Origin of the sequence: Amycolatopsis sp. NPDC051371 (genome assembly GCF_040682155.1) — a bacterium.
Classification (GTDB): Bacteria; Actinomycetota; Actinomycetes; order Mycobacteriales; family Pseudonocardiaceae; genus Amycolatopsis.
Genome location: NZ_JBFBAG010000039.1, coordinates 56,638 through 111,240, shown reverse-complemented (window position 1 = coordinate 111,240; position 54,603 = coordinate 56,638). Strand labels below are relative to the sequence as shown.

57 protein-coding genes and 1 pseudogene (1 of these 58 only partly in view) are annotated in these 54,603 nt (G+C 70.7%); 15 read left to right on the top strand and 43 right to left on the bottom strand.

Features of this window, described 5'->3' with window-relative positions; all coding sequences use genetic code 11:
* A pseudogene (locus tag AB0M59_RS37985) lies at positions 1-129 on the top strand (IS110 family transposase); the annotation flags it as partial.
* 23 nt (positions 130-152) lie between these two features.
* On the opposite strand, the gene AB0M59_RS37980 reads toward AB0M59_RS37985, so the two are convergent.
* Positions 153-1,304 (bottom strand): acyl-CoA dehydrogenase family protein, encoded by a 1,152-nt coding sequence (locus tag AB0M59_RS37980; protein ID WP_364385804.1) that lies wholly within the window; start codon positions 1,302-1,304, stop codon positions 153-155.
* Positions 1,305-1,397: 93 nt separating this feature from the next.
* Here AB0M59_RS37980 and AB0M59_RS37975 point away from each other — a divergent pair, with 93 nt between their 5' ends.
* From AB0M59_RS37975 to AB0M59_RS37965, 3 genes are all read left to right on the top strand, one after another.
* Complete coding sequence (locus tag AB0M59_RS37975; RefSeq protein ID WP_364625091.1) at positions 1,398-2,015, top strand: TetR/AcrR family transcriptional regulator; 618 nt, start codon at positions 1,398-1,400, stop codon at positions 2,013-2,015.
* Positions 2,016-2,099: 84 nt separating this feature from the next.
* The gene (locus AB0M59_RS37970; protein WP_364625090.1) at positions 2,100-3,119 is read left to right on the top strand and encodes a hypothetical protein; all 1,020 of its coding nucleotides are present in this window, start codon (positions 2,100-2,102) and stop codon (positions 3,117-3,119) included.
* 109 nt (positions 3,120-3,228) lie between these two features.
* On the top strand, positions 3,229-4,839 hold the full coding sequence (locus tag AB0M59_RS37965; RefSeq protein WP_364625088.1) for a succinic semialdehyde dehydrogenase: 1,611 nt from the start codon (positions 3,229-3,231) through the stop codon (positions 4,837-4,839).
* A 105-nt stretch (positions 4,840-4,944) separates the two neighbouring features.
* Here AB0M59_RS37965 and AB0M59_RS37960 read toward each other — a convergent pair whose 3' ends face one another.
* The 7 genes from AB0M59_RS37960 to AB0M59_RS37930 all read right to left on the bottom strand — a co-directional run bounded on the left by AB0M59_RS37960 (position 4,945) and on the right by AB0M59_RS37930 (position 13,186).
* Positions 4,945-7,971: an AAA family ATPase gene (locus tag AB0M59_RS37960; protein WP_364625086.1), complete on the bottom strand. Its 3,027-nt coding sequence runs from the start codon at positions 7,969-7,971 to the stop codon at positions 4,945-4,947.
* A 62-nt stretch (positions 7,972-8,033) separates the two neighbouring features.
* On the bottom strand, positions 8,034-8,243 hold the full coding sequence (locus AB0M59_RS37955; RefSeq protein ID WP_364625084.1) for a hypothetical protein: 210 nt from the start codon (positions 8,241-8,243) through the stop codon (positions 8,034-8,036).
* A gap of 160 nt (positions 8,244-8,403) precedes the next feature.
* Positions 8,404-8,607, bottom strand: coding sequence for a DUF397 domain-containing protein (locus AB0M59_RS37950; protein ID WP_364625082.1), 204 nt, complete (start codon positions 8,605-8,607; stop codon positions 8,404-8,406).
* Between the two features lie 12 nt (positions 8,608-8,619).
* Positions 8,620-9,522, bottom strand: coding sequence for a helix-turn-helix transcriptional regulator (locus AB0M59_RS37945; RefSeq protein WP_364625080.1), 903 nt, complete (start codon positions 9,520-9,522; stop codon positions 8,620-8,622).
* 359 nt (positions 9,523-9,881) lie between these two features.
* Positions 9,882-10,778 carry an acyl-CoA thioesterase II gene (locus AB0M59_RS37940; protein ID WP_364625078.1) on the bottom strand — a complete coding sequence of 299 codons (897 nt, stop codon included), beginning with the start codon at positions 10,776-10,778 and terminating at the stop codon, positions 9,882-9,884.
* 36 nt (positions 10,779-10,814) lie between these two features.
* Positions 10,815-12,239: a pyruvate kinase gene (gene pyk, locus AB0M59_RS37935; RefSeq protein ID WP_364625076.1), complete on the bottom strand. Its 1,425-nt coding sequence runs from the start codon at positions 12,237-12,239 to the stop codon at positions 10,815-10,817.
* A 281-nt stretch (positions 12,240-12,520) separates the two neighbouring features.
* The gene (locus AB0M59_RS37930; protein WP_364625074.1) at positions 12,521-13,186 is read right to left on the bottom strand and encodes a DUF2461 domain-containing protein; all 666 of its coding nucleotides are present in this window, start codon (positions 13,184-13,186) and stop codon (positions 12,521-12,523) included.
* Between the two features lie 63 nt (positions 13,187-13,249).
* Between AB0M59_RS37930 and AB0M59_RS37925 the strand changes: the two genes are divergently transcribed.
* Positions 13,250-13,642 carry a DUF1801 domain-containing protein gene (locus tag AB0M59_RS37925; RefSeq protein ID WP_364625072.1) on the top strand — a complete coding sequence of 131 codons (393 nt, stop codon included), beginning with the start codon at positions 13,250-13,252 and terminating at the stop codon, positions 13,640-13,642.
* Between the two features lie 48 nt (positions 13,643-13,690).
* Here the strand turns inward: AB0M59_RS37925 and AB0M59_RS37920 are convergent, their stop codons facing one another.
* Positions 13,691-14,905 (bottom strand): glycoside hydrolase family 18 protein, encoded by a 1,215-nt coding sequence (locus AB0M59_RS37920; RefSeq protein WP_364625070.1) that lies wholly within the window; start codon positions 14,903-14,905, stop codon positions 13,691-13,693.
* Positions 14,906-15,073: 168 nt separating this feature from the next.
* Between AB0M59_RS37920 and AB0M59_RS37915 the strand changes: the two genes are divergently transcribed.
* The gene (locus AB0M59_RS37915) at positions 15,074-15,382 is read left to right on the top strand and encodes a metalloregulator ArsR/SmtB family transcription factor (protein WP_364625098.1); all 309 of its coding nucleotides are present in this window, start codon (positions 15,074-15,076) and stop codon (positions 15,380-15,382) included.
* A gap of 98 nt (positions 15,383-15,480) precedes the next feature.
* Here AB0M59_RS37915 and AB0M59_RS37910 read toward each other — a convergent pair whose 3' ends face one another.
* The gene (locus tag AB0M59_RS37910; protein WP_364625068.1) at positions 15,481-15,828 is read right to left on the bottom strand and encodes a helix-turn-helix domain-containing protein; all 348 of its coding nucleotides are present in this window, start codon (positions 15,826-15,828) and stop codon (positions 15,481-15,483) included.
* Between the two features lie 67 nt (positions 15,829-15,895).
* On the opposite strand from AB0M59_RS37910, the gene AB0M59_RS37905 reads away from it, so the two are divergent.
* Positions 15,896-16,390 (top strand): group II truncated hemoglobin, encoded by a 495-nt coding sequence (locus tag AB0M59_RS37905; RefSeq protein WP_364625066.1) that lies wholly within the window; start codon positions 15,896-15,898, stop codon positions 16,388-16,390.
* A gap of 53 nt (positions 16,391-16,443) precedes the next feature.
* Here the strand turns inward: AB0M59_RS37905 and AB0M59_RS37900 are convergent, their stop codons facing one another.
* Entirely contained in the window at positions 16,444-17,469 is a 1,026-nt protein-coding gene (locus AB0M59_RS37900; protein WP_364625064.1) for a 6-phosphofructokinase, read from the bottom strand.
* Between the two features lie 286 nt (positions 17,470-17,755).
* Between AB0M59_RS37900 and AB0M59_RS37895 the strand changes: the two genes are divergently transcribed.
* Positions 17,756-18,838 carry a 3-deoxy-7-phosphoheptulonate synthase gene (locus AB0M59_RS37895; protein ID WP_364625062.1) on the top strand — a complete coding sequence of 361 codons (1,083 nt, stop codon included), beginning with the start codon at positions 17,756-17,758 and terminating at the stop codon, positions 18,836-18,838.
* Positions 18,839-18,902: 64 nt separating this feature from the next.
* Here the strand turns inward: AB0M59_RS37895 and AB0M59_RS37890 are convergent, their stop codons facing one another.
* Complete coding sequence (locus tag AB0M59_RS37890) at positions 18,903-19,310, bottom strand: DUF2000 domain-containing protein (protein ID WP_364625060.1); 408 nt, start codon at positions 19,308-19,310, stop codon at positions 18,903-18,905.
* Entirely contained in the window at positions 19,310-20,185 is an 876-nt protein-coding gene (locus AB0M59_RS37885; RefSeq protein WP_364625058.1) for a DMT family transporter, read from the bottom strand. Before AB0M59_RS37885 ends, AB0M59_RS37890 begins: the two co-directional genes overlap by 1 nt.
* Positions 20,186-20,294: 109 nt before the next feature.
* Between AB0M59_RS37885 and AB0M59_RS37880 the strand changes: the two genes are divergently transcribed.
* A complete protein-coding gene (locus tag AB0M59_RS37880) occupies positions 20,295-20,759 on the top strand; it encodes an Lrp/AsnC family transcriptional regulator (RefSeq protein WP_364625056.1) in 465 nt (154 codons plus the stop codon).
* A gap of 3 nt (positions 20,760-20,762) precedes the next feature.
* Here AB0M59_RS37880 and AB0M59_RS37875 read toward each other — a convergent pair whose 3' ends face one another.
* Positions 20,763-21,251, bottom strand: coding sequence for a polyadenylate-specific 3'-exoribonuclease AS (locus AB0M59_RS37875; RefSeq protein WP_364625054.1), 489 nt, complete (start codon positions 21,249-21,251; stop codon positions 20,763-20,765).
* Positions 21,252-21,268: 17 nt separating this feature from the next.
* Positions 21,269-22,030: a lysophospholipid acyltransferase family protein gene (locus AB0M59_RS37870; RefSeq protein WP_364625052.1), complete on the bottom strand. Its 762-nt coding sequence runs from the start codon at positions 22,028-22,030 to the stop codon at positions 21,269-21,271.
* A gap of 209 nt (positions 22,031-22,239) precedes the next feature.
* On the opposite strand from AB0M59_RS37870, the gene AB0M59_RS37865 reads away from it, so the two are divergent.
* The 3 genes from AB0M59_RS37865 to AB0M59_RS37855 are packed head-to-tail and all read left to right on the top strand — an operon-like array spanning position 22,240 to position 24,699.
* Entirely contained in the window at positions 22,240-23,007 is a 768-nt protein-coding gene (locus AB0M59_RS37865; RefSeq protein ID WP_364625050.1) for an alpha/beta fold hydrolase, read from the top strand.
* The gene (locus AB0M59_RS37860) at positions 23,004-23,549 is read left to right on the top strand and encodes a hypothetical protein (RefSeq protein WP_364625048.1); all 546 of its coding nucleotides are present in this window, start codon (positions 23,004-23,006) and stop codon (positions 23,547-23,549) included. Before AB0M59_RS37865 ends, AB0M59_RS37860 begins: the two co-directional genes overlap by 4 nt.
* A 10-nt stretch (positions 23,550-23,559) precedes the next feature.
* Positions 23,560-24,699: a glutamate--cysteine ligase gene (locus AB0M59_RS37855; protein WP_364625046.1), complete on the top strand. Its 1,140-nt coding sequence runs from the start codon at positions 23,560-23,562 to the stop codon at positions 24,697-24,699.
* Here the strand turns inward: AB0M59_RS37855 and AB0M59_RS37850 are convergent.
* The 7 genes from AB0M59_RS37850 to AB0M59_RS37820 form a co-directional block, all read right to left on the bottom strand.
* The gene (locus AB0M59_RS37850; RefSeq protein WP_364625044.1) at positions 24,696-25,538 is read right to left on the bottom strand and encodes an NUDIX domain-containing protein; all 843 of its coding nucleotides are present in this window, start codon (positions 25,536-25,538) and stop codon (positions 24,696-24,698) included. The genes AB0M59_RS37855 and AB0M59_RS37850 overlap by 4 nt on opposite strands.
* Before the next feature lie 103 nt (positions 25,539-25,641).
* Positions 25,642-26,580 (bottom strand): ROK family protein, encoded by a 939-nt coding sequence (locus tag AB0M59_RS37845; protein ID WP_086678753.1) that lies wholly within the window; start codon positions 26,578-26,580, stop codon positions 25,642-25,644.
* A gap of 15 nt (positions 26,581-26,595) precedes the next feature.
* Complete coding sequence (locus tag AB0M59_RS37840; protein ID WP_364625042.1) at positions 26,596-27,000, bottom strand: hypothetical protein; 405 nt, start codon at positions 26,998-27,000, stop codon at positions 26,596-26,598.
* On the bottom strand, positions 26,997-28,130 hold the full coding sequence (locus tag AB0M59_RS37835) for an ArsA family ATPase (protein WP_364625040.1): 1,134 nt from the start codon (positions 28,128-28,130) through the stop codon (positions 26,997-26,999). Before AB0M59_RS37835 ends, AB0M59_RS37840 begins: the two co-directional genes overlap by 4 nt.
* 4 nt (positions 28,131-28,134) lie before the next feature.
* On the bottom strand, positions 28,135-28,569 hold the full coding sequence (locus AB0M59_RS37830) for an SRPBCC family protein (protein ID WP_086678751.1): 435 nt from the start codon (positions 28,567-28,569) through the stop codon (positions 28,135-28,137).
* Positions 28,570-28,596: 27 nt separating this feature from the next.
* Positions 28,597-29,391, bottom strand: a complete 795-nt coding sequence (locus tag AB0M59_RS37825) for a metallophosphoesterase (RefSeq protein WP_364625038.1) — start codon at positions 29,389-29,391, stop codon at positions 28,597-28,599.
* A gap of 12 nt (positions 29,392-29,403) precedes the next feature.
* A complete protein-coding gene (locus AB0M59_RS37820) occupies positions 29,404-29,814 on the bottom strand; it encodes a polyketide cyclase / dehydrase and lipid transport (protein ID WP_364625036.1) in 411 nt (136 codons plus the stop codon).
* A 127-nt stretch (positions 29,815-29,941) separates the two neighbouring features.
* Between AB0M59_RS37820 and AB0M59_RS37815 the strand changes: the two genes are divergently transcribed.
* Positions 29,942-31,738: an AMP-dependent synthetase/ligase gene (locus AB0M59_RS37815; RefSeq protein WP_364625034.1), complete on the top strand. Its 1,797-nt coding sequence runs from the start codon at positions 29,942-29,944 to the stop codon at positions 31,736-31,738.
* Between the two features lie 35 nt (positions 31,739-31,773).
* On the opposite strand, the gene AB0M59_RS37810 is transcribed toward AB0M59_RS37815, so the two are convergent.
* From AB0M59_RS37810 to AB0M59_RS37790, 5 genes are read right to left on the bottom strand one after another with little or no spacing between them, the layout of a single operon-like run.
* Entirely contained in the window at positions 31,774-32,118 is a 345-nt protein-coding gene (locus AB0M59_RS37810; RefSeq protein ID WP_364625033.1) for an antibiotic biosynthesis monooxygenase, read from the bottom strand.
* 43 nt (positions 32,119-32,161) lie between these two features.
* Positions 32,162-33,523, bottom strand: coding sequence for a GH1 family beta-glucosidase (locus tag AB0M59_RS37805; protein WP_364625032.1), 1,362 nt, complete (start codon positions 33,521-33,523; stop codon positions 32,162-32,164).
* Between the two features lie 16 nt (positions 33,524-33,539).
* Positions 33,540-34,424, bottom strand: coding sequence for a carbohydrate ABC transporter permease (locus tag AB0M59_RS37800; protein WP_364625030.1), 885 nt, complete (start codon positions 34,422-34,424; stop codon positions 33,540-33,542).
* A 9-nt stretch (positions 34,425-34,433) separates the two neighbouring features.
* Complete coding sequence (locus tag AB0M59_RS37795) at positions 34,434-35,366, bottom strand: sugar ABC transporter permease (RefSeq protein ID WP_364625028.1); 933 nt, start codon at positions 35,364-35,366, stop codon at positions 34,434-34,436.
* Positions 35,366-36,652, bottom strand: a complete 1,287-nt coding sequence (locus AB0M59_RS37790) for an extracellular solute-binding protein (RefSeq protein ID WP_364625026.1) — start codon at positions 36,650-36,652, stop codon at positions 35,366-35,368. Before AB0M59_RS37790 ends, AB0M59_RS37795 begins: the two co-directional genes overlap by 1 nt.
* 160 nt (positions 36,653-36,812) lie before the next feature.
* On the opposite strand from AB0M59_RS37790, the gene AB0M59_RS37785 reads away from it, so the two are divergent.
* Positions 36,813-37,850 (top strand): LacI family DNA-binding transcriptional regulator, encoded by a 1,038-nt coding sequence (locus AB0M59_RS37785; RefSeq protein WP_364625024.1) that lies wholly within the window; start codon positions 36,813-36,815, stop codon positions 37,848-37,850.
* Positions 37,851-37,852: 2 nt separating this feature from the next.
* Here AB0M59_RS37785 and AB0M59_RS37780 read toward each other — a convergent pair whose 3' ends face one another.
* The 4 genes from AB0M59_RS37780 to AB0M59_RS37765 all read right to left on the bottom strand — a co-directional run bounded on the left by AB0M59_RS37780 (position 37,853) and on the right by AB0M59_RS37765 (position 42,240).
* Positions 37,853-38,746 carry an aminoglycoside phosphotransferase family protein gene (locus AB0M59_RS37780; RefSeq protein ID WP_364625022.1) on the bottom strand — a complete coding sequence of 298 codons (894 nt, stop codon included), beginning with the start codon at positions 38,744-38,746 and terminating at the stop codon, positions 37,853-37,855.
* Positions 38,743-39,846, bottom strand: a complete 1,104-nt coding sequence (locus tag AB0M59_RS37775) for an FAD-dependent monooxygenase (protein WP_364625021.1) — start codon at positions 39,844-39,846, stop codon at positions 38,743-38,745. The genes AB0M59_RS37780 and AB0M59_RS37775 overlap by 4 nt, the downstream gene beginning before the upstream one ends.
* Before the next feature lie 67 nt (positions 39,847-39,913).
* Positions 39,914-40,882 (bottom strand): ferritin-like domain-containing protein, encoded by a 969-nt coding sequence (locus tag AB0M59_RS37770; protein ID WP_364625019.1) that lies wholly within the window; start codon positions 40,880-40,882, stop codon positions 39,914-39,916.
* Between the two features lie 116 nt (positions 40,883-40,998).
* Complete coding sequence (locus AB0M59_RS37765; RefSeq protein ID WP_364625018.1) at positions 40,999-42,240, bottom strand: aminotransferase class I/II-fold pyridoxal phosphate-dependent enzyme; 1,242 nt, start codon at positions 42,238-42,240, stop codon at positions 40,999-41,001.
* Positions 42,241-42,303: 63 nt separating this feature from the next.
* Between AB0M59_RS37765 and AB0M59_RS37760 the strand changes: the two genes are divergently transcribed.
* Complete coding sequence (locus AB0M59_RS37760; protein WP_364625097.1) at positions 42,304-42,783, top strand: hypothetical protein; 480 nt, start codon at positions 42,304-42,306, stop codon at positions 42,781-42,783.
* A gap of 495 nt (positions 42,784-43,278) precedes the next feature.
* On the opposite strand, the gene AB0M59_RS37755 is transcribed toward AB0M59_RS37760, so the two are convergent.
* The 12 genes from AB0M59_RS37755 to AB0M59_RS37700 all read right to left on the bottom strand — a co-directional run.
* Positions 43,279-44,508 carry a DUF222 domain-containing protein gene (locus AB0M59_RS37755; RefSeq protein ID WP_364625016.1) on the bottom strand — a complete coding sequence of 410 codons (1,230 nt, stop codon included), beginning with the start codon at positions 44,506-44,508 and terminating at the stop codon, positions 43,279-43,281.
* 183 nt (positions 44,509-44,691) lie between these two features.
* The gene (locus AB0M59_RS37750; RefSeq protein WP_364625015.1) at positions 44,692-45,174 is read right to left on the bottom strand and encodes a hypothetical protein; all 483 of its coding nucleotides are present in this window, start codon (positions 45,172-45,174) and stop codon (positions 44,692-44,694) included.
* Positions 45,171-45,653 (bottom strand): hypothetical protein, encoded by a 483-nt coding sequence (locus AB0M59_RS37745; RefSeq protein ID WP_364625013.1) that lies wholly within the window; start codon positions 45,651-45,653, stop codon positions 45,171-45,173. Before AB0M59_RS37745 ends, AB0M59_RS37750 begins: the two co-directional genes overlap by 4 nt.
* Positions 45,650-46,885, bottom strand: a complete 1,236-nt coding sequence (locus AB0M59_RS37740) for an MCE family protein (RefSeq protein ID WP_364625011.1) — start codon at positions 46,883-46,885, stop codon at positions 45,650-45,652. The genes AB0M59_RS37745 and AB0M59_RS37740 overlap by 4 nt, the downstream gene beginning before the upstream one ends.
* The gene (locus tag AB0M59_RS37735; RefSeq protein WP_364625009.1) at positions 46,882-48,027 is read right to left on the bottom strand and encodes an MCE family protein; all 1,146 of its coding nucleotides are present in this window, start codon (positions 48,025-48,027) and stop codon (positions 46,882-46,884) included. Before AB0M59_RS37735 ends, AB0M59_RS37740 begins: the two co-directional genes overlap by 4 nt.
* Positions 48,024-49,217, bottom strand: a complete 1,194-nt coding sequence (locus AB0M59_RS37730; RefSeq protein WP_364625007.1) for an MCE family protein — start codon at positions 49,215-49,217, stop codon at positions 48,024-48,026. Before AB0M59_RS37730 ends, AB0M59_RS37735 begins: the two co-directional genes overlap by 4 nt.
* Entirely contained in the window at positions 49,214-50,245 is a 1,032-nt protein-coding gene (locus AB0M59_RS37725; protein WP_364625005.1) for an MCE family protein, read from the bottom strand. The genes AB0M59_RS37730 and AB0M59_RS37725 overlap by 4 nt, the downstream gene beginning before the upstream one ends.
* Entirely contained in the window at positions 50,242-51,279 is a 1,038-nt protein-coding gene (locus AB0M59_RS37720; RefSeq protein WP_364625003.1) for an MlaD family protein, read from the bottom strand. The genes AB0M59_RS37725 and AB0M59_RS37720 overlap by 4 nt, the downstream gene beginning before the upstream one ends.
* The gene (locus AB0M59_RS37715) at positions 51,276-52,598 is read right to left on the bottom strand and encodes an MCE family protein (protein ID WP_364625001.1); all 1,323 of its coding nucleotides are present in this window, start codon (positions 52,596-52,598) and stop codon (positions 51,276-51,278) included. Before AB0M59_RS37715 ends, AB0M59_RS37720 begins: the two co-directional genes overlap by 4 nt.
* Entirely contained in the window at positions 52,595-53,443 is an 849-nt protein-coding gene (locus AB0M59_RS37710) for an ABC transporter permease (RefSeq protein ID WP_364521219.1), read from the bottom strand. The genes AB0M59_RS37715 and AB0M59_RS37710 overlap by 4 nt, the downstream gene beginning before the upstream one ends.
* The gene (locus AB0M59_RS37705; protein WP_155542112.1) at positions 53,443-54,231 is read right to left on the bottom strand and encodes an ABC transporter permease; all 789 of its coding nucleotides are present in this window, start codon (positions 54,229-54,231) and stop codon (positions 53,443-53,445) included. The genes AB0M59_RS37710 and AB0M59_RS37705 overlap by 1 nt, the downstream gene beginning before the upstream one ends.
* A gap of 85 nt (positions 54,232-54,316) precedes the next feature.
* Positions 54,317-54,603 carry the 3' portion of a glucose 1-dehydrogenase gene (locus AB0M59_RS37700; protein WP_364624999.1) on the bottom strand. It continues 478 nt past the right edge of the window, so the window shows 287 of its 765 coding nt (coding positions 479-765); its start codon lies beyond the right edge, outside the window — the gene reads right to left on this strand; the stop codon is at positions 54,317-54,319.

Genomic DNA, 54,603 nt, shown 5'->3' with positions numbered 1-54,603 from the left:
GGCCACAACGCCGCTCTGCGGCAGCTCGCCAACCGGCTCGTCGGCATTCTCCACGGCTGCCTCACAACCGGCACCGTCTACGACGAACAGACCGCCTGGTCGCATCACGCCGAGAACGTCGCTGCTTGACATCTACCCTCCTGGGATGTCTTTCAGAGCGAGCGGGAGATGATTTCCTTCATGATCTCGCTGGTACCACCGAAGATCCGCGAGATCCGGACGTCGGCCCACGCGCGCGCGATCGGGTACTCGCTCATGTAGCCGTAGCCGCCGAAGAGCTGCACGCAGTCGTCGATCACCTTGTTGACGCGCTCGGTCGTCCACAGCTTCGCCATCGCCGCGCCCTGGACGTCGAGTTCGCCCTTGAGGTGGCGTTCGATGCACTGGTCGAGGAACGCCCGCGCGACGGCCGCCTCGGTCGCCGCCTCGGCGAGCTTGAACTTGGTGTTCTGGAAGGAAAAGATGGGCCGGCCGAACGCCGTGCGCTCCTTCGTGTACTCCAGCGTGAGGTCGACCGCGGCCTCCAGCCCGGCCACCGCGGTGACGGCGATGATCAGCCGCTCCTGCGGCAGCTGCAGCATCAGCTGGAAGAAGCCCTGGCCTTCGGCGTCGCCGAGGAGGTTGGCGGCGGGCACGCGGACGTCGTCGAAGAACAGCTCGGCGGTGTCCTGGCCCTTGAGGCCGACCTTGTCGAGCACGCGGCCGCGGCGGAAGCCCGGGGTGTCGGTCTCGACCACGATCAGCGAGACGCCCTGCGCGCCCGCGTCCGGGTCGGTCTTGCAGGCGACGACCACCAGGCCGGCGTGCAACCCGTTGGTGATGAAGGTCTTGGCGCCGTTGATGACGTAGTGGTCGCCGTCGCGCACCGCGCGGGTCTTGATGCCCTGCAGGTCCGACCCGGTGCCGGGCTCGGTCATCGCGATCGCGCCGACCAGCTCGCCGCTGGCCATCTTCGGCAGCCACTCGCGCTTCTTCTCTTCGGAGGCGTACGCGCTCAGGTAGTGCGCGACGATTCCGTTGTGGACGGTCACGCCCCACGCGCTGTCACCCGAGCGCGCCTGCTCCTCGTAGAGCACGGCCTCGTGGGCGAAGGTACCGCCGCCCCCGCCGTACTCCTCGGGGATGGACAGGCAGAGCAGGCCGACCTCGCCGGCCTTGGTCCACAGCTCTCGGTCGACCTTCTTCTCGGCCGCCCAGCGTTCCTGGTGCGGCACGGCCTCCTTCTGCAGGAACGACCGCGAGAGCTCGCGGAGGTCGTCGAGCTCGGTCGTGCTCCAGGAGCTCTTCGGGAGTTGAAGCGGCACGGGACCTCCTGCTGGAAAACATGACGATCAGCATGTAAGTTCACTTCGGAATGTACATCCGTACCGGCCTGTAGGTAAAGCAGGGAGGCCGAAGTGACCTCGACGGCGCACCGGACCCAGGCGCAGCGGCGCGAACAGACCCGTACCGCGCTGCTCGACGCGACCATCGACTGCCTGGTGGACGTCGGGTACGCGCGCACGTCGGTGCAGGAGATCTGCGCCCGCGCCGGCGTCTCGAAGGGCGCGGTGCAGCACCACTTCACCGCGAAGGCCGAGCTGATGGCGGCCGCCGTCGAACACCTGACGACGAAGCTGCGTCACCAGCTCGCCGCGTCGCTGGACGAGCTGCCCAGCGGCGGCACCGGCGTCGCCGCGGCGATCGACCTGCTCTGGACCGGCTATTCCGGCACGCTCTCGACCGCGGTCACCGAGCTGTGGGTCGCCGCCCGCACCGACCCCGAGCTGCGCGCCGCCATCCGCCCGGTCGACCGCGCGCTCGGCCGCGCCACGCTCGAGCACGTCACCCAGGTCGCCGGTGAGCTGCCGCCCGAACGTGCGGAGATGCTGTTCTGGCTCACCGTGAACCTGACCCGCGGGCTGGCGCTGGACGCCGAGCTCGGCGGCGACCCGAACCGGCGGCGACAGCTCCTGGAAGAGTGGAAGCGGATCGCGGTGCTGCTCTACCAGGACGCAACCACTGCGCCAAGCTGACCAGCCGGGACCCGCAAGGGCTGGAATACCCCTTATCCCGCAGGCGGATTCGTGGTCCAATCCCCCCGGAAGAGGGGAGCTCCGATGACCGCCAGCCCGTACCAGAACCCGTACGGCCCTCCCCCGCCACAACCACAGCCACCACGGCCGCCCGCCGACGCCGGCGCGCGCCTTCGGCTGATCGCCGGGATCGTCGGCGCCGTCGCCGCGGTGGTCGTGCTGGCCGGGTCGTTCCTCCCGCAGACGAAGTTCGAGCAGGTCGTCGGCGGCAAGGCCGAGAGCAGCCAGACGATCAGCGCCTGGTCACGCTCGTTCGACGTCGAACCCAGCGACGAAGCGAAGAAGTTCTACGAGAACACCCACGTCGCGCACTACGGGATCCCGCTCTCCGCCGGCGCGCTGGTGCTGCTGGCCGGAGCCGGGCTGGCGTTCGCGGGCGCGCGCCGCTCGGCGGGCTTCGGCGTGCGGTCGGGCGCCCGGACGGCTCTCGTGGCCGGTGGCGCGGGGGTGGCCGCGGCGGTGTGGATGCTCGGCATGGACGTCTCGGCGACCTTGAGCTACGAGTCCGACGACGGGTCGCTCAACTCGGTCTACTCGACCGGCCTCGGGTTCTGGATCCTGCTCGGCGGCGGCGCGCTCGGCGTCGTGACGCTGGTCCTCGCGACGCTCGCCGGACGACGTCCGGCCACCGGGCCGTCGGGACCACCGCCGGGGCCGTACGGCCAGCCCTACCAGCAGCAGTCGAGGCCGTACCCGGTGCCGCCGCAGCAGTTCGCGCAGCCCTATCCGGGCGCGCAGCAGTACCCGGGCGGGCCGCCGCCGTACCCGGGCGCGCCGTCGTCACAACCGTTCCCGGCGCAGAGCGCACCGGTTTCCCAGCCCTTCCCGGCGCAGAGCGGGCCGGTTTCGCAGCCGTTCCCCGCCCAGTCCGGGGAGGTGGGGACGCCTTCGCAGCCGTTGCCCGCCCAGTCGGGCGGACTGTCGCCGCGACTCGACGACCCCTACGGCGGCGCGACGCAGGCCCAAGCGCACCCCGGTCAGGAGCCGCCGTCGCCGACCGAGCCGAACTACCAGCTCCCGCCGCTGAACCCACCCAAGACGTGAAACTTATTCACATCAGACTGGACAACTGACGTACCGACGGTATGGTGTACTCGTCGGTAACCCCTGCGCGGCGTCGTGCGGACTCCGGACGCCGCGGAACGGAGACGTCATGACCAGCACGACCCCCGCGAACGCAGTCGAAGACACCCCTTTGCCGCCGACCGTCGGCGGCGTCGCCGGGGCGCCCGGCTCGGCGCGGGCGGCCCAGCTCGTCGCCCGCGTGGCGGGCGGCGCGGACTCGGCGCCGATCCGCATGCACGCCCCCTTCACCGGGCAGCCGATCGCGACGCTGCCCCAGGCCACCGACGCCGACGTCCGCGCGGTGTTCGCCGGCGCGCGGACCGCCCAGCGGGCCTGGGCGGAACGCTCCCCGGCCGAGCGCGCCCGCGTCCTCACCCGGCTGCACGACCTGGTGCTCGCCCGCCAGGACGAGGTGCTCGACCTGGTCCAGGTCGAGGCGGGCAAGGCCCGGCTCGACGCGTTCGACGAGGTCAGCGCGACCGCGCTGGTCGCGGCCTACTACGGCAAGCACGCCGCCAAGCTGCTCGCCCCGCGCCGCGTCGCGGGCGTCATCCCGGGGCTGACCCGCGCCGGCGAGATCCGGCACCCCAAGGGCGTCGTCGGCGTCATCTCGCCGTGGAACTACCCCCTCGCGCTCACCGCGATGGACGTCCTCCCCGCGCTCGCGGCCGGCAACGCCGTGGTGCAGAAGCCGGACAACCAGACCGCGCTTTCGGCGCTGTGGCTGCAGGAGCTCGCCGAGGAGGCCGGGCTGCCGGCCGGGATCTGGCAGATCGTGCTCGGCCGCGGCTCGAAGATCGGCACCGCGCTGGTCGAGGAGTCGGACTACCTGTGCTTCACCGGGTCCACGCCGACCGGCAAGGAGCTGGCGGGGCAGGTGGCGAAGCGGCTGACGTCGTACTCGCTGGAGCTCGGCGGCAAGAACCCGATGGTCGTGCTGCCCGACGCCGACATCGCGAAGGCGGCGACGGGCGCGGTGACCGCGTGCTTCTCCTCGGCCGGCCAGCTGTGCGTGTCGGTCGAGCGGATCTACGTCCACGAGTCCGTCCGTGAGGAGTTCACCCGGGCGTTCGTCGCGCGGACCGCGGCGGTGAAGCTCGGCGGCGCGCTCGACTACCAGGCCCAGATGGGGTCGCTGACGTCGGAAGACCAGCTCGCGACGGTGTCGGCGCACGTCGAGGACGCCCGCGCGAAGGGCGCTTCGGTGCTCACCGGCGGCCGCGCCCGGCCCGACCTCGGGCCGCTGTTCTACGAGCCGACGATCCTTTCCGGCGTCACGCCGGACATGGTGCCGTTCGCGGAGGAGACGTTCGGGCCGGTCGTCTCGATCTACGGCTACACCGACGTCACCGACGCCATCGACCGGGCCAACGACACGCCGTTCGGGCTCAACGCCAGCGTCTGGTCGCGCAACGGCCGCGCGGGCTGGGAGGTCGCGGCGCGCCTCAAGGCCGGGACGGTCAACGTCAACGAGGGCTACGCGGCGACGTTCGGCAGCGTCGGCGTCCCGATGGGCGGCATGAAGGACTCCGGCGTCGGCCGCCGCAACGGCGCCGAGGGCCTGCTGAAGTACACGGAGTCCCAGTCGATCGCGCTGCAGCGCGGGCTGGCGCTCCGCCCGCCGAAGCGGGTCCCGGGTTCGCTGTGGTCCCGCGGCATGACGCTGGGCCTCAAGGCCCTCCGCCGCCTCCCCCGGTGACGCAACCCGTAACTCGCGTGATCAGCGACGGAACTCGCGTGATTGAAGCCGTACCGGCTCTGATCACGCGAGTTCCGGCTTCGATCACGCGAGTTACGGGTCTGATCACGCGTGTTCGGCGGTCGGGGCCGTGAGCAGGCCCCGGTCGTAGGCGATCGCTACCGCTTCCGCGCGGCGGCTCGCGCCGAGTTTCGCCATCACGCGGGACAGGTGGACGCTGACCGTTTTTTCGCTGATGTACAGCTCTTCGCCGACCTGGCGGTTCGTGCGGCCCAGCGCCACGCGCTCGAGGACGTCGCGCTCGCGGTCGGTCAGCGGGTTCGCGACCGTGCGGACCGGGGCCGCCGGTTCCGCGCCCGCCAGCTCGACGCGGGCGCGGTGCGCGAGGTCGCGGACGGCGTCGCGCAGCGGGATCGCGCCGAGGCGCATCGCCACCGCGTGGGCCGACTCCAGCGCTTCCCGCGCGTCGCCGTCGTCCGTGGCCAGGCGTGCTTCGGCCTCGTGCCAGCGGCAGACCGCCTGCTCGTACACGGCGCCGTAGCCGAACGCCTCCGCCGCCGCCGCCCACTTCTCCGCGTCACCCCGGCCGGTCAGGCACGACGCCGCCGCCTCCAGCCGGGCCAGCCACGCCCGGCCCTCCGGTCCGAGCGTCCCCGAGCGGGGCTGCCCGACGACCGAGCACATCCGGCCGTGCGCCAGCATCCGCTCGCCCGCCGCCACCGCGGCGTCGGCGGCGGCCTGGTCACCGCGGACCCGGGCGTCGGTGGCCAGCGCGGCCGCGGCGGTGACGCCGACCGCGGCCACCCGGATACCGGCCAGCAGCCCGGGTTCGATCCGCTCCAGCCAGCCGATGAGGTCTTCGGCGCGGCGCACGGCCTCGGCGTGGTCGCCCCGCCAGTACGCCAGCTGGATGCCCGCGTCCCCGACCGACAGCGGGATCTGCATGTCCGCCGTCCAGTGCTGCCGCAGCCCGGCGACGAGCTTCGTGGCTTCGTCGAACCGGCCGCGCGCGACGACGAACAGCGACCAGATCGCCAGGATCCGCGCGGCGACCGCGCTGGACACCCCGCGCCCGGCACGTCCGGCGCTCTCGTCCGGCCAGTCGCCCATCAGGTAGCGCAGCATCAGCTGCCGCGCCCGCAGCTCCAGCCCGTAGACGCTCCAGCTCAGCCCGGCCTCCTCGGCCCGGGCGACGCCGCGCCCGGCCTCGTCGAGCGCTTCGGCGAACTCGGCTTGGTCGTCGTAGCTCAAGGCGAGGAAGTAGGTCGCGCGGATCTCGGTGTTCGGGGCTTCGGCGTCCCGCGCCTTGCGCTGGGCCTTGCGCAGCCATTCGCGCGCCTCGGCGGGATCGCCCGCCGAGTCGGCCAGCGTCCCCAGCGTGGTCAGCGCCGACGCCTCCGCGCCGGCCGCCCCGACCGCCTGCGCGTCGGCGACCGCGGTGCGCGCGCTGTCGAGCGCCGCCTCGGGCTGTTCGAGAATCCGCAGGAACCCGGCCCGGCTGGCCAGTATCCAGGCCCGCGTGCCGCTCGGTTCGGCGTCCTTCACCAGGTCCCAGGCGCGGTCGATGGCCGCGGTCGCCTCGTCGAGCGTGCCCTCCAGGGCGAGCAGCGCCTCCGCCAGCCGCCGCCACGTCTTCGCCGCGCGGTCGACCGCAGTGTCCGGTTTCAACGCCTGCGTGGCCGACCGCGCGAAGGCCGCCGCGCGCTCGGGCTCACCGGACGTGCCCGCGTAGTAGGACGCCTCGTGCAGCAGCCGCAGCTCGTCGAACCCCTCGGGCCGCTCGGCCGCGGGGACGGCGTCCCAGATGGACAGTGCCTGCTCGACGTGCTGCAGCGCCGACCCGGGCGCGCCGAGCTTCTCGGCCTCGTCCATCGCGCGCAGCAACGCCGGCAGCGCGGTGACCAGGTCGCTGCTCTGCATCGAGTGGTAGGCCAGCTTCGCGTCGTGGCCGCGGCCCTGCGGCCGCGCCCGGATCCGGGCCGCGTACGCCGCGTGCGTGCGCGACCGCTCCCCCGGCAGCAGGTCGCCGTACACCGCTTCCTGCAGCAACGCGTGCCGGAACGTGTAAGAGCCGTCGGACAGCACCACCAGGACGTGGTGCTGGACGGCTTCGCGCAGTGCCTCGTCGAGCTCCAGCTCCCCCAGCCCGGAGACCTCGGCGAGCGCGCCGTGCATCACCGGCTCGTTGGCCACCGAGATCACCCGCGCGACCCTGCGGGTGTCCGGCGAGAGCCGCTCGAGCCGGGACAGCAGCACCTCGGCGAGCCCGGCGGGCAGGTCGTTGCACTCGGACTGGGTGGCGAGCAGCTCCTCGGCGAAGAACGGGTTGCCCTCGGACCGGGCGACGATGTCGGCCACGACGTCCGCCGGCATCGGCTCGTCGGCCAGCGCCTCGACGAACGTCCGGGCGTCGGCGGTACCGAAGGGGTGCAGGTCGACGCGCTCGACGGTGGCGAGCCGGACCAGCTCCGAAAGGAGACCGCGGAGCGGGTGGCGCCGGTGCACGTCCTCCTCGCGGTAGCTGCCCACGACCAGCAACCGCTGCGCCCGCAGCCTGCTGAGCAGGAAGGACAGCAGGTTGCGGGTCGAGGCGTCGGCCCAGTGGAGATCCTCGAGGAGGATCACCACCGGGCGCGACTCCGCGATCTCGGTCAGCACCCCCAGTACCGCGTCGAACAACTGCAGCTGACCAAGATCCTGCTCGGGCCGGGGACGCACCATCGTCTCCCGGTCGTTCGAGGTCATCGGCGGGTATTCGGCCGCCCGGGGCTCCTCGACGCCCTGGCCCTGCGGCAGCAGCCGCCCGAGCGCGGGCCGGAGCCGCACCGCCGCGGCCACCGCCTGGTCCGCCGCGCTGCCCAGCGGGGCGAGCGCTTCGGCGAACGGAAGATAAGGAAGACCGCCTTCGCGGACGTCGATGCAGCGGCCGGTGAGCAGCAGCCCACCGCACGCCTCGACGTGCTCGCCCAGCGCGGTCAGCAGCCGGGTCTTGCCGACCCCGGCGTCCCCCGAGAGCAGCACCGCGCCGGCTTCGCCACGTTCAGCCCGGGCGAAGGCGGCGCGGAGCCGCCGCATCTCGTGGGTACGGGCGACGAGCGGGATTCCGGAGCCGAGTCGGGGCACGATCAGCATTGTCGCCTACCCCACCGACAAGTTCCGCACGCTTATCGCCTTGGACACCATCACCCCCGCCCCTACCGGGCGGTCTCGCCGACACCGGCGGTTTCCCGCGCGGCCTCGCGGCGCTCCTGCGCCGGCACGTCGACGTCGGTCCGCGCGGCCCGCAGGTGGCGGACGGCGCGGCGCGCGCGGGCGGCCCAGACGCTGCGCCCGGCCTTCCGCAGTTCCTCGGCCCGGTAAGCCGCTTCGGCCCGGACCGCGTCGAGCATCAGATCGCTGTGCATCGTGTTCCCCTTGTTCCCGAGTTCTCCGGTTGGTAGGACTCAGGTTCGTCCTGAGGGGGAGCCTCAGGCATCGGGTGATCACGCAGCCCTGGTCGCGAAAAGACCCCTTACTCCCGGCCGAGCCCAGCTCGGCGAGGGTAAGGGGTCTTCGAAAACCGCCTCAGTCGTGCGCCGGGCCGCCGGGCCGCACCGCGGCCAGCAGCCCCCGCCAGCCCGATGCGGGCAGGCGGAAAGCACCACCTTCGGGGTCCTTCGAGTCGCGCAGCGCGGCACCACCGGCGACGAACGCGACCTCGACGCAATCGTTGCCGCCACCGCTGTGGCTGCTCTTGAACCACCGCGCCCCGGAGAATTCAGCTTCCATGGTCCCCACTCCTTACTGTGTCCTCGGTTCCAGATGGTGCACCGGAGCCGGAACGGCAGCCTGTTCGGCGAACCGTCCGGCGGCCTCGGCGATCAGCGCCACCGAGTCGTCCGGCTTCAGTGCGGCCGCGCGCAGATGGTCGAACATCAGCCCGTAGCGCCGGACGTCTGTGGGTTCCTCCAGGTAGAGGCCGCTGGACGTGCTGTCGTCGACGTAGACGACGTCCGGGTCGGCCTGCTCGGGGAAGCCCATGATCAGGAAGGGGCCCTCCATGCCCGGGTGCGCGCCGGCGCCGAACGGCACGACCTGGACGGTCACGTTCGGCTTCTCGGCGAGCGCGACCATGCGGTAGAGCTGCTCGGCCATCACCTCGGGGCCGTCGACGACGCGGCGCAGGACGGCTTCGTCCATCACCGCCCAGTACTCCGGCGGCGGGGTGTCGGACAGCAGCTCCTGACGCGCCATCCGGGCGGCGACGCGGCGGCGGATCTCGGCCTCGTCGGCGTCCGGCCGCAGTGCCCGGATCACCGCGCGGGCGTACCGCTCGGTCTGCAGCAGGCCGGGCACGAGCAGCGCCTGGAACGCGCGCAGCGAGCTGGCGTCGGCCTCGAGCCCGACGAAAGTGCCGGTGAAGACCTCGTTGTAGGCGTGCCACCAGCCGCGCTTGCGGGCCTCCCTCGCCAGCTGGACGAGCGCTTCCTGCTCGTCGCCCGTGATGCCGTAGAGGGCCAGCATGTCCCGCGCGTCACGCGGGGTGACCCCCACGTGGCCGGTCTCGATGCGGCTGACCTTCGACGCGGAGCACTCGAGCTTCTCGCCCACCTCGTCGATCGTGAGGTCCGCGGCTTCGCGCAGCCGGCGCAGCTCTCCCGCGAGCCGCCGGCGGCGCACTGTGGGGCTCTGTCCCCTTGCCATCGCGGCACCTCCGGATGTCGACGGCGTCGTAGCCGTTCGCTTGCTCCCAGTATCTAACAGGGACGTTCGAGTAATCGCACGGTACCTATTACCGGTGTCGTATCTGCAATTTGCAGAATGCTTCTGTATGCTCGCACCCTGCGCTGCGACAGGACGCGGCGGGTTTGCTTCCCCAGCCCCACCGAGGGCCTGTGAGCAGCGTAGACGATCGATCCACGGCTCGCCGCGTGATCATCGGGAGAAGAGGTCCGGGGCCGCCCCCCGATCGGCCCCGGCCCTCTTCCGTCACCTCGGCGCCTTATTGGCAGAACGTTTATTCCGCCTATTCGTCGCCCGTAAGGGTGATTTCCCGACAAGCTTCAGAGGACGCGCAAGAGTCCTTCTTGGACGACCGTCGCGATGAGGGTGCCGTCCTCGCCGAAGAACCGGCCCGTGGCCAGGCCCCGCGCGCCGGAGGCGGTCGGCGACGCGCTGTCGTAGAGGAACCACTCGTCGGCGCGGAACGGCCGGTGGAACCAGAGCGCGTGGTCGAGGCTCGCGCCGAGCACCTTGTCGGTGTCCCAGTAGACGCCGTGCCGCGCGAGCACCGAGTCCAGCAGCGTCATGTCCGAGGCGTAGGTCAGCACGCAGACGTGCAGCAGCTGCTGGTCGGGCAGCTTCCCGTCGGCACGCATCCACACCTGGTTGCGCGCGGGCCGCTCCCCCGTGTCGCGGGTGACCCACGGCGGCTCGTTGACGTACCGCACGTCGATCGGCCGCGGCCGGCTGTGCGCTCCGATCGCATAGCCCTCGGCGCGTTCCATCAGCGTCGGCAGCGTCTCGGGGGCCGGCACGCCCTCGGGCATCTCTTCGGCGTGCTCGATGCCCGGCTCGTCCTTCTGGAACGACGCCGAGAGCGAGAAGATCGCCTTGCCGTGCTGGATCGCGATGACCCGGCGGGTGGTGAACGACCGCCCGTCGCGGATCCGGTCGACCTCGTAGATGATCGGCACGCTGGGGTCGCCGCCGCGGATGAAGTACGCGTGCAGCGAGTGGACCCGGCGCGCCTCGGGGACCGTGCGCCCGGCCGCGACCAGTGCCTGGCCGGCGACCTGCCCGCCGAACACCCGCACCGGCGAGTGGGCGGGCGAGACGCCGCGGAAGATGTTCTCTTCGATCTTTTCGAGGTCCAGCAGCGCGATCAGGCGGTCCAGCACGGGCTGGCCGCCACCCGGGATCTCCAGTTCGGTGGCGGCCGTCCTGGCCATTTCAGTCATGGCCAGACCCTATGTGCTGCGGGGGCAGGACGTCCCTTATGCGTGGTCGTCTTCACCGAGGCGGTGCACGTGGATCAGGTTCGTCGAGCCGACGGTGCCCGGCGGGGACCCGGCCACGATGACGACCAGGTCGCCCTTCTGGTACTTGCCCATCTCCAGCATCGAGTGGTCGACCTGCTGGATCATCTGGTCGGTGGAGTCCACCCGCGGCACGATGTGGGTGTTGGTGCCCCAGGTCATCGACAGCTGGCTGCGGACGCAGTCCTCCGGCGTGAACGCCAGCAGCGGCAGCCGCGTGTGCAGCCGGGCCAGGCGGCGCACGGTGTCGCCGGACTGGGTGAACGCGACCAGCGCCTTCGCGTTGAGCCGCTCGCCGATGTCGCGGGCGGCGTAGGAGATCACGCCGCGCTTGGTGCGCGGGACGTGCGTCAGCGGCGGCACGATCGGCGAGTCGGTCTCGACCGCCTCGATGATCCGGCCCATCGTCTGGACGACCTCGATCGCGTACCGGCCGACACTGGTCTCGCCGGACAGCATCAGCGCGTCGGCGCCGTCGAGGACGGCGTTCGCGACGTCGGAGGCCTCGGCGCGGGTCGGCCGGGAGCTGTTGATCATCGACTCGAGCATCTGCGTCGCGACGATGACCGGCTTCGCGTTCTCGCGGCAGATCTGGATGGCGCGCTTCTGCACCAGCGGGACCTGCTCCAGCGGCAGCTCGACGCCCAGGTCGCCGCGGGCGACCATCACCGCGTCGAAGGCCAGCACGATGGCCTCGAGGTTGTAGACCGCCTCGGGCTTCTCGATCTTCGCCACGACCGGCAGCCGGCCCTTGCCGACGCGGTCCATCACCTGGTGGACCAGGTCGATGTCGGCCGGCGAGCGGACGAAGGACAGGGCGATGAAGTCGACGCCCAGCTCAAGGGCGAACTCGAGGTCTTCGATGTCCTTCTCGGACATCGCCGGCACGGAGACGTCCATGCCGGGCAGCGAGACGCCCTTGTTGTTGCTGACCGGGCCGCCTTCGGTGACCTCGCACACCACGTCCTGGCCGTCGACCTCCTTGACCACCAGGCCGACCTTGCCGTCGTCGACGAGCAGGCGGTCACCGGGCTTGGCGTCCTTCGCCAGGCCCTTGTAGGTGGTCGAGACGCGGTCGTGGGTGCCGGCGACGTCCTCGACGGTGATCCGGACGATGTCGCCGTTGTGCCACTCGACCGGGCCACCGGCGAAGGTGCCGAGACGGATCTTCGGGCCCTGCAGGTCGGCGAGGATGCCGACCGCCCGGCCGCTCTCGGCGGCCGCGTTCCGGATGAGGTCGTAGACCTCCTTGTGGTCGCCGTGGCTGCCGTGGCTGAAGTTCATCCTGGCCACGTCCATGCCAGCGTCGACGAGGGCCCGCATCTTCTCCGGCGTAGCGGTGGCAGGGCCCAGGGTACAAACGATCTTCGCGCGTCGGCTCACGTTCGCACAGCGTAGTCCCTCTCCGCCCGTTCGTCTGTACCGATCCCGAAAAGTTCAGAGAAACTGTTCAGAAACCTGCGGGGTCAGGTCACGCGGGCGGCCCGGCCGATCACGCGGGCTTCCCTGGTCGGCGCCAAAGTCGGCGATCGACGCGCCGGCGAACGGGTGCCGAGCGCGAGTGTCTGCGCGGCAGGGGTCTGGTAGGGGGCCTGACTGTCGCGAATGAGTCATTCGGGACATCCGGCGCCGCGAATGAGTCATGGGCGACGTTGCGAGGCGCGCTAGCGGCGCGGCTGCTCGCTGGGCCCGACCCGGTCACGGGCCCATTCGTTGAACTCGCGCAGCTGCCGCCAGGCCTTCCGGACCCGCTCGAGGGCGCCCCGCTCGTGCAGGACGTCGTCCGGCTCCCAGACGCGGACGGCGTACACCGAGCGGTAGCGCAGCAGGTCGAGGCGGGGGTGCTCGGCGTCGAAGCCCCGCGGCTTCGACTTCAGCCGGTCGCCCCGGATTTCCCAGCCGGCGCGCTCGAGCTTGGTCAGGATCTTCTGCAGCGCTTCGCCGTGCAGCTCGGTGTCGACGGCCGTGCGGAAGCGCGCGATCTGGTCGGACGCCAGGTAGAAGCAGCCACCGCCGGCGCGCAGCCCCTCCGGGCCGACCTCGACGTAGTACGCGCCGCCGCCGCGGCCCTGCTCGATCACCGCGCCGCAGTGGGTCTTGTACGGCGTCTTGTCCTTGGCGAAGCGGACGTCGCGGTAGGGGCGGAACACCTTGGGCTCGCCGAAACCGTCCGAGAACTCCGGCGCCAGCTCGGCGAGCAGCGCCTCCATCGGGGCCCGGACGTCGGTCTTGTACGTCTCGACGTGGTCGTCCCAGTAGGGCTTCGAGTTGTCTTCCACGAGGCCGTCGTAGAAGTCGACGGCGTACTCGCCGAATCCGCTGAACTTCACGGACAGGACCCTAATCACGCACACCGACGGAATTGTCGGTCCCCCGGCGTAGCGTCCCCGGGCATGACGCACGAGGAGTACTTCGCGGCGCTCGCCGAACCGCGGCAGCGCGAGCTGCGGGCGCTGCACGCGCTGATCCGCGAGTCGGCGCCGGACCTGGCGCCGACGATGGAGTTCGGCATGCCCGGCTACGGCCGCTACCACTACCGGTACGCGTCGGGCCGGGAGGGCGATGCGGCGACCGTGTCGCTGGCGAGCCGCAAGAAGTACATCTCGCTCTACGTTTCGTGCGTGGCCGGCGACCGCTACCTGCCGGAGCTGTTCGCCGACCGGCTCACCGGGGCGTCGGTCGGCAAGAGCTGCGTCCGGTTCGAACGCCTGTCGGACGTCGACACCGGGGTGCTCGCCGAGTTGCTGCGCGCCGCGGCGGAGACGCCACCCGCGGGAGCGGTGTGAAACCCGGTGCGGCCGGCGTTCCGCGCACGACCGGCCGCACCGGGAGTCCTACTTCGCGACGGCCGTGATCAGCTCGCCGTTGGTGGTGTCACCGGACAGTTCCCAGAACATCGCGCCGCCGAGGCCCTGCTGCTTGGCGTAGGAGACCTTGCCGGCGATGGTCGACGGGGTGTCGTAGCTCCACCAGTTGCCGCCGCACTTGGCGTACGCGGTGCCGGCCACCGTGCCGGTCGACGGGCACGACGTCTTGAGCACCTTGTAGTCCTCGATGCCCTGCTCGTACTTGCCGGGCGCCGGGCCGGTCGCCGTGCCGCCCGGGGCGTCCTGCGTGACGCCGGTCCAGCCGCGGCCGTAGAAACCGATGCCCAGCAACAGCTTGCTCGACGGGACGCCCTTGCTCTTGAGCTTCTGGATGGCCGCGTCCGAGTAGAAGCCGGCGGTCGGGATGCCCGAGTAGCTGTTCAGCGGCGAGTGCGGGGCGGTCGGGCCCTGCGCGGCCCAGGCGCCGAAGTAGTCGTAGGTCATCACGTTGTACCAGTCGACGTACTGGGCGGCGCCGCCGTAGTCGGCCGCGTCGATCTTGCCGCCACTGGTGCCGTCGGCGGTGATCGCCGAGGTGACGAGCTTCGAGCCGAACTTGGCGCGCAGGGCGCCCATCAGGTTCTTGTACGCCGCCGCGCCGCTGGTGTCGCAGCTCAGGCCGCAGGAGTTGGGGTACTCCCAGTCGATGTCGATGCCGTCGAAAACACCGGCCCAGCGCGGGTCGTTGACGAGGTTGTAGCAGGAGTCCGCGAACGCCGCGGGGTTCTGCGCGGCCTGCCCGAAGCCGCCCGACCAGGTCCAGCCGCCGAACGACCAGAGGACCTTCAGGCCCGGGTGCTTGGCCTTGAGCTTCTTGAGCTGGTTGAAGCTGCCGGCGAGGGGCTGGTCCCAGGTGTCGGCGACGCCGTCGACGCTGCCCGCGGAGTCGTAGGTCTTCTGGTAGTCGGCGTAGGCGTCGCCGATCGCGCAGCCGCCGTTCGTCACGTTCCCGAACGCGTAGTTGATGTGGGTCAGCTTGCTCGCCGAACCCGACGTCTCGACGTTCTTGACGTGGTAGTTGCGGTCGTAGACCCCCCATTCGGTGAAGTAGCCGACGACCTTGCCGACGGAGGCTTCGGTCGACGCGGTCGCGGCGGGGGCGGTGAACCCGCCGGCCACGAGACCCGCGGCGGCCGCCACGGTCAGCAGCGCCGAGAAGCTCTTCCTGCGGAAACGGGACATGCCTTCTCCCTCCGGAGAATTACTCACGGCGACGGTGCCGGAGTGGTGGGGACCACACCACCGTAAGTGGACTAGACCATTAGGTCAATGGTTCAGACCAAGAGGCCCAGTGGGCCGGTCGCGCATGCCTTGACAGGAATATGCCGTGCGGAGCACATTTCACGGGTGATGCAGACGTTCGAGGTGCTGGCCGAGCCCCGCCGCCGCACGATCCTGGACCTGCTGCGCGACGGCGAGCGGTCGGTGGGCGAGCTGGTCGACGAGCTTTCCCTCAGCCAGCCCGCGGTGTCCAAGCACCTGCGGGTGCTGCGGGAGGCCGGGCTCGTGACGGTCCGGGTGGCGGCCCAGCGAAGGTGCTACGCGCTGCGGCCGGAGCCGTTGGCCGAAGTGGACGCCTGGCTGGCGCCTTATCGCGCCTTCTGGTCGGACCGGCTCGACGCGCTGGAGCGGCGCCTGGACGAAACCGACCCGCACTGACGGCGTGACCGGAGCGCCCCAAGGTGGCCTTCGGTGCGCTCAACGCACCCAAGGGCCCCTTCGGTGCGTTGAACGCAACCAAGGCCACATTGGGGCGCTTACGTCTGGGTCTCCGGAGTCGGCTCGAACTCGATTCCGGCGGCCGCCGCGCGGCGCTCGCCCCACTCGTACAGCGCCTGCAGCGCCGGGCGGAGCTCCTCCCCCACCTCCGTCAGGTGGTACTCCACGTGCGGCACCCGGCCGTCGAACTCGATCCGCCGGACGATCCCGTCCGCGGCCAGCTCGCGCAGCTGCTGGGTCAGCATCTTCTCGCTCACCCCCGGCATCCGGCGCCGCAGCTCGCCGTAGCGGTGCGCGCCCTCCTTGAGGTGCGCCAGGATCACCGGCTTCCACTTGCCGCCGATCAGGTCGACCGCCAGCTCCACCGCGCAGTGGTACCGCTTCATCCCGCTCTCCCTACGCACCGGAAAGTACGTGGTTGCCCGGCCGGAGCACCACTGGTTGCCTGACCGGGTGATCGTGCCAGAAACCCCACCCGCCACCCCGACCCTCTACGACTGGGCCGGCGGCCACGAAGCCCTCGTGAAGCTGCTGACGATCTTCTACGGCCACGTCCTGGAAGATCCGCTGCTCGAACCCGTCTTCCGCGGCATGGACCCGGACCACCCTAAGCACGTCGCGGTCTGGCTCGGCGAGGTCTTCGGCGGGCCGGCCGCCTACTCCGCGAGCCACGGCGGCCACGCCCACATGGTCGGCCGCCACCTCGGCCGCGGCATCACCGAACCGCAGCGCCGCCGGTGGGTGAACCTGCTGCTGGACGCCGCCGACGAAGCCGGCCTGCCCGCCGACCCCGAGTTCCGCGCCGCCTTCGCCGGCTACCTCGAGTGGGGCAGCCGGCTGGCCGTCGTGTTTTCGGCGCCCGGTGCCGAGCCGAACCTCCACGAACCGGTGCCGCACTGGGACTGGCCGATGCCGCCCTGGCAGCCACCCGCGGCCGAAAAGCCATGAGGGGCACCTTCATGGCCGCCAAAGCCATGAAGGTGCCCCTCATGGGCAAAGACTCAGCCGAAGAAGACTTCGGCTTCCTGGTAGCGCTCGACCGGGACCGTCTTCAGCTCGGCCGTCGCCTCGGACAGCTTCACGCGGACGATGTCCGTGCCCTTCAGCGCCACCATCACGCCGAAGTCGCCGTCGGCCACCGCGTCCACCGCGTGCAGGCCGAAGCGCGTCGCGAGCACGCGGTCGTAGGCCGTCGGGGTGCCGCCGCGCTGGACGTGGCCCAGGACCACCGCGCGGGACTCCTTGCCGGTGCGGTGGGCGATCTCGTCGGCCAGCCAGGTGCCGATGCCGCCGAGGCGGACGTGCCCGAAGGCGTCCTTCTCGCCGGTGAGCAGCCGCTCCTCGCCGCCCTCGGGCAGCGCGCCCTCGGCGACGACGATGATCGGCGCGAACTCCTTCTCGAAGCGGCGCTCGACCCAGGAGACGACCTGGTCGACGTTGAAGTGCCGCTCCGGCACCAGGATCACGCTCGCGCCGCCGGCGAGGCCGGAGTGCAGCGCGATCCAGCCGGCGTGGCGGCCCATGACCTCGACGACCAGCGCGCGGTGGTGCGACTCGGCGGTGGTGTGCAGCCGGTCGATCGCTTCGGTCGCGATGGAGACCGCGGTGTCGAAGCCGAAGGTGTAGTCGGTGGCGCCCAGGTCGTTGTCGATCGTCTTGGGCACGCCCACGACGCCGATGCCGTCGTCGGTCAGGCGCTTCGCGACGCCGAGGGTGTCCTCGCCGCCGATCGCGACCAGCGCGTCGACGCCCTGGTCGGCCAGGACCTGCTTGATCTTCTCGACGCCACCCTCGACCTTGTACGGGTTGGTGCGCGAGGACCGCAGGATGGTGCCGCCGCGGGTGAGGATGTCCTCGACGTCGTTGAGGCCGAGCGGACGGCTGTCCCCGGTCAGCGGGCCGTTCCAGCCGTTGCGGAAGCCGACGAAGTCCCAGCCGTGGACCTCGATGCCCTTACGCACCACCGCGCGGATCACCGCGTTGAGCCCCGGGCAGTCGCCGCCGCCGGTCAGCACACCGACACGCATGAGAAGCCTCCGTCTGTTCTCTGGAGATGACAGTCACATTTCGTCGCTCGCCAGAGTAGCGGCTCACATCTTGATCGGTGCAGCCCGTACCACCTGCCGGATCGGTCCGGCTCCGGTGTGTGCTAGCTTGACCACGTGCAGCGCTATTACTGGTTTACGAAGCCGGCCCCGGGTGGGCACGGCGGCGTGAACCTGCGCTGACTTCCACCCCCGAGCCGGATTTCGAACCGGCTCGGCGAGGGTCCCCCGCGCGGGTCGGTGTCCACCAGGAAGGAACACCCCCGCGATGACGCTCTCCGCCGGACCCGCCACCATCGGTGACCTCGACGCCGCGCGCACCACGTCGATCAGTCCGCTCATTTCGCCCGCGATGCTCCGCGAAGACCATCCCGTCGACGCCGCCGTCGCCAAAGTCGTGCGGCAGGGCCGCGCCGAGACGGTCGACATCCTCGAAGGCCGGGACGACCGGCTGATCGTGGTCGTCGGCCCGTGTTCGGTGCACGACCCGGAAGCCGCCCTCGACTACGGCCGCCGGCTGGCCGCGAAGGCCGAAGAACTGCGCGGCGAGCTGCACATCGTGATGCGCGTGTACTTCGAGAAGCCGCGCACCACGCTGGGCTGGAAGGGCCTGATCAACGACCCGGACCTCGACGGCACGTTCGCCGTCAACAAGGGCCTGCGGATGGCGCGGAAGCTGCTGCTCGACGTCTCCGGGCTCGGCCTGCCGGTCGGGTGCGAGTTCCTCGACCCGATCACGCCGCAGTTCATCGCCGACATCGTGACGTGGGGGTCGATCGGCGCGCGGACCGCGGCGAGCCAGGTGCACCGCCAGCTGTGCAGCGCGCTGTCGATGCCGGTGGGCATCAAGAACTCGACCGAGGGCGACGTCCAGGTGGCGGTCGACGCGACCCGTGCGGCCGCGGCGAGCCACGTGTTCCCGGGCATCAACACCGACGGCCTGGCGGCGCTGCTGACGACGTCGGGCAACCCGGACTGCCACGTGATCCTGCGCGGCCACAACGGCGGCTCGAACTACGACGCCGCGACGGTGACCGACACCCTGGCCCGGCTGGCGAAGTCGGGGCTGCCGGAGCGCGTCATCATCGACGCGAGCCACGGCAACAGCGGCAAGGACCACGTGCGGCAGGCCGGGGTGGTGCGCGAGCTGGCGACCCGGATCGGCGACGGTGAGCGCGGGATCGCCGGGCTGATGATGGAGAGCTTCCTGGCGGCCGGCCGGCAGGACCTCGACCTGGGGCATTCGGAGAAGCTGACGTACGGCCAGTCGATCACTGACGCGTGCATGGCGTGGGACGACACGGCCCCGCTGCTGGACGAGCTGGCCTCCGCGGTCCGCGCGCGCCGCTGAGAGGTCCCCGGCCTGGGGGTCCCCCGGTTTTCACATTACCGGGGACCCCCGACAGTTTCGGGGCTCAGCGCAGCAGCGGCAGTGACCCGACCAGCCGGTCGACGCGCTTGCGCGGGCCGTGCAGGGCGACGCCGATGCTGTCGAGGTCGGCGGTGGCCGTGGCCGCCATCCTGGCCGTGTACTCCTCGTAGGTCCGGCAGCTCTGGGCGAGCGCGCTGAAGGCGACGAAGAAGAGCTCGTCGTCTTCGGCGGCCGCCCGGACGATGGCGGCGACCGCCTCGCGCGGGGCCGTCAAGATCGGCAGCGGCACGTGGATGATCCCGGGATGGGCGACGCCGTCGGCGTCCTCGACGTCGACTCCGACCAGGCCGTCGACCCGGTGGCCGAGGGTCACCGCGAGGACGCCCGCGGCGTTGGCCGCCAAGCCCGCGGGCAGTTCCGCGCCGACCACGACCGCGCACTTGCCCGCCATCACGCGTCCTTCCGCCTGCTGCCGAGAGAAACACCGGCGATGACGACCGCCCCGCCCAGCAGCTGCGAGAGAGTCACCGTCTCGCCGGCCAGCAGCACCGCCCACCCGAGGCCCGCCACGGGGACGATGGTGAGCAGGTTGACCGCGACGCTCGGTTCGAGGCCGCGCAGCCCGTGGTTGTACAGCAGGAAAGCCGCCACCGAACAGCACCCCGCGAGGAAGCCGATCCGCAGCAGGGTTCCGCCGGAAGGGACGCTCCAGCGGTCCGCCTCCGACAGGGAGAGCAGGACGAAACCGCCCGCGCCCGCCAGCGTCTGGTAGTAGGTGACCACGATCGGCGATGCGCCGGAACGGTCCCGCCGCACCACGAGGTTGAAGACCGCCCAGGCGAAGCCGCCGGCGAGGATGAGCAGGTCGCCCCACAGCCGGTGGTCGCCGGCACCGCCGGTCTGCCCCCGCACCACCAGCCAGACGCCGGCGATGGCCACCAGCATGCCGATCAGCCGGACCGGGGAGAACGCGGCGCGGCCGGACAGCAGCAGGGTGATGAGCGGGTAGGCGGCGACGATCAGCGTCGCGTCGGACGCCGTGGCCAGGTCGACGCCCGCGTTTTCCAGCGCGAAGTACGCCGTGATCCCGAGCAGGCCGGCGAACCCGATGCCCAGCCGGTGCCGAGGGGACGGCAGCGGAAGGCGACCCGCGTGCACCACCGAACCGAGGACGGCCGCGGCGAGGACGAACCGCAGCGCGCCGAGCGTCATCGGCGGGATCTCCGCCAGCACCACCTTGGTGACCGCGAACGAGCTGCTCCAGATCAGCGCGGCCGCCAGGACGGCGGCCACGGAAAGGGCGTGGCCACGCGTTTCTGTGATCATGCGGCGAGACTAGACAGCGAGCGGAGAGATCCCGACGAACGTCGTGTTAGATTCGGCCGGCTGAGAAGAACACCGAATTACGCTCACCGGCGGGAGGATCGGAGCCTCGATGGACGAACTGGATTCGGCGTTGCTGACCCTGCTGCAGGAGGACGCCAAGCAGACCAACAAGGAGCTCGCCCGCAAGCTGCACATCGCGCAGTCGACGTGCCTCGAACGGGTGCGGGAGCTGACCCGGCGCGGGATCGTGCGCGGGCACCACGTCGACGTCGACCTGAAGAAGATCGGCCGGCCGGTGCAGGCGATGGTGGCGGTGCGGCTGCGTCCGCCCGACCGCGCGGTGATCGAGTCGTTCCGCGCCTTCGTGGCTGGGCTGCCCGAGGTGCTGTCGGTGTTCGTGATGTCCGGCAGCGACGACTTCCTGCTGCACATCGCGGTCGCCGACAACGACCACCTGAGCGGGTTCGTCCTCGACCGGCTGACCCAGCGCAAGGAGATCGTCGACGTCCGGACATCGGTGATCTTCAACCACTTCCGCCGCACCGTGCTAACGCCGGTGGCGCCCGACGCGTGAGCGTCAGCGGCGCCCGAAGTACTCCTCGATGATCTCCCAGCGCGCGAGGTTGTGCTTCGCGTCCGCCAAGGCGTCGTGCTGGTCGGTGGGCGCCGACGGGAGCTTCGGCTTGCCCGCGTCCTCCCACCGCTGACGCAGGTCGCGCGTGAAGCGCGGCAGCTGCCGCGGCAACGCCGGCATGGGGCCCCACAGCTGGGCGAGCGCGACGTGGTCGTACGCGGCGAACCACGCCCACAGCTCGATCCCGCCCGGCGGCTTGCCGAAGAATTCCAGCAGGTCGGCGCGGATCTTCTCGCGGCTGCGCCACGCCCGGTCGGCCGGCGACGGCAGCTTGTCCAGGACGTTGTCCCGGACCCACTGGCCCGCCTTCGCAGGGTCGAACTCGGTCGAAACCGCGTAGAACTCGCGGCCCCGTTCGTCAACGACACCGATGGACACCAGATCGATGGTCACGCCGTCTTCGATGAATTCGGTGTCGTAGAAAAAACGCACTGGTGAACAGTAGTGGGTCAGCCGACCTTGCTCTCGGGCACCCGGGCGGCGTCCTGGGCGGACGGCTGGGCGGGCACCTTCGGCTTCACGCCGGCGGCCTCGGCGGCCAGCAGTTCCTTCGCCTTCGCCGCGTAGATGTCGACGTACTCCTGGCCGGACAGCTCCATCAGCGCGTACATGATCTCGTCGGTGATGGACCGCTCGATGAAGCGGTCACCGGCGAGACCCTCGTACCGGGAAAAGTCCAGCGGCTTGCCGAACCGGACTTCGAGGCGGCGCGGCCACCACATCTTGGAGCCGATCGGGTTGACCTTGTCCGTGCCGATCATCGCCACCGGAACGACGACGCCGCCGGACTCCAGGGCGATCCGGGCGACGCCGGTCTTGCCCTTGTACAGCCGGCCGTCCGGGGAGCGGGTGCCCTCGGGGTAGATGCCGAGCAGGTGGCCGGCCTTGACCAGGCGGGTCGCCGTGTCGAGCGCGGCCTGGGCGGCGTTGCCGCCGGAGCGGTCGATCGGGAACTGGCCGACGCCGGTGAAGAACCACTTCTTGAGCAGGCCCTTCAAGCCGGGCTCGGTGAAGTACTCGGACTTGGCCGGGAACGTCACCTTGCGCTTGACGCGCAGCGGCATGAAGAACGAGTCCGCGACGGCCAGGTGGTTGCCGGCCAGGATCGCGCCGCCGGTCTCGGGGATGTTCTCCGCGCCGACGACCTTGGTCGGCCACAGCGTCTTGAGCAGCGGTCCGATGAATACCCACTTCATGAGCCAGTACAGCACCGGTGCCTCAGTCCTCCATCGCAGCTCAACCCCTGTCACCCGCGCCGACCAGACTACGAAGCCCGGTGGCCGCCGCACAACGGAGACCACCCGGTTACCACTCGGCAGCGATCGATCTCACAGGGAATTCCGGGCCCGGGCGGAGCCCCACAACGTCCGCGAGCCGTGAGAGCATGGACGAATCCACCGCTCACACGGAAGGCGATCGCATGGGCGTGCTCGCCGGCGCGGAACCGTTCGGCCACACCGGTTCGGCCGAGACCGGGTTCCTGCTCTGCCACGGGTTCACCGGTACCCCGGCGAGCATGCGGGCCTGGGGTGACCACCTGGCCGGGGCCGGGTTCACCGTGCGCTGCCCGCTGCTGCCGGGGCACGGCACCCGCTGGCCGGACCTCAACCGCACGACGTGGGAGGACTGGTACGGCGCCGTCCGTGAAGCCCTGCTCGCGCTGCTGTCGACGTGCAAGACCGTGTTCGTCGGCGGCCTCTCGATGGGCGGCACGCTCACCCTGCGCCTGGCCGAGGAGTTCGGCGACCGGATCGCCGGGATCGTGCTGGTCAACCCGTCGGTGACGCGGCTGAAGTGGGACACGAAGCTGCTGCCGGTGCTGGGCCGGATCATGCCGTCGGTGCCGGCGATCGCGAACGACATCAAGAAGCCGGGCGAGACGGAGCTGGCCTACCCGCGCACGCCGGTGCGGGCCGCGGCGAGCCTGGCGAAGCTGTGGGCGATCGTGCGCGCGGACCTGGGCAAGGTCACGCAGCCGGTGCTGCTGCTGCACTCGTCGGTCGACCACGTCGTCGAGCCGGTGAACTCGCAGCTGGTGCTGCGGGGGGTCTCGAGCACCGACGTCACCGAGGTCGTACTGGAGAACAGCTACCACGTCGCGACGCAGGACAACGACGCCGAAGTCATCTTCACGCGTAGCGTCGAGTTCGCGAAGGCGCACGCCGCACAGCCTGAGGAGACCGCATGAGCCGGGGGAAGGACGGGCCGGAGGACGTCGACGCGACGTTCGCCGAGATCGTCGCCGACCTGCGGGCCGACGGGTTCGGGCTCCCCGAGGAAGACACCGCCGACGCCGCCGACACCGCCGACAAGGCCGGGAGCGCCGGCACCGCGGGGTCCGGGGCCGGCGCGGAGACCGAGTCGCGCCGGGCGCCGGACCGGCCCGCCGATCCGCCGGCCGTGGACACCCCGCCGGAGCCGGGCTGGCGGTCCGGGGGCACGTCGTGGGACGCGACGATGTTCTCCGACGACCCGGCCGGCGACGACGAGCACTACGTCCCGCCGGAGCCGCCGCCGCTGCCGCGGCCGAAGATGGGCGCGTTCCTCATCCTGCTGCTGTTCCTGGCCGGGCTGTTCCTGCTGATCCTGCCCGGTGCGATCGGCGTGGGCCCGACGGTGGCGACGCCGCTGGGCATCCTCGCGCTCGCGACGTCGATCGCGTTGCTGCTGCTGCGCGTCCGGCAGGGCCCGCCGCCCGGCGCCGACCCCAGCACCGGCGCCCAGGTCTGACCCAGGCGCGATGACCATCGAGTTCAGCCCTTCGCGGCGATCGACCGTCGGCGCGGAGTGGGAGCTCGGCCTGGTCGACCGGCGCAGCGGCGAGCTGTCCTCGGTGGCCGAGCGGATCCTCGAGGCGGTCCGCCCCGACGGGCGGGCCGAGCACCCGAAGATCAAGCAGGAGCTGCTGCTCAACACCATCGAGGTCATCACCGGCGTCTGCGAGACGATCGCCGAGGTCAAGGCGGACCTGGCCGGGTCGCTCGACGTCCTGCACGGCGTCGCCGACCCGCTCGGCGTCGAGATGTTCTCGGCCGGGACGCACCCGTTCTCGAACTGGTACCAGCAGAAGGTCACCGACAAGGAGCGGTACGCCAAGCTGATCGACCGGACCCAGTGGTGGGGCCGGCAGATGCTGATCTACGGCGTGCACGTCCACGTCGGGGTCGACCACCGCGACAAGGTGCTGCCGATCCTCGACGCGCTGCTGAACTACGCGCCGCACCTGCAGGCGCTCTCGGCGTCGTCGCCGTACTGGGGCGCCGAGGACACCGGGTACGCGTCGAACCGGGCGCTGATGTTCCAGCAGCTGCCGACGGCCGGGCTGCCGTTCCAGTTCCGGAAGTGGGCCGAGCTGGAGAGCTACGTCGAGGACATGTTCACCACCGGCGTGATCGACCACTTCTCGGAGATCCGCTGGGACATCCGGCCGGCGCCGCACCTGGGCACGATCGAGATGCGCGTCTGCGACGGTCTCCCGACGCTGGAGGAGGTCGGCGCGATCTCGGCGCTGACGCAGTGCCTGGTCGACGACTTCAGCGAGCGCCTCGACGACGGCGAAATCCTGCCGACGCTGCCGCCGTGGCACGTCCAGGAGAACAAGTGGCGCGCGGCCCGCTACGGCACGGACGCGATCGTCATCCTGGACGCGGCCGGGCGCGAACGGCTGGTCACCGACGACATCGCCGACCTGCTGGACCGGCTGGAGCCGGTGGCGCGGCGCCTGGACTGCGTCGCCGAGCTGCGCGACGTCGAGACGACCCTGCGCCACGGGCCGAGCTACCGGCGGCAGCGCGCGGTGGCGGAGGCGCACAAGGGCAGCCTCAAGGCCGTGATGGCGTCGCTGGTCGCCGAAATGCGCGACGGCATCGTGAAGGGCTAAAGCTTGTCGAGCTGGGTGCGGAGCGTGCCCGGGCCGAGGATCGACGCACCGAGGGCTTCGACGCGCCTTTTCAGCTCACGGTCGGCCGTCGCCACCAGGACCTTCGCCTTCTGCTGCCCGACGACCTCGACGATCTTCGAGTCGCCGTCGGTGTCGGCGGCGACGACCTCGACGCTTTCCGTTCCCGTGACGTGCTTCGCCTTGCCTTCGACGACCAGGATGATGCGCGGCCACCAGGTGACCGCCGCGTCGTCCGGGTCCGGCACGCCGGCTTCGGCGAGCTTCACGAGCTGGTCGCGCAGGCGCTCGGCGGCGCCGTGCCGGTCGCGCCACCAGCCGTCCGGCCGCGAGCCGACGACGTTGGCGGCGTCGACGACGAGCACCAGCTCCCGCCCGACGCGGTCGCGCAGGTCCGGCCAGGCAGCGGCGAAGTCGCGGTGCAGCCGGTACTCGGGGACGTCGTCGGGGTTCACCCAGCGCACCTCCGCACTTTCGGTGTTGGCGACCCGCGCCTCGGCGCCGTCGGCCAGCGCGAGGACGGTCGTGTAGCTCCACTCCCCATGGTCCACCACGGAGGCCGACACCGCGCGGAAGGCCTCGGCGGGGATGGAGGCCTCTTCGAACGCTTCGCGGGCGGCGGCGGTTACCGCGGTTTCGCCGGCTTCGATGGCACCGCCGGGTAATGCCCAGGTGCGGCCGTGGTGCACCCACCAGGCCCGGCGCTGCAGGAGGACGCCGCGCGCGGGGTCGACGAGCAGCAGGCCGGCGGCGCCGTAGCGGCCCCAGTGCAGGTGCCCGCAGGAACACTTGACGAAGACGCTCGCGGACGGGGCACTCACCCGGCCAGCCTGTCACACTCCCGGCCATGACCCGGTTCGATCAGCTCAAGCCCAGATTCTTGACCGAGGCGCTGTCCGGCCGCGAGCTTCCCGGAGGAGTGAGTCAGACCGGGGTCTTGGCCGCTTCCAACGCCAACGCCGCCGCGCCGACGATCGCCGTGTCGTCGCCCAGGTGGGCCGTGCGGATCCTCGCCAACGGGCGGTGCCGGGCCCCGGTGATCGCGCCCGCGTAGTGCTCGCGGGCCTCGTCCAGGAACAGGGGTGCCGACTCCGACACTCCCCCGCCGATCACGATGATCTCCGGGTCGAACACGTCCGCCACCAGCGCCAGACCCTCGCCCAGCCACTTCGCCAGCTCGGCCATCGCCAGCTGCGCGATCGGGTCGCCGTCGCGGGCCGCGCCGGCCACCCGGCGGCCCGTCACCGAGCCCGGGTCGCCCGCGACCTGCGGGGCCAGCACCGTCGAGCGGCCCGGGTGGCGGGCCAGCAGCTCCACCGCCGTCGCCGCCAGGGCCGTTCCGCTGCAGTAGCGCTCCCAGCAGCCGTACTTGCCGCACGGGCACGGCCGCCCGCCGCGGACCACCGTCAGGTGGCCCAGCTCCGGCGCCACGCCGTACGCGCCGCGGAACAGCTTGCCGTCCAGCAGCAGGCCCGCGCCGATGCCCGTGCCCAGCGCCACCAGCGCCGCCACGTGGGCGCCGCGGGCCGCGCCGAAGCGGTGCTCGCCCACCATCGCCGCGTTGACGTCGTGCTCCAGCAGCACCGGCAGGCCGACGCGTTTCTCGATCCGGTCCGCGACCGGCGCGCCGCGCCACGCCAGGTGCGGCGCGAACATCACCGACCGGCGGTCGCGCGCCACGAACCCGGCCACGGCCAGGCCGACGCCCGCCACCTCGTGCCGGTTGCGCAGGTCCTCGATCACCCCGGAGATGGCGTCCTCGAGGGCGCCCTCCTCGCTCGGCGTCGCGACGCGTGCCGTGTCGAGCAGGGAGCCGCGCTCGTCCACCACGCCGGCCCGGACGCTCGTCCCGCCGACGTCCACCCCTATCGTCCGCACTCAGCTCTCCCACTCGTCGCGCCGGCGGACGGCGATGTGCTGCACCCGCACCGACGCGGAGGCATCCGCCGTTGGCCGCGGCGCGGGCCGGAACCCGGGCATGTGCACGCCCTCCTCCGGTTCCCAGCGATCCGCGAGCACCGCTCGGAGCAACGCCACGAGCTGCGCCAGCTGTTCCAGCAGGCGGGCCGCGAACTCGGGACGTTCCCCACGCACAACGGCGACGATCGCACACAGCGGACACCAGCCGCACGTCGAACCGTCGGGTTTCGCCTGGTCAGGGTCCCCGTGCCCGGCGGCGACGACGTCCTCCAGCCACGGCGCGGCCTTCTCCACGACCATCTCCACGAGCAGGCGGAGCTCCTCCGCGAGCCGCGGTCCGGCCGCCTCGTCCTCTTCGCTCACCCGCGTCCCCGGTTCCCGGCCAGGCTCACGAGCAGGCCGTCGGCGTCGGATTCCGCGCCGGTGATCCGGCACGGCCGCAGCGACTCCGGCAGGGCGATGAGCCTGCGGAAGCCGTCCACGGTGATCGCCAGGTCGTCGTCGACGCGGGCGAGGTCGACCTCGGCGTCCCGGGTGAGCGGGATCGCGATGCGCAGCGTGTACCCGTCCGGCGCCGGGCGGACCCGCAGCAGCGGGGTGACCGGGGTGCCGTCGCCGTCCAGCGGGTCGCCGTCGCGGTAGAGCTCGGCGGCGATCTCCAGCAGCGCGGGCAGCCCGACCGGTTCGACGGCCCGGTGCTCGACGCGGGACACCGCCGTGAACCCGGCGCCGGAGAGTTCGGCCAGCACGGCGTCCTGCTGCGTCCGGCGGGTGCGCAGCCACGACGCGGCGCCGCCGCGCCAGAACCCGGGCGCGGGCATCAGCCGGTTGGCGATCAGGCCGTCGACGGCGATCCCGCGCAGGGCGAGGGAGCTGAGCGTGCGCCGCGCTTCGGCGACGACGACCCGCTCCGGCGTCAGCACCAGCCGGACCGTGGTCACCGACGGCTCGGTCAGCAGCGCGCGCAGGCCGTCGAGGTGGGTGCCGAGGCGGCGCACCGACTCGGTGACCCGGCCACGGCGGCCGAACGCACGGGTCAGATAACCGGAGACGGCTTCGGGCAGGGCGAGCAGCCGCAACGTCTCGGCCGTCGGCCCGCAGTCGACGACGATGGTCTCCCACGGCCCGTCTTCGGCGAGCCGGCGGACCTCGGTGAGGGCGAGCAGCTCGTCGACGCCGGGCAGGACCGTCAGCTCTTCGGCGTCCAAGGTGTCGAGCCCCGCGCCGGACAGGGCCGTCTGCAGCTCGGCCCGCAGCAGGTGCCAGGTGGTGTCCACCAGCGTCCGCGAGTCGATCTGGACGGCCGAGAGCAGCGCGTCCACTTCGGACGGTTCGGCGCCGAGCGTGTGCCCGAAGGCGTCGCCGAGCGAGTGCGCCGGGTCGGTGGACACGACGAGCGTCTTCCTGCCGCGACCGGCCAGGGCGGCGCCGGTGGCCGCGGCCAGCGTGGTCTTCCCGACACCCCCCTTGCCGGTGAACAGCAGGATCCGCACGCGGCTACCCCTCGGCCCGCTTCTTGAGCTCCTTCAGCGCGGTGTCCATGACCATCTTCTCGGCCTTGCGGCGCAGCAGGCCGATCATCGGCAGCGCCAGTTCCACCGAAAGCGTGTAGGTGACCCGGGTCCGGCCGCCGAGGTCCTCCAGCGCGTACCGGCCGTTCTGCGCCTTCTGCATCTGGCCCTTGACCAGGTGCCAGCTGACGCCGAGGCCGTCGCCGTCCCAGTCGTACTCGAGGGTGTAGACGTCCTTGATCGGGCCCGCGTCGAGGGTGAGCTTGACCTGCTTGGCCCGCCCGTCACCGTCGGTGTCGAGGACCTCGGTCTGCCGGACGGCCTTGGCCCATTCCGGGTACGCGGGGAAGTCGGCGATCACGGCCATCACCCGGCTGGGCTCGGCGTCGACCTCGATGGACTGTGTGGACTGCTCGGCCATGGGACGAAGCGTAGCCGCCGCGGTCGGTCACCAGCGCAGCACGTACGGCTGCCCGGTCTCCTTGAAGTGACCGACGTTACGGCACTCGGTCAGGCCGACCCGGGCGCGGGGCGCCAGCGGCTGGTGCACGTGCCCGAACACCGACCAGCGCGGCCGCTGGGCGTGGATCAGCTCCAGCAGCGCCGTCGAGCCGATCTCGCTGCGGCGCGCGACGACGTCGTAGGTCAGCTCCGGCAGGGCAGGGGGGCCGTGCGTGCAGAGGACGTCGACCTCGGTCAGCGCGGCCACGCTGCGGTCGTAGTCCTCGCGATCCCGCAGGTAGGGGCGCCAGGCGGCACCCTTGCGGCGGCGCGGGACGACGCCGTCGGGAAGCAGCGCGCCGCCGACGAACCCGAACCGCAGGCCGCCGATCTCGGCGACCTCGCCGTCGAGCACCCGGATGCCCTCGCCGGCGAACTCGGGCCACAGCGCCGGGGTGTCGACGTTGCCGGGGGTGGCGTAGGTGGGCGCGGTCATCGCCGCGAAGAGCGCCGCGTACTGGGTGCGGATGGCCTCGTCGACGGCGCCGGCAGGGTCGTCGAGGCTCGCCCACAGCGTGCGCGAGAAGGCAACGGTTTCGTCACGGGTGCCCTCGCGGCGCAGGCGGGCGAACTCGCCCACCTTTTCCGCACCGAACAGGGCACCCATGATGCCCTTTTCGTGCTCCCGGTAGTCGACGAAGTCCAGCAGGTCGCCGAGCACGACCAGCGCGTCGGCCCCGTCCCCCGCCCGCTTCAGCGCGTCCGCGTTGCCGTGCACGTCCGAGACGACGTGTACCCGCACCCCTGGCCCCCTCTAGCTTTCGCCGCGCGGAGGAACGCCGGGCTCGCGCCCGTCCTCCAGGATCTCCTTGAGCCCGAGCGCGATCACCTTCGCCGCGCGCGCCCGCCGGTCGAACTCCCGGCGCAGGTCGCGTGGCCCCAGCTCCCGGGGCGTCCCGGCCGCGTCGGCGGGGGTCGCCCGCAGGAAGTAGTGCAGCAGGGTGCCGTCGAGCACCGGCTCGAGCCAGACCTCCATCGTACCGACGAGCGCGCCCCGCACGGTCCAGCGCAGACCCTTGTCTCCCCGGTCGGTGTAGACCTCGAGGACCAGGTCGGGCCAGTAGCGCCGCCAGGACGCCGGTTCGGCGAAGACCGCGGCCACGGTGGCCGGCGGAACGGCGAGGAACGTCTCGTCGACGATGTCGAGTGAGGGTGGCGCGTTCACGTGCGAAGAATGTCACGCCCTCGCCGTGCGACGCCGATCAGCATGGTCTTAAGGTGCTCACCACGCTAAGTTGACTGGCGGGTAACAGCGGTGTCGCCTGCCGCACGCGTTGAACACGGAGGTCCACGTGCGCGAATACAGCGCTCCCGCCGGCAAGCCGGTGGCCGACGACGAGAACATGTCCGATGTCGTCTGGGCGAACGCCGAGCGGTTCTCGGACGTGGTGAGCTTCCGCCGCCAGGTCGACGGAACCTGGCTGGACGTCACGGCCAAGGAGTTCGCCGGTCAGGTGCTGGCGGTGGCCAAGGGCATGGCCAAGGCCGGGATCGGCCGCGGCGACCGCGTCGCCATCATGTCCAAGACCCGCTACGAGTGGACGCTGGTCGACTTCGCGATCTGGGCCGCGGGCGCGGTCACGGTCCCGATCTACGACACCTCCTCCCCCGAGCAGGTGTACTGGATCCTCTCCGACTCGGCCGCGAAGGCCGTGTTCGTCGAGACGGCCGGCCACGCCGGTGCGGTCGAAGAGATCCGCGACCGGCTCACCGACCTCGACCACACGTGGCAGTTCGACGGCGACACCCCCGCCGTCGAGACGCTGGCCGCGATGGGCGCCGAGCTTTCGGACGACGAGCTGCACGAGCGCCGCCGCGAGGTGAGCGCGGGCGAGCTCGCCACGATCGTCTACACCTCGGGCACCACCGGCCGCCCCAAGGGCGTCGAACTGACCCACCGCAACCTGCTGGCCGAGATCCGCGCCGACATCGAGGCGTTCCCGCAGCTCATGGAGCAGGGCAACTCGCTGCTGGTGTTCCTGCCGTTGGCGCACGTGCTGGCCCGCGCGATCGCCGTGACCGCGCTGTCCGCCCGCGTCACCCTCGGGCACACCCCGGACGTCAAGAACCTGGTCGCCGACCTGGGCACGTTCCGGCCGACGTTCGTCGTCGCGGTGCCGCGTGTGTTCGAGAAGGTCTACAACTCGGCGAAGCAGAAGGCCCACGGCGACGGCAAGGGCAAGATCTTCGACGCCGCCGAGGCCACCGCGGTCGCCTACAGCGAGGCGCAGGACAAGGGCGGTGCCGGGGTCGGGCTCAAGCTCAAGCACCTGGTCTTCGACAAGCTCGTCTACGGCAAGCTGCGCGCGGCCCTCGGCGGCCGCTGCGTCGCGGCGGTGTCGGGCGGTGCCCCGCTCGGCGCGCGGCTGGCGCACTTCTTCCGCGGCATCGGCGTCCCGGTGTTCGAGGGCTACGGCCTGACCGAGACGTCCGCGGCGGCGAACGTCAACACGCAGACGGCGTTCCGCGTCGGCACGGTCGGCAAGCCGGTCAACGGCACGTCGGTCCGCATCGCCGACGACGGCGAGGTCATGCTCAAGGGCGACGTCGTGTTCCAGGCGTACTACAACAACCCGCAGGCGACGGCCGAGTCCCTCACCGACGGCTGGTTCCACACCGGTGACCTGGGCGAGCTGGACTCCGAGGGCTTCCTCAAGATCACCGGCCGCAAGAAGGAGATCATCGTCACGGCGGGCGGCAAGAACGTCGCCCCGTCCGGCCTCGAGGACACCATCAAGGCGGCCCCCCTGGTGAGCCAGGCCATGGTGGTCGGCGACCAGCGCCCGTTCATCGCCGCGCTGGTCACCGTGGACGAGGAGTACTTCCCGTCCTGGAAGTCCCAGCACAACAAGCCTTCCGCGGCCACGGTCGCGGACCTGGCCACCGACGCCGACCTGCTCGCGGAGATCCAGGCCGCGGTCGACGAGGCGAACAAGCAGGTGTCGAAGGCCGAGGCGATCAAGAAGTTCACGGTGCTGGCCAACGACTTCACCGAGCAGGGCGGCGAGATCACGCCGAGCCTGAAGCTGAAGCGCAACGTGGTGACGAAGAACTACGCGAACGACATCGAAAGCCTCTACAAGAAGTAGCGACGGGGCGAAGGGGCCACGGCGGCCCCTTCGCCTCACGCGCGCGTGAACCCGTGGCTGCGCTCGACCTTCGCCACGTGCAACGTGTAGCTCTCGTACCACTCGGCCCGCCCGCGCTGCTGTGCCGCGCGGTGTTCTGCGTTGGTCCGCCACTCCCTCAGCGCGTCGCCGTCGCGGAAGTACCCGACGGTGATGCCCAGCCCGCCGGGGGTCTGCGCGTGGTCCATCCCCAGGTACCCGGGGACCTCCTTCACCAGCTCTTCCATGCGGGCGTTCGTCTCGCGGTAGCCGCTCTGCTCCGGGGTTCGCACCGTGGTGAAGACCGCCAGGTAGTACGGCGGTTCGAAGGCCCCGACGGGCGCTTCCGGGTGATCGCTCATGGCGCCACCGTAGAGAGGGCCGCCCCGGCGGGCCACCGGTTTCTCACGGGGTGCGCAGCGCCGCGATGTGGTCGCGGTACCAGCGGTAGCTCGCCCGGGGGGTGCGCTCCTGCGTCGCGTAGTCCACGTGCACCAGGCCGAAACGGTGCTTGTAGCCGTGCGCCCACTCGAAGTTGTCCAGCAGCGACCAGCAGAAGTACCCCCGCAGGTCGACACCCGCCGCCGCGGCCGTGCGCGCCGCCTCGATGTGCTCGCTCAAGAACGAGATGCGCTCGTAGTCGGCGAGATCGCTCCGGTCGGCGTACACGCAGCCGTTTTCGGTGACGTACATCGGCGGCAGGCCCGGGTAGCGGTTGTGCAGGCCGACCAGCGCTTCGGTGAGGCCTTCCGGCTCGACCGGCCAGCCCATGCCCGTGCGCGGGACGTCCGGCAGGCGCGTCGTGTCCACGCCGATGTCGGCCACGGTCCGCCGGGCCGGGTCCGGCTCGCGGTGCGGCGCGTCCGCGACGTGCATCCGGTAGTAGTAGTTGACGCCCAGGTAGTCGAGGGGGACGCCGATCGTCTCCAGGTCGCCGTCGTGCCGGAACGAGAAGTCCGAGACGCCGTCGAACATCGCCGCCAGGCCCGGCGCGTACCGGCCGCCGAACAACGGGTCGGTGAACTGGCGCCGCAGCAGCGTGTCCTGGCGGGCCGCCGCCGCGGCGTCCGCGGCCGAGTCCGTCACCGGCACCGCGGGCGACTGGTTGAGCACGATCCCGAACTGGTGCTGCGGCGGCGCCTGCGCGCGCATCGCCCGCACCGCCAGGCCGTGGCCGAGCAGCAGGTGGTGGGCGGCGGCCAGCGCGCCGTGGCCCTCCCGCACGCCCGGCGCGTGCCGTCCTTCGCCGTACCCCGCGACCGCGCACGGGTACGGCTCGTTCAGCGTCGTCCAGTGGTCGACGACGTCGCCGAGCTCCTCGTGCACCAGCGCCGCGTACTCGGCGAAGCGCAAGGCGGTGTCGCGCGACCGCCAGCCGCCGTCGTCTTCCAGTGCCTGCGGCAGGTCCCAGTGGTACAGCGTCAGGAACGGCTCGATCTCCCGCTCCCGCAGTGCTTCCACCAGCCGCCGGTAGAAGTCGAGGCCCCGGCGTTCGGCGCGCCGGCCGTCCGGCTGGATCCGCGGCCAGGACACCGAAAAGCGGTAGGAGTCGACGCCGAGGTCGCTCAGCAGGCCGAGGTCGGCGTGCCAGCGGTGGTAGTGGTCCGCCGCCGGCTCGCCGGTGTCACCCCCGGCCACCGCGCCGGGGACCGCCGCGAAGGTGTCCCAGATGGACGGTCCGCGGCCGTCCGCGGTGGTGGCCCCCTCGATCTGGAACGCCGAGGTGGCGACGCCCCAGCGGAAGCCGGGCGGGAAACTGGTGGTCACGGTGATCTCCGGGAGGTCAGCCCTTGAGCGCGCCCTGCATGATGCCGCCGACGATCTGGCGGCCGAACAGCAGGAACACGAGGAGGACGGGGACGGTGCCGATGGTGGCGGCGGTGAGCACGAGGGTGTAGTCGGTGGTGTAGCCACTGGCCAGGGTGGACAGTGCGGTCTGGACGGTCGGGTTCTCCGGCACCAGCACGACCAGCGGCCAGAAGAAGTCGTTCCACGCCTGCATGAACGTGAACAGCCCGAGCACCGCCGCGGCCGGGCGGGCGGCCGGCAGCGCGACGTGCCAGAACAGCCGCAGCGAGTTGCAGCCGTCCATCCGCCCGGCTTCGAGCAGCTCCAGCGGCAGCGCCCGTTCGAAGTACTGGCGCATGAAGAAGACGCCGAACGCGGTGACCAGGCCGGGCACGATCACCGCCTGCAGCTGCCCGGCCCAGCCGAAGTCGGCCATCATCATGTAGAGCGGCACGACGCCCAGCTCGGTCGGGATCGCCTGGGTGGCGACCACGAGGAGCAGCAGCAGGGTCCGGCCGCGGAACTTCAGCTTGGCGAAGGCGAACCCGGCCAGCGTCGAGAACAGCACCACGGACACGGTGATCGTGCCCGCGACGATCATCGAGTTCCCGAGCGCCAGCGCGAAGTCCGTCTCGTCGAAGACACGGGCGATGTTCTCGAACAGGTGCCCGCCGGGCACGAGGACCGGCGGCACGCTGCCGACCGCTTCCGACGTCTGCGAGGAGACGACGAACGACCAGTACACGGGGAACGCCGAGCCGGCCAGGATCGCGATCAGCGCGGCGTAGGTCCACGGGCTCGCGACCCGGCGCACGAGGCGCCGGGCCCGCCCGGGGGCCGCCGGCGGCGCGGGCGCGGCCGGGGTCAGCACGGTGGTCATGTCGGCTCCTCAGTCCGTTTGGATGCGCCGGGTCACCAGGTACGACACGCCCGCGACGAGCATCGTGGCCACGGCCAGGATCAGCGCGATCGCCGAGCTGTAGCCGAAGTCGTACTTGGTGAAACCCTGCTCGTAGAGGTAGAGCGCGGCGGTCTGGAACTGCCGGTCCGAGCCGCCGGTGGCCGCCGCCGTGCCGGGGTTGAACAGCAGCGGCTCGGCGAGCAGCCGCATGTTCCCGGTCGTCGCGATGACCGTCGAGAAGATGATCTGCGGCCGCAGCAATGGCACCGTGATCCGCCAGAACTGCTGCCACCCCTTCGCGCCGTCGAGGGTGGCCGCCTCGTACATGGTCGAGGGGATCGCCTGCATCGACGCCAGGAAGATCAGCGCGTGGTAGCCGGTCCAGCGCCACACCACCATCGCCGCGATGGCGGTGTGCGAGCTGGCCGTGCCGGCCTGCCAGTCGACGTGCCCGCCGCCGAACCAGCTCAGCACCCAGTTCACCAGCCCGAAGTCGCGGCCGAAGAGCTGCGCGAAGATGATCGTCACCGCCGCCACCGAGGTGATGTTCGGCAGGATCATGCCCATCCGGAACATCGTCCGCCCGCGCAGCCTGCGGTTGAGCAGGTGCGCGATGCCCAGCGCGAACAGGATCTGCGGGATCGTGGTCAGCAGCCACAGGCTGACCGTGTTCCCCATCGAGTTCCAGAAGTACGGGTCGTGGAACAGCAGCTGCTCGTAGTTGCCGAACCCGATGAACGTCGCGCCCTCGGCGTCGAGCAGGTTGCGCTTCTGCAAGGACACGAAAGCCGTGTAGAGCAGCGGGAACAGCCCGAAGACGCCGAAGATCAGGAAGTACGGGCTGATGAAGCCGAACGGCGACAGCTTGACGTCCCACTTGTGCCGCCGATCGGCGAAGCTCAGCGTTTTTGCCGAACCCATCACTTGATCTTCGCGACGTCACCGACCAGCTGCTGCCAGGCCGCCGCGCCGTCCTGCTTGCCCTGCTCGACGCGCTGCATCGCGTTGCCGAACTCCGTCTGGACGTCGCCCGCCTTCGGGCCCTGGTACTGCGGGTTCAGCTTCTTCGCGGCGTCGGTGAAGAGCTTGCCGACCGGCGCGTTGTTGAAGAACGGGTTGGTGTAGCCGGTGATCTTCGGGTCGTCGTAGAGCGACGGCGTCGAGGGCAGCAGGCCCTGGCTGGTGAAGACCTTCGCCTGCTGCTCGGGCGCGGTCAGCCACGCGGCGAGGTCGGCGGCTTCCTTGGTGTGCTTGCCCTGCTTGGGCACGGTCAGGTACGAGCCGCCCCAGTTGCCGCCCCCGCCAGGCACGGCCGCGACGTCCCACTTGCCCGCGGTGTCCGGCGCCTGGTCCTTGATCTTGGTCATCATCCAGGCGGGGCAGGTGACGGTGGCGAACTGGCCCTGGGTGAAGCCGGTGTTCCAGGTCGGCGTGCTGTAGAGCAGGCCGGCGGAGAGGTTCGCCTTGACGGCGTCGACGACCTGGTCCCAGCCGGTGCGCAGCGCCGGGTTGCTGCCGACGACGAGCTGGTCGCTCTGGTCGTAGTAGCCGACCGGGGCCTGGCCGAAGATCGCGTTGAGCACGGTCGGGCCGCCGTCCATCCACTTGACACCGTTCGGCGCCTTGGCCTGGAAGCGCTTGCCCGCGTCGAAGAACGCCTGCCAGGTGGGCCAGAGCGCGGAGACGGCGTCGCGGTCGGCGGGCAGCTGGGCCTGCTCGAACAGGTCGCGGCGGTAGCAGATGGCCAGGCCGCCGACGTCGGTGCCGTAGCCGATCTGCTGCCCGCCCTTGGCCAGCGACGCCGACCACTTCCAGCCCAGCCAGCGGTCCTTGAGCTTGTCGCCGCCGACGGTGTTGAGGTCGACGAACTTGTCCGGCGTCGCCTTGAACTGGGCGACGTACCCGGTGTCGATCGCTTCGATGTCCGCGGCGCCACCGCCGGTGGCCAGGTGCGCGGCGAGGTTCTTGTGGTGGTCGGAGTAGGCCGCGGTCCGCTCGGTGATCTCGATGTCCGGGTGCGCGGCCTGGTACTCCTTGATCAGGTCGGTGTAGCCGAAGTTGCCGAAGAGGCCGAGGCTGAGCTTGACCTTCCCGCCGCCGCCGGCGTCACTGCTGCCGCAGGCGCTCAACGCGGTGACCGCGGCCAGGCCGGCGCACACCGCGCCGGCGATCAGGCGGAACCGGCGGGTTGTCGTTTTCGGGCGCATGAGATCTCCGTTGTTCTGCGGGCCGATCGGAAAACGCGGGACCCATGAGAGCGCTCCCAGTGGTCGTTCGTCAAGTAACGAAATAGTAACGTGCCTCGGCATTTACCCAGTCAGAGATCATGTGCTAGGAATGTAACCGGTTACAGTACAGGAGGTCGCCATGGTCACGGCGCGCGAGATCGCCCAGCTCTGCGGGGTTTCGGTCGCGACCGTGTCGCGGGTGTTCAACCGCCCCGCCACGGTGAGCGCGACGACGCGCGAAAACGTCGAGCGCGTCGCCCGGGAGCTCGACTTCTCGCCGAACGAGTCGGCGCGGGCCCTGTCACGGCAGCGCTCGGCGATGGTCGGGCTGGTCTGGGACACCGACCACCGGCGGCCCGGCTGGCGGCACCCGTTCCTGCAGGACCTGTTGCTGGGCCTCAAGTCCGCGCTCAGCTCGCACGGCTACCACCTGCTGATGCTCGCGACGAGCGACGACGCCCGCGACCGCAACCCGGGCGTGTCGCTGGCCGACCCGATCGCGTACGTGAGCATGACCCGGCGCCACCACCTGGCCGGGCTGGTGCTGATCGACAGCGGGACCGACGCCGAGGCCTTCACCGCGTTCGCCCAGTCCGGGCTGCCGTGCGTCGCGGTCGACGTGGCGCTGTCAGGGCCACGGGCGACCTACGTGACCTCGGACAACGCGGCGGGCGCGGCGGAAGCCGTCCGGCACCTGGCCGCTCTCGGGCACGACCGGATCGCGACGATCACCGGCCCCCGCGGCAACGCCCCCGCCGCCGCCCGCACCGAGGGCTACCTGCGCGGGCTGGCCGAAGCCGGGCTGCCGGCGCGCGAGGACTTCGTGGTCACCGGGGACTTCTACCGCGAGAGCGGGTTCGTCGGGATGCGGCGGCTGCTGGCCCGCAAGGACCCGCCGACGGCGGTGTTCGCGGCCAGCGACGAGATGGCGGTCGGCGCCCTGCTGGCCGCCCGCGCGGCGGGGCTGCGGGTACCGGCCGACCTGGCTGTCGTCGGCTTCGACGACATCGAGGTGGCGTCCCTGGTCGACCCGGCGCTGACGACGGTGGCCCAGGACAAACCGGGCTTCGGCACCGCGGCGGCCGGGGCTCTGCTGGCGATGATCGACAACCAGGAGGCACCGGAACCCGTGCGCCTGCCGACGAAACTGGTGATCCGCGACTCCTGCGGCGCCTGAGATCAGCGGCCGGTCAGATACTCGGCGCAGATCTCGTCGAGGACGCGCCGGGCCTCCACCGCCTCGCGGTCGGCGCGGCCCCGGGTGCGGGCGCAGGTGCCGAGCGTCTTCCAGAGCGCCCAGCCGCGGCCGCGCGCCCAGGTCGCGTCGTCGACGGCCAGCCGCGCACGGAACGCCCGGCGGCCGTCGGCGGTCAGCAGCGTCCAGGCGATCGCCAGGTCGCAGGCCGGATCGCCGGCGCCGCAGGTGCCGAAGTCGATGACCGCGGCCAGCTTCCCTTCGCGGAGCAAGAGGTTCCCCGCGGCGACGTCACCGTGGAACCAGCGCTCCACACCGTCCCAGGGTGCGGCCAGCGCGGTCGTCCAGATCTCGCGAGCCAAGCCTTGGCCGTCGAGTGCGCGCTGAACCAGCTCGTCGTAGGTGCCCAAAGTGCCGCCGCGGAACCAGTTGTGCTTGCCCGGCCGCGGCGCACCGGTGGTGTCGACGCTCTGCAAAGCCACCAAGAACCCGGCCAGGTCGGCCGCGAACCGGACAGGGTCGGCGATGCGGTCCGCGCTCGCGGGCTCGCCGTCGAGCCACGGGTGGACCGACCACGCGAACGGAAAGTCCGCGCCGGGCCGGCCTTCCGCCAGCGGAACGGGGATGGGCAGCGGCAACTGAGGCGCGAGTGCCGGCAGCCAGCGTTGTTCCTTCGCGACCGCCAAGGCGTACTCGGCCGCGCTGGGCAGCCGCGCCGACATCGTGTCGCCGAGGTGGAAAGTGCGGTTGTCCCAGCCGCCGTTCGCCACAGGACGGACTTCGAGACCGGCCCACTGCGGGAATTGCTCGGCGACGAGCCTGCGGACCTGGTCCGCTTCGACGGCGATGCGCTGGGGCGGCGGCCCGAGCGTGCTCACCGGATCTTCGCGTCCCAGTCGATGTGGTGCGAGTAGAGCCAGCCCGGCTTTTCGCCGACGTCACCGCCCGCGCTCGACTTCACCAGCTTTTCGACGCGCTCGCGCCGCAACTCCTCGTACGCGGCGAAGGCCGCCTTCGAATCCGGCAGGTCGCGCAGGCACTGCGCCAGGATCACGCCGTCCTCCATGGCCATCGACGCGCCCTGCGCCGCGGCCGGCGAAGCAGCGTGCGCGGCGTCGCCGGTCAGGACCATCTCCCGCGTCGACCAGACGCGCGTCTCGGGGACGTCGTAGGAATGGCCGCCGAACACCTCGTCGCCGGTGGCGGCGATGATTTCGGCGCAGGGCAACGGTTCCCCGGCGAACGCCGCGTGCGCGAACTCGCGCCAGCCGGCCGGGGTGACGGCCGCGATCTCCTCGCGGGACCGCTCGGGGTCCGGGATGCGGGCGAACCAGAACGTGGCGCCGTTCGGGTCGGTCGTGAACCCGAAGGCCGCCTTGGTGCCGCGGACCATCCGGTAGATTCCGGGCGCCGACGGCAAATCGGGCGCGCGCGTGTAGCCGTAGACGACGGTGAGCCCGGTGTAGCGCGGCTCGTCCGCGGCCGGGTCGATCAGCCGCCGGACGACCGAGCGCAGGCCGTCGGCGCCGACCAGGACGTCCCCGGTCTCGGTGGTGCCGTCGGCGAACTCGGCCGTGAGGCCGTCCGGCCCCGGCTTCGCGCTCACCAAGCGTTTTCCGCGCTCCAGCGGCACACCGCGGCGCGCGGCTTCGTCCTGCAAGACACGGTAGAGCGTCGCGCGGGTCAGCGTGCGCGGACTGTCGACGCCGTCGGTGTCGAACTCGCGCCGCCCCAGGGTTTCCCCGTTCGGGGCGACCAGCTCGACGCCGTACGCCGCGAAGGACGCGTCGATCACCGGCCGGTCGGCGCCGATCGCGCGCAGGGCGTCCATGCCGTTGTGCATGATCGTGAGGAACGCGCCGACGTCGTCCCCGCCGGCCGGATAGGCCTCGAAGACCACCGGATCGTGCCCGGCCAGCTTCGCCGCCATCGCCGTGACCGTGCCGGCGATCCCGCCACCCGCGACCAGAACTCGCACCGTGCTCCCCCTCGTGGACTCCGCGTGCCGCCGACCACGACGTTACCGTGACGGCGGCACGCGGCGCTCACTCCTTGGCGCCACTGGTGGCGATGTCGCCGTTGAGGCCGCGTGGGTAGAAGCCGCCCGAGGAGACCTTGTCCGGGTTGAGGTAGGCGATGTTGAGCACGCGGTCGGCGGAGCGGCCGAACGCGATGCCGTTGGCGTCCGCGGGGACGAGGTTCGCCTTGCCGTCCTTGAGCACGCCTTCGTCGTCGTCGGCCTTGCCGTCGAGGCTGTCGCGGGCGTCGGAGATCTTGTTCGTGACGTCGCCGAGGCCGCGTTCGAACAGCTGTCCGCGCACGATGCCCGCGTGGTAGGCCTCGACCGCGAGGATGCCCGCCGCCGCGTCGAGGAAGGTCTTGTTGTTCACCAGCGGCGCCGCGCCCTTGTAGGCGGACACGCCGACGTCCTCGAACAGGAACGCGGCGAGCAGGAAGTTGTTCTCGCTCGCGAACGGGTCGAAGGTCTGGCCTTCCTTGATCACTCCCGCGGCCTGCATGGCGGCGGTGAAGCTGTTCTGGAAGTCGATTTCGGGCTGCGCGACGGCGGCTTTGTCGAGCGCCTTGCGCAGGAACGTCACGTGGGCGACCTCGTCGCCGGCGATCTCCTGGACGATCTGCTTGGTGTGCTCGCTCTTGAACTTCACGGCGTGCCCGCCGGAGACCTTGCCGAGGTTGCCGACGCCGTTGACGTACTTCTCGTTCAGCCCGTAGCCGTAGACGGCGAACGAGTACAGGTTCGCCTCGAGGTACTCCAGGTTGAGCGCGAAGTTCAGCACCGCGGCGTCGCTGGCGGCGGCGTCCTGCGCGTTCTGCTCCGGGTACTGCGAAGTCGCGCCCGCCGAGCCGAGGCCCAGCGACAGCGCGGTTCCGAGCGCACCGGCGCCCGCGACGCCGAGCCCCGCCGCTCCCGCAGCCTTGAGGAAGCGGCGGCGGTCGGTCGCGTTCTCCGCGCTGCGCTCGACGAGCTGCTGTGTGTAGCGTTTTCCGAACACCGGGGGACGTCCTCTCGTGACGAGTTCGTCCACCTCACCCAACGGTGATACGTACCTGGACGGCCCCCGGCTCGGTCAAATCGGAAAAAAGTTCTTCCCGATTTCGTTTGCCCAGGTCAGGCGCGTTCGGCCGCGGCGAGCCGGACGCACACGGCGAGCGCGCGGACGGCCTCCTCGACGTCGGCGAGCACCGGGAACGTCGGCGCGATCCGGATGACCGCGTCGGCCGGGTCGTCGCCGTGCGGGTGGGTCGCCCCGGCGGGGGTCAGCGCGACGCCGGCCTCCTTCGCCAGCCGCACGACCTCCTTCGCGGTGCCCTCGGGCACGGTCAGCGACACGAAGTACCCGCCGGTCGGCTTGGTCCAGGTCGCCAGGTCCGAGAGTTCCTCGGTGAGGATGCGGTCGACGGCCGCGAACTTCGGGCCGATGACCTCGGCGTGCTTGCGCATGTGCGCGCGGACGCCGTCCTCGTCCTTCAGGAAGTGGGCGTGACGCAGCTGGTTGACCTTGTCCGGGCCGATCGTGCGCTTGCCGATGTTGCCGACCCACCAGGCGAGGTTGGCCTCGGACGCGCCGAAGAAGCCGACGCCGGCCCCGGCGTAGGTGATCTTGGAGGTCGAGCCGAAGACGAACACGCGGTCGGCGTTCCCGGCCTCGGTGGCCAGCGCGAGGACGTCGGCCAGGGCCGGCTCGTCGTCGGTCAGGTGGTGCACGGCGTAGGCGTTGTCCCAGAAGATCCGGAAGTCGGGCGCCGCGGTGGTCATGGTGGCGAGCCGCTTGACGACGTCGTCACTGAACGTGACGCCGGTGGGGTTGCTGTACTTCGGCACGCACCAGATGCCCTTGACGGCGGAGTCCTCGGCGACGAGGTGCTCGACGACGTCCATGTCGGGGCCCTGGTCGGTCATCGGCACCGGGACGAGCTCGATGCCGAAGCGCTCGGTGAGCGCGAAGTGCCGGTCGTAGCCCGGGACGGGGGCGAGGAACTTCAGGGTGGGCTCGTCGGCCCAGCGGCGCTCGGCGCCGGGCAGCTTCGACAGCAGCGCCTGGACGACGGCGTCGTGCATCAGCTCGAGGCTGGAGTTGCCCGCGGCGAGCAGCTGCTCGACCGGGACCTGCAGCGCGCCCGCGAAGATGCGGCGCAGCTCGGGCAGGCCCTTGAGGCCGCCGTAGTTGCGGACGTCGGTGCCGTCCTCGGCCTTGAAGGTGCCGTCGCCGGGGAGGTCGAGCAGGCCGTTCGCGAGGTCGAGCTGCGCCGGCGAGGGCTTGCCGCGGGTGATGTCGAGGGAGAGGCCCCGGTCGACCAGGGCCGCGTAGTCTCGGCGGGCAGTGTCGACGTCGACGGAAGCAGTGGTCATGGCGTCAACGCTAAACCCGGCGTCGATACCATTTCGGGGCGGGTCCTGGCTAGGGTGGTTGGTGTGCACTTGGTAGTCCACGCCGACCAGCGGCAGTTCTCGTTACGCGACTCCGGTTCCCGGCTGGACGGCAGCGGCTGGACGGCGCTCGCGGTGGAATCCCACCGGATCGGCGCGGAGCCAGGCGGCCTCGCAATCGCCACGGCGCGCTCGGACCTGGTGGAGTCGTCGATCACGCTCCTCCCCGCACCGCCTGCGTTGGCGGCCGACGCCGAGCACGTCGTGGAAGCGGATCTTCCGGTTCCGAGCGGGAAACTCGTGATTTCCGGTCCTGCTGATTACCCATCGCAGGAAAAGTTCTTTTCGGTGCTGCCGGGGCTTTACCGGGCGCGGGTGTCGTACGTGCCGGCCGGGCCGCCGTCGGTGGACTGGAACGACCACGAGTACGGGGAGCATTACCGGTACGTGGTGGAGATGTGGCCGGTGACGTCTCCATCGGGGGTGGAAGTAGTCCGGCAGGGTGCAGCGGTCTGGGATGGATAGGTCGGTCTGAGCGGGCTTCGGTGCGGTGGGCCACGTAGTGGGTAGTGGCCGATGGCGTGATCCGGCTACGCCGGGGTCGCCCATTGGGCCGAAAGTCGGCGGGGGGCCGGTTACGTCGGGCTCGGGCGCCAAGGTCCTGAGGTGGGGCACCGCCGTCTGGGACGGCTGAGTCAGAGGGTGCAGTGGTCTACGGCGAGTTCTATCGCAACGAGTCGCTAGGCCAGCCGAGCAGAGTGAGTCGGCGTTCGGCGACGGTGCCGGGCTCCGGTCGGCGGGCTCCGCGCACCGAGACGACTCCATCAGGAGCTGGACCATCGGAGCGTTCGGGCCGCCGCCGGCGACGGTCGGCCGTTGTGGTCGGTGGGACGGTGGACTGCGGTGGCGTGATGTGGCCGTCCGGCGATGTTGGGTTCGGATCGTCTGCCGCGGGCCGAAGGTCGGGCGCGGGTGTAGGCCCGGAGCCGGTGGCTGCGGGTCTATCCCATGTTCGGTTGCTCACGCCGCGAACGGCAGCGGTTGGTGGAGGTTGTTGCGCCTGGGTTTTCGGCGTTTGTCCAGGAACACCGGTGGCAGGAACTCGGGGAGGCCGTCTGCCGCGATGCGGACTTGCCAGCCGGAACGGTGCAACAGTCGGTGGTGATGCGCGCACATCAGGACCAGGTTGCCCAATTCCGTGGGGCCGCCATCAGCCCAATGCCGGATGTGGTGACCCTGACAGTGCCGCGGCGGGCGATGGCAGCCGGGAAAGGCGCAGCCACGGTCGCGGAGGTACAGCGCGTGGCGCAGCGGGGTGGAGATCAAGCGTCGCTGGTGACCCAGGTCGAGAGGCTCGCTCTTCGTGCCCAACACCGCGGGGATGAGCTTGCAGTCACACGCGTGGATGCGGGCCTCGGCCGCGGACATCGTGCCGAGGTCGCCGAGGATGGCCCGGCCGACGCCAGACTTCAGGTCCTCCAGCGATACTGCGACCATGATGTGGGCTCGTTCACCGGCCTGCAGCGGGAGGTCTGGGGAGTTGAGGGCCAGGTCGATCGCGTCGGAGAAGGCATCGCCGTAACGTTCCTGCGGGGAACGGAGGTCTGGACCTTCGTCGGTGGTGCGGCGTTGCGCGAGAGAGTCCAGCAGGGCGCTGGCTCGGGTGCCGGTTTCGTCGTCGAAACGCCCGTTCAGTTCCCAGATCCCGGTTCTTTTGCGGCGCAACGACAGTTCACGGCTGGGGGTGGCCGGTTCGGCGCTGTCGGGTGCGGCGCCGTCGGGGTCGAGGTGGGCCAGGATACGCGTCCCGAGGGCGGCGACCTGCTTGTGTCCGGCCTCGGAGGCGAAGGTCAGCAGGTGCTGCTCGGCCTCGTCGCGGTGTTCGGGCGGGACTTGGGTCATCACGCCGACGATGGTGTCGATCATCGGGGTGCTCAACCGTCCGTCCAGCGCGGCGGCGGCGGTGGCGGGAGCAACGGCGGGAATCGGGGTGCCGTCGAGGGTGTGACCGGGGGTGAGGGCTCGGGCTCGTTTGACTACGGTCTCGGCGGCAGCTTTGGGAACATCGGCGAGGTGCTCGAAAAGCCGCGCGACAGAGCGGTATCCGAAGAGTTCCATGACACCGCGGGACTCGATTTCCGCCAGCAGTGAACCGATTTCGGCCTCAGCGGACCGCGCGACGGTGAGCAGGGTGGAGATGCGGTCGGCCAGGGCCACCGCATCTGCTTTCCACACCGTTTCGCTGTCCACACACCAAGATTACCGGCTGTCGAACGCCTGGTCATCACTCGATCAGGTAGAAGCGGCAGACGCGGCAGGCGCATCGTTGCGTGGGGAATCGGCGCTCTCGCACCGAGCGGAAGGCAACAACAGATAGCGCCGATTTCCTACGCCCCGGCGAAGCCGCATCTTGAAAACCCCGGGAATGCCCCGTTACAGAGCCGTCAGCGTCGCAAGCTTCCAGCGCCCATCGATCCGCTTAGCAGTAACAGCCAGCTGAGCCACCGAAGACGACGGCGCTCCCCCACCCTGCGTCACCGTCTGCTGGTCCAGAAACAACAACAGCGAAGCATCATCGCCCACCAAGGTCCGCACCCCCACAGCCCGAACAGTCGTAGTACGCACCAACTTCTCCGCCGTAGCCCGAGTCCGCGCCGAAGCGAACTGATCCCGGTACTGCTTAACGGCATCCCCAGTCAGGACCTCGGAAGCCGCCCGCTCGGTACGAGACAGATTCGCGTAGTCATAAGAGAAAACCGCCTTCACGGCGTCACTCACCTGAGCGGAAACCGAAGCAGTAGCCGAGGTATCGACCAGAGCAAGATTGTCACCCGGAGAAAGCGATGCCGTCTCGATGCCAAACCACACGGCGCACCCCAGAGCCACCACCACAACCGCCGCCAGCACGCGCCTCATGAGCCCGCCGCTTGGACGCCGGCGATCTTCCAGCCGGCCGAAGAACGTGAAACGTCCACAGTCAACCGGTTAAGGCGAGGCGAAACCGCCGCTCCACCAGTCGAGACCCGGACGTCCAGCACGGCCAGGAGACGCGCCGTCCCGTGGGAGACGTCGATCTCCGTCACCGCAGCCTGGACCAGCGACGCCGTCGACACCGTCTTAGCCGTGGTAGCCCGGTCGATCTGCACCTGCCGATCGCCCGAAAGATCCTTCCCGTACTGCCCCGTCGTCGCCGCGATCCAGCGGTCCACGTCCGCGCCCGCCGAGCGGTAGTCGATCGTGTTCAGCGTGACCAGCTCCGGGCCCGCTGCCGCCAGCACCGCGTCGCGCTCGCGGCCTCGGGCATAAGAATCGTCGGCAGCGGCACGCCACCACGACCAGCCCGTGAAACCCGCCGCCAGCACCGAAAGTACCGCGGCCACGACCAGAACCTTCACGACGCGCCCAGCAGCTTGCCCAGCCCACCCGCCGACGGTCCGGTCAGCAGGCTCAGCATTCCCGGGAGCTGGGCCTGCGAAGGCGTCGATGCGGTTTGCGCAGGCGCGGCCGGAATCGCCGGCGGTTTGCCCGCGTAGGGCGCGTTCTGCGACCCGCGCACCCCGGTCGGGCTGCCCGGCGGCTCGGCGCAGTATGCGTTCATGTTCACCGGCGCCTCGGACTCGTCGTTCGCCGGACGCTGCTTCGTCCCTTCGTAGCCCTTCGTGCACGAAGCCGGGTCGAAGAAGTTCAGCACCACGCCCAGGTGCCCGGTGCCGTCCGGGGACGTCGACGGCGAGAACGCCGAGATGATCGGGTAGGCCACCAGCAGTTCCTCGATCGAGTCCTTCCGGGACGTCGTGATCTGCGCGGTGGTCAGCAGGTTGGCGAACAGCACGCCCAGATCCGTGCCGGACGCCGCGAGCACGTCGCTGATCTGCCGGCTCAGCTTCGGCGCCTCCGCGATCACCCGCCGCAGGTCCGGGTCGGACGCCTTCAGCTGGCCGGCGATCGTCTTCAACCCGGAAGCGAAGTCGGTGATGTTCGCGGCCTGACGCTCCTGCGTGTCCAGCACGATCCTCGAATTCGCGAGGAGGCCCTGCGTCTGCGGGACGTACTGCGCGGCCACCGCGGTCAGCGACCCGGTGCTGTCCAGCAGCTGCTGCAGTTCCGGGCCCGCGCCGGCGAAGGCGTTGTACGTCTCGTCGACGACCGTCCGCAGGGAGTCCGGGTGGATGCTCGCGACGAGGTCGTCGAGGTGGGACAGCACCGTGTCCGGGGACGGCGGCAGGGACGTCTTGTCGACCGTGATCACCGAGCCGTCCTTCAGGAACGGGCCGCCGTCGTGCTGCGGGAGCAGGTCGACGAACTGCTCGCCCACCGCCGACCGGTTCGCCACCTGGGCGTGCGCGTCGGCCGGGATGTCGGGGGCGCCCGCGTCGATGTCGAGGGCGACGTCGACGCCGTGTTCGGTCAGCGTCATCCCGGTGACCCGGCCGACCGTGACACCCCGGTAGGCGACCTCGGAGTTGACGAAGATCCCGCCGGAGTCGGACAGCTGCGCGGTGACGACGTAACCGCGGTTGCCGAAGAGCCGGTCGAGCCCGGCGTAGTGGCCGCCGGCGTAGACGACCGACACCACCGCGATGACGACGAACGCGAACAGCTGGACGCGGATCTTGCGCGTGGTCACTTGCCGCCCCCGATCAGCCCGAGCAGGCCGCCCAGCAGGTTCGGGCCCGCGGCCTGCGGACCCGATCCGAGGTCGGGCAGCGGCAACGGCGGCGCGACGGCGGGAGTCTGCCCGGACGGTAGCGCGATCGGCGGCTGCGACGAGTTCGTGAAGTTCTGGATCAGCGTGTCCAGGTCGAGGTTGACGTTCGCCTCGACGTTCGCGTAGTCGCCCTTGATCACGTTGCCCGCGTAGTCCGGGAACGGGTACGTGAGCAGGATCTGCAGTGCGTTGGGCAGGTTCGAACCGGCCTCGCCGAGCTTGGTCAGCGTCGGCTGCAACGCTTTGAGGTTCGCGACCAGCTGGTCACGGCTCTTCGTGACCGTGTCCACCGCGACCCCGGAGAGTGTGTTCAGCGCGTTGAGCATGCCGACGAGCTGGTCACGCTGGTCGGTGACGATCTTCAGGCCCGGCGCGAGGTTGTCGAGCGCGTTCGACAGGTTCTGCGTCTGGCCCGCCAACGTGTGGGACAGCTTCCCGAGCCCGTCGATCGCGCGGAGGATCTCGGTCCGGTGCCCGTCGAGCTGGGTCGCCAGTTCGTCCACTCGCGACAGCAGCGCGCGGATCTCCGGCTCGTTGCCCGACAGCGCGTCGTTCAGCTCGTGGCTGATCTTCTGGATCTGCTCGACGCCGCCGCCGTTGAGCAGCAGTGATAGCGCGCCGAGCACCTCCTCGACCTCGGGGTTGCGGTTGGTGCGCCCGAGCGGGATCTGCGCACCGTCGCCCAGGCGACCGGACGCCGGCTCCGCGGTAGGCACGCTCAGCTCGACGAACTTCTCTCCCAGAAGTGAAGACTGCTTCAGCTCGGCACGGGCGTTCGCGGGCAGCGCGATGTCGCCGTTGACCGTCATCGCGACCAGCGCGGACCGCGTGTCCGGCGTCAGGGAGATCTTGTCGACCCGCCCGACCGCGACGTCGTTGACCTTGACGCTGGACTGCGGAACGAGGTCGAGGACGTCGGTGAACAGCGCGGTTACGTGGTACGGGTGGTCACCGACGTCGGCGCCGCCCGGCAGCGGTGTGCCGTAGAGGCCGTTGAACCCGCCGTCACTGCACGCCGCCAGCACGAGCACGCCGGCGAGCACTCCCGCGAGCCGCTTCACTTCGCACCCCCCGCGAGCTGCTCCATCACGTCGACGAGCGGGAGCGGCAACGGCGGGAGGGTGCCGTTCTGCAGGGAGTTGAGCACCTGCGGGATCGTCGGCAGCTTCAACGCGCCGTCGAGGACCGGCGCGAGCTGCTTGCAGATGTTCCCCAGCGTGTCCGGGACCTCCTTGGGCGTGCCCGCGCTGATCAGCCGGCACACGGTGAGGATCGGCGGGTTGGTCAGCTCGTTCAGGTTGTCGCGGACGGCGATCGTGCCCGACGCGGCGTCGTAGGAGTTGATGAAGTTGGTCGCGCCGGTCGGGGCGATGTCGAGCACCTCGGCGAGCGACGCGCGCTGGTCGACCAGGACCTTCGACAGCGACGCCAGCTTGTCCACATTGGACTCAAGCGCGCCCTTGTTGTCGTTGACGAACTGCTGGACGTCACCGAGCGCCCCGCCGAGGGACTGCAGTGCCGCGCCGACGTCGGAGGAGTCCGCGGCGAGGAACTGGCTGACGTCGGCGACGCGGCCGTAGAACTCGTTGAGCTGCTGATCGCTCTGGGCCAGCGCACCGGTGAAGGAGTTCAGGTTCTGCACGGTCGAGAACAGGTCGTCCTTCGAGCCGTCCAACGTCTTGGCGAGGTCGGCGAGCTGCCCGACCGTCGAGTTCAGCGAAGCACCGTTGCCCTTCAACGTGTTCGCCGCGGTGTCCAGAACGCCGGACAGCGCGCCGTCCTTGTTGGCGCCGTTCGGACCCAACGCCGTCGACAGCTTGTCGAGACTGGAGTAGAGGTCGTCCAGTTCCACCGGCGTCGCCGTGCGGTCCTTCGCGAGCACCGTGCCGGTGGCCAGGGTCGGCCCGCTGTCGTAGGCCGGGGTCAACTGGACGTACCGGTCGCTGACCAGGCTGGGCGCGACGACGACCGCGCCGACGTCGGCCGGCAGCTGCACCGCGTCGACGCGCATGTCCACGCGCACCGCGTCGCCCTGCGGCGTGACGTCGGTGACCTGCCCGACCGGCACGCCGAGCACCCGCACCGACGAACCCGCGTAGAGCCCGACGGTCTTGCCGAAGTACGCCGACAGCGTCGTGCCGGTGGACGCGCGGAACACCAGCCACAGCCCGGCGGTGACGACCAGCGCCAGCACGCAAGCGAACGCCAGCCAGGTCACCAGGCTGCGCCCGCGGTAGGTCCGGATGGTCATCGGCCGCCCACCCCCTGGTTCGGCGCCGCGATCGGCGGGGTGCAGCCCTCGGGGTTGATGTGCAGGCCGCCCGCGGTGATCGTCGGCGGCAGCAGCCCGCACAGGTAGCCCTCGAACCAGCGGCCGTTGCCGGTGGCGTTCGCGCCGACGCGGGCGAACGGCGCCATCAGCTTGAGGCTCTGGTCGAGGTTGCCCTGGTTGCGCTGCAGGATGTCGGTCACCTTCCCGAGCTTGTCCAGCGTCGGCTTGAGCTGCGCGCGGTTGTCCGCGACGAGCCCGGACAGCTGCTGCGAAAGCTGCTGGGTGCCGGTGAGCAGCGCGTGGATCGCGGTCTTGCGGTTCTGCAGCTCGGTGAGCAGCAGGTTGCCGTCGCTGATCACGCGTTGCAGCTGGGCGTTGCGGTCGGACAGCGTCTTCGACACCTGGCTCGTGTTCGCCAGCAGCGTGTGGAGGTCGTTGTCGCGGGAAGAGACCGTGCGAGCCAAAGACGACAAGCCCGTCAGCGTGTCCTTGAGGTACTGCGGGCTGTCCTTGAGGCTGTCGGACAACGCGTTGAAGCTGTCCGCGAGCTGTTTCGTGTCGATGTCGCCGACGGTCGTCGACAGCTGCTCGAAGGCGTCCTGCAGCTGGAACGGCGTGCGCGTGCGGGCCTGCGGGATCGTCGCGTCCGGCTCCTGCGCGCCGCCACCCTTCGGGTCGAGCGCGAGGTACTTCTCCCCCAGCAGCGTCTTGATCTCGATGGACGCCGTCGTCGCGTCGCCGACCCGGACGTCCTTGACGCGGAAGCGCACGAGCACCTGCTTGCCGGCCAGCGCCACCGAGGACACCGTGCCGACCTTGACGCCGGCGACCTCGACCTCGTTGTCCGGCGCCAGGCCGGCGGACTCGCCGAAGTACGCCGAGTACGTCGTGCCGTTGCCGAAGAACGGGAGCTGGTCGGAGAAGTACGTCGTGGCCGTGACGAGCACGATCAGCACGAGCGCGACCGCGCCGACCGCGGCCTGGTTGCGATCCTTCAGCCGTTTCACGGACCACACCTCTCCGCGCGCTGGGTGCCCGGGATCGGGATGATCGGCAGGGTGATGTCGAGCGAGGAAATGCCGATGGTGCCGGTGATCCCGCACAGGTAGTAGTTGAACCAGCTGCCGTAGCTCAGGGTCCGGGTGAACTTCTGCAGGTTGCCCGGCAGCACCTCGAGCAGGTGGTTGAGCAGCACGCCTGAGTCGCCGAGGTTCTGCGAAAGCACACCGAGCTGCGCGACGTCGTCCTTCAGCGCCGGGCGCGCGTCGGCGAGCAGGCCCGTCGTGGACACCGCGAGGTCGCCCAGCGCGCTGACCGCGTCGCCGATCGGCTTGCGCTGCTCGGCGAGCCCGCTGACGAGCTTCTGGGTCTGCTCGATGAGGTCGCCGAGCTGCGGGCCGTGCTGGTTGACCACGCCGAGCACGGTGTTGAGGTTCGCGATGACCTGCCCGATCACCTGGTCCTTGCTCGCGATCGCCGTGGTGAGCGACGCGGTGTGCTGCAGCAGGCTGGTGATCGTGCCGCCCTCGCCCTGGAAGACGCTGATGATCTCGGCCGAGAGCTGGTTGACGTCCTTGGGGCTCAACGCCTTGAACAGCGGCTTGAACCCGTTGAACAGCACGGTCAGGTTCAGCGCGGGCTTGGTGCGCTCGGGCGGGATCGTGCCGCCGTCCGGCAGTGCCTTCTCCCCCGGCACGTCGGTGCCGAGCGCGAGGTAGCGCTGGCCGACGAGGTTGCGGTACTTGATCGTCGCGGTCACCGTCTCCGGCAGCCGGTAGGCGTGCTCGACGTCGAACCGCACCTCGGCGAGGTTCTGCTCGCCTTCGACCACCCCGATGGTGTCGACCTGGCCGACCTTGACCCCGGCGATGCGGACGTCGTCGCCTTCCTTGAGGCCGGAGGCGTCGGTGAACTTAGCCAGGTAGCCGGACGTCTCGCCGAAGTTCGTGTTCGCGATGGTGGCCGCGAGGACGCCGGTGAACAGCACGGTGACGACGGCGAACACCGCGAGCTTCACCAGGGACGGGACGAAACTCCTCACTTCAGCTCCACCTCCGCCCCGCGGTAGAGCGGCCCGACGAGCAGACCCGCCCAGCCGGGCACGTCACCGGGCGACGTCCCGAGCGCGGGCGAGGCGAGCAGGTCGATCAGGTCCTTTTCGTAGGACGAGCCGACGATCGAGCCGTCGCCGCCGATGGCCCCGCCACCGGCGGGCAGCTCACCGGACGGCGACTTCGGCGGCGCGGGCTTGCTGGAGCCGTCCTTGATCGCGCCGTCGGGCGGGTACTGCGGCCACACTCCGGGCTTCGGGACCTGCGGGTAGCAGCGCGGCCCGCGCTTGTCCTCGTACTTCGGCTCGTCGACGCCGGGCAGGTACTTGCCGCGGCTGGCGGCGAACTCGATGGTGACCCTGCTGACCTCGGGGTGCGCGGTGCCCTTGCCGAACGCCAGCTCGGCCGGCGCGACCTCGCCGGCGAGCTGTTCGAGCAGGCACGGGTACTCGGGCGCGTACTTGGCGAGCACGTCCAGCGTGGGCTGGACCGCCGTGGTGAGCCGGATCAGGTTGTCCTTGTTGACCTGCAGGAAGCTCGTCAGGTCCACCGAAGCCGCGGTGACGGTGGCGTAGAGGTCGGTCAGCTGGGCGCGCTGGTCGACGATCGTCCGGCTGGTCGTCGTCAGGTCCGACAGCGCCTGCAGCAGGTCCGGCGCCGCCTTGTTGTAGGTGTTGGCGACGTTCGCGAGTCCGGTGATGTCGGCCTTGACGTCCGGCAGCGACGGGTTGAGCTTGCCGAGGTAGTCGCTCAGCTGCACGAGGGTCTGGCCGAGCTGCTTGCCGCGGCCCTCGAGCGCGGTCGACACCGCGGTCAGCGTGCTCGACAGCTTCTCCGGCTGGACGGCCTGCAGCAGCGGCATCACGTCGTCGAGCACCTTCTGCAGCTCGATCGCGGTGCTGCTGCGGTCCTGCGGGATGACGTCGCCCGCTTTGATCGGGCCTTGCGAAGTCTCGGGGAGCTGCAGCGAGACGTACCGCTCGCCGAAGAGCGTCTTCGGCAGCAGCCGCGCGGACACGTTCGCCGGGATGACGTGCGTCTTGTCCGGGTCGAGCGCCAGCTCCAGCTCGGCGTGGTCGCCCTTCGCCAGCACCGACCGAACCTCGCCGACGAGCATCCCGCGGACCTTGACGTCGCCGCCGGTGCGCAGCTGGCTGCCGACGCGGTCGGTTTCCAGCTTCACGAGCGTCACCGGCGTGAAAGCCTTGTTGTAGACGGCGAGCGTGAACGCGATGAACAACGCGGCCACGAGCAGGAAGGCGAGCCCCAGCACCTGGTACCGGAGCCGCTGCCAGAGCTCGCGCCTCATCCGGAGATCCTCACCGTGGTGTTCGCGCCCCAGATCGCGAGGGACAAGAAGAAGTCCAGCACCGAGATCAGCACGATCGACGTCCGCACCGCGCGGCCGACCGCCACGCCGACGCCGGCCGGGCCGCCGCTGGCGTTGAAGCCGTAATAACAGTGGGAGAGGATCACGAGCACGCTGAACACGATCACCTTCCCGAACGACCACAGGACGTCGCCGGGTGGCAAGAAGAGCGTGAAGTAGTGGTCGTAGGTGCCGGCGGACTGGCCGTAGAGCCAGATGGTGATCTGCCGGGATGCGAGGTAACTCGAGAGCAGACCGACCGCGTACAGCGGGATCACCGCGGCGACGCCGGCGAGCACCCGCGTCGTCACCAGGTAAGGCATGCTCGGCACGCCCATGACTTCCAGCGCGTCGATCTCCTCGGAGATCCGCATCGCGCCCAGCTGCGCGGTGAAGCCGCAGCCGACGGTCGCGCTCAGCGCGAGCCCGGCCGAGAGCGGCGCGACCTCGCGCGTGTTGAAGTAGGCGGAGATGAACCCGGTGAGCGCGGCCGTGCCCAGCTGGTTCAGCGCGGAGTAGCCCTGGAGGCCGACGATGAGACCGGTGAACAGCGTCATCCCGATCATCACGCCGAGCGTGCCGCCGATGACGGCGAGGCCGCCGGTGCCGAAGCAGACCTCGGTGAGCAGCCGCAGCGTTTCCCGGCTGTAGCGGCGGATCGTGCGCGGCGACCAGGCGAGCGCCTTCGCGGCGAACGCGAGCTGCTTGCCGAGACCTTCCAAGCTCTGGCCCGGGCGCGCGATGTACTCGAGCGTCCGGTCGTGGTCAAGGGGTTCCGCCGTCATCACATGGCCTTCGGCGGGACGATCCGCAGGTAGATCGCGGTGAGCACGACGTTGATGAGGAACAGCAGCAGGAACGTGATGACGACGGCCTGGTTGACCGCATCGCCGACGCCCTTCGGCCCGGGCGGCGGGTTCAGCCCGCGGAACGCGGCGACCACCCCGGCGACGAAGCCGTACAGCAGCGCCTTGATCTCGCTGACCCAGAGGTCCGGCACCTGGGCCAGTGCGTTGAAGCTGGCCAGGTACGCGCCGGGCGTGCCGCCCTGCAGGACGACGTTGAAGAAGTAGCCACCGAGGACACCGACAACGCTGACCAAGCCGTTGAGCAGCACCGAAACGACCATCGCGGCGAGCACCCGCGGCACGATGAGGCGCTGGATCGGGTTGACGCCGAGGACCTCCATGGCGTCGATCTCTTCGCGGATCTTGCGCGCGCCGATGTCCGCGCAGACGGCGCTGCCGCCGGCACCCGCGACGAGCAGGGCGGTGATCAGCGGGCTGGCCTGCTGCACGATGGCCAGCGCGCTGGCCGCGCCGGTGAACGACTGCGCGCCGATCTGCGCGGTCAGCGAGCCGAGCTGCAACGCGATCACCGCGCCGAACGGGATGGCGACGAGCGCGGTCGGCAGGATCGTGACGCTCGCGAAGAACCAGCACTGCTGGATCCACTCGCGGGTCTGGAAGGGGCGCTTGAAGATCGCGCGCAGGACCTCCCACGACAGCGTCGCGAGGCGGCCGACCTGGGTCAGGGCCGCGGTTCCCGGGAGCGTGCCCGTGCTCTCGCTCACCACACCTCCCAGTAGGTCGTCGCTGACCTCCGAGTGTTCTCCATACCCGGTGCCCGATTTTCGTTAGCGGTGTTAACTGATCTCGTCAGAAACTCAGGTTGAGGGCGTGCGAGGCCGTGGCACCGCCGTCCGCGACGAACTCCGCGCCCGTGCAGTAGGCGCTTTCGTCGCTGGCGAGGAACAACACCAGTTTCGCGACGTCCTCGGGCTGCCCGACGCGGCCGAGCGCGACCTTCTTCCCGACGTACGACATGTCGACTTTCTGCCCGCCGGCGGCGGTCTCGACCATCTGCGTGTCGATCGCGCCGGGGTGGACCGAGTTGACGCGGATGTGCTTCTTCCCGAGCTCCATCGCGGCGACCTTGGTCATCC

Coding starts and splice junctions, on each gene's coding strand:
- AB0M59_RS37970 (WP_364625090.1), top strand. CDS start 2,100: ATGACCGCCAGCCCGTACCAGAACCCGTACGGCCCTCCCCCGCCACAA.
- AB0M59_RS37965 (WP_364625088.1), top strand. CDS start 3,229: ATGACCAGCACGACCCCCGCGAACGCAGTCGAAGACACCCCTTTGCCG.
- AB0M59_RS37960 (WP_364625086.1), bottom strand. CDS start 7,971: ATGCTGATCGTGCCCCGACTCGGCTCCGGAATCCCGCTCGTCGCCCGT.
- AB0M59_RS37955 (WP_364625084.1), bottom strand. CDS start 8,243: ATGCACAGCGATCTGATGCTCGACGCGGTCCGGGCCGAAGCGGCTTAC.
- AB0M59_RS37950 (WP_364625082.1), bottom strand. CDS start 8,607: ATGGAAGCTGAATTCTCCGGGGCGCGGTGGTTCAAGAGCAGCCACAGC.
- AB0M59_RS37945 (WP_364625080.1), bottom strand. CDS start 9,522: ATGGCAAGGGGACAGAGCCCCACAGTGCGCCGCCGGCGGCTCGCGGGA.
- AB0M59_RS37940 (WP_364625078.1), bottom strand. CDS start 10,778: ATGACTGAAATGGCCAGGACGGCCGCCACCGAACTGGAGATCCCGGGT.
- AB0M59_RS37925 (WP_364625072.1), top strand. CDS start 13,250: ATGACGCACGAGGAGTACTTCGCGGCGCTCGCCGAACCGCGGCAGCGC.
- AB0M59_RS37920 (WP_364625070.1), bottom strand. CDS start 14,905: ATGTCCCGTTTCCGCAGGAAGAGCTTCTCGGCGCTGCTGACCGTGGCG.
- AB0M59_RS37915 (WP_364625098.1), top strand. CDS start 15,074: ATGCAGACGTTCGAGGTGCTGGCCGAGCCCCGCCGCCGCACGATCCTG.
- AB0M59_RS37910 (WP_364625068.1), bottom strand. CDS start 15,828: ATGAAGCGGTACCACTGCGCGGTGGAGCTGGCGGTCGACCTGATCGGC.
- AB0M59_RS37900 (WP_364625064.1), bottom strand. CDS start 17,469: ATGCGTGTCGGTGTGCTGACCGGCGGCGGCGACTGCCCGGGGCTCAAC.
- AB0M59_RS37895 (WP_364625062.1), top strand. CDS start 17,756: ATGACGCTCTCCGCCGGACCCGCCACCATCGGTGACCTCGACGCCGCG.
- AB0M59_RS37890 (WP_364625060.1), bottom strand. CDS start 19,310: ATGGCGGGCAAGTGCGCGGTCGTGGTCGGCGCGGAACTGCCCGCGGGC.
- AB0M59_RS37885 (WP_364625058.1), bottom strand. CDS start 20,185: ATGATCACAGAAACGCGTGGCCACGCCCTTTCCGTGGCCGCCGTCCTG.
- AB0M59_RS37880 (WP_364625056.1), top strand. CDS start 20,295: ATGGACGAACTGGATTCGGCGTTGCTGACCCTGCTGCAGGAGGACGCC.
- AB0M59_RS37865 (WP_364625050.1), top strand. CDS start 22,240: ATGGGCGTGCTCGCCGGCGCGGAACCGTTCGGCCACACCGGTTCGGCC.
- AB0M59_RS37860 (WP_364625048.1), top strand. CDS start 23,004: ATGAGCCGGGGGAAGGACGGGCCGGAGGACGTCGACGCGACGTTCGCC.
- AB0M59_RS37855 (WP_364625046.1), top strand. CDS start 23,560: ATGACCATCGAGTTCAGCCCTTCGCGGCGATCGACCGTCGGCGCGGAG.
- AB0M59_RS37830 (WP_086678751.1), bottom strand. CDS start 28,569: ATGGCCGAGCAGTCCACACAGTCCATCGAGGTCGACGCCGAGCCCAGC.
- AB0M59_RS37810 (WP_364625033.1), bottom strand. CDS start 32,118: ATGAGCGATCACCCGGAAGCGCCCGTCGGGGCCTTCGAACCGCCGTAC.
- AB0M59_RS37800 (WP_364625030.1), bottom strand. CDS start 34,424: ATGACCACCGTGCTGACCCCGGCCGCGCCCGCGCCGCCGGCGGCCCCC.
- AB0M59_RS37795 (WP_364625028.1), bottom strand. CDS start 35,366: ATGGGTTCGGCAAAAACGCTGAGCTTCGCCGATCGGCGGCACAAGTGG.
- AB0M59_RS37790 (WP_364625026.1), bottom strand. CDS start 36,652: ATGCGCCCGAAAACGACAACCCGCCGGTTCCGCCTGATCGCCGGCGCG.
- AB0M59_RS37785 (WP_364625024.1), top strand. CDS start 36,813: ATGGTCACGGCGCGCGAGATCGCCCAGCTCTGCGGGGTTTCGGTCGCG.
- AB0M59_RS37765 (WP_364625018.1), bottom strand. CDS start 42,240: ATGACCACTGCTTCCGTCGACGTCGACACTGCCCGCCGAGACTACGCG.
- AB0M59_RS37750 (WP_364625015.1), bottom strand. CDS start 45,174: ATGAGGCGCGTGCTGGCGGCGGTTGTGGTGGTGGCTCTGGGGTGCGCC.
- AB0M59_RS37730 (WP_364625007.1), bottom strand. CDS start 49,217: ATGACCATCCGGACCTACCGCGGGCGCAGCCTGGTGACCTGGCTGGCG.
- AB0M59_RS37715 (WP_364625001.1), bottom strand. CDS start 52,598: ATGAGGCGCGAGCTCTGGCAGCGGCTCCGGTACCAGGTGCTGGGGCTC.
- AB0M59_RS37710 (WP_364521219.1), bottom strand. CDS start 53,443: ATGACGGCGGAACCCCTTGACCACGACCGGACGCTCGAGTACATCGCG.